Here is a 55184-nt window from a genome sequence, read left to right as displayed (position 1 = left end):
CGCCAATGGTCTCCACGGTCCAGCCGGGGATGGTCGGCTCCAGCATCGCGAGGTTGGTCTTGCCGCAGGCGCTGGGGAAGGCGGCGGCGACGTACTTCGGCTGACCCTTCGGCGGGGTGAGCTTGAGGATGAGCATGTGCTCGGCGAGCCAGCCCTCGTCCCGTGCCATGACCGAGGCGATGCGCAGGGCGTAGCACTTCTTCCCGAGCAGGGCGTTGCCGCCGTAGCCGGAGCCGTAGGACCAGATCTCGCGGGCCTCGGGGAAGTGCGAGATGTACTTGGTCTGATTGCACGGCCACGGGACGTCCGCCTGCCCCTCGGCGAGCGGGGCGCCGACGCTGTGCACAGCCTTGACGAAGAAGCCGTCCTCGCCGAGTTCGTCGAGCACGGCCTGGCCCATCCGGGTCATGGTGCGCATGGAGACGGCGACGTAGGCCGAGTCGGTGATCTCGACGCCGAGCGCGGACAGCGGGGAGCCCAGCGGGCCCATGCAGAACGGGACGACGTACATCGTCCGGCCGCGCATCGAGCCCTTGAAGAGGTCGCCGAAGATGGCGCGCATCTCGTCGGGGGCCTTCCAGTGGTTGGTCCGTCCGGCGTCCTCCTCCTTCTCGGAGCAGATGAACGTCCGGTCCTCGACGCGTGCGACGTCGGACGGGTCGGAGGCCGCGTAGTACGAGTTGGGGCGCTTGACCGGGTCGAGCCGTTTGAACGTTCCCTTGGCGACGAGTTCGTCACACAGGCGCTGGTACTCCTCCTCGGAGCCGTCGCACCACACGATCTCGTCGGGCTCGGTCAGGGCGGCGATCTCGCCGACCCATGCGATCAGGTCCTGGTGATTGGTGGGAGCCGCATTGCTGCGCGCCACGATCGCTCCGTTCCGCCCGCCGTGCGCATCTCCTGCACAGTGCACTTTTCCGGGCGTCAAGTTGTTGAGGGGGTGAGGGTGTGTTGGCCCCTTGGGGGCTGCGACCCGGATGCTTCATGGCCGCTCATCCGGTGCCGACCGCACTCATATGAGTGTCAGGGGTCCCGGGTCGATCTGTCCAGGGCAGGGGCAGTGACCATTGCCACTTGCAGTCACTTTTATTACCTAGTCGTAACTTACGGTTGCGTAGGTAGCATGACCCGCATGACCGCTGCCGAGGAGACCCCCGCCGCGGCTCCTGCCGCCCGGGAGCTGCGGCAGGCCGCCGCGCTCACCGCCCCACTCAAACCCAAACTGCGAGGATGGCTGCACGCCGGGATGTTCCCGGCGACGCTCTTCGCCGGCGTCCTGCTCACCGCGCTCGCCGACAGCCCGCGCGGGCGCATCGCCTGCGGTGTCTACACCCTCACCGCATGCCTGCTCTTCGGGGTGAGCGCGCTGTACCACCGCGGCAACTGGGGGCCGAGGACCGCCTCCGTACTGCGCCGCCTCGACCACGCCAACATCTTCCTGATCATCGCCGGCACCTACACACCGCTGGCGATCCTGCTGCTGCCCGAGGCGACGGCGACCACACTGCTCGCCTTCGTCTGGGGCGGCGCGATGGCGGGCATAGCGTTCCGGATCTTCTGGGTGCACGCGCCGCGCTGGCTCTACACCCCGTGCTATCTGGCGCTCGGATGGGCGGCGGTCTTCTTCCTGCCGCAGTTCATGCGCACCGGCGGCGTCGCCGTGCTGGTGTGCGTGGCCGTCGGCGGGCTGCTCTACAGCGTCGGGGGCGTGATCTACGGGATCAAGCGGCCGAACCCGTCACCGCGCTGGTTCGGCTTCCACGAGGTCTTCCACTCCCTGACGCTCGCCGCGTTCATCGTCCACTACGTCGCCATCTCGCTCGTGGCCTACACGCACCGGTGAGCCGATTGACGGCGGACCGGACAGCGCGGCGACACGACCCGCGTACCGGCCCGATGCCGCCCAGGCCGATGCCCGACAATGAGGGGCATGGCCTGCGCATCGACCCGCGCCACACCCAAGACCGGCCTGCGCGAGAGAAAGAAGATCAAGACCCGGCAGGCGATCCGTCACGCCGCTTACCGGCTCTTCGAGCAGCGGGGCTACGACGCCACGACGGTCGAGCAGATCGCCGCCGCCGCGGAGGTCTCCGCCAGCACCTTCTTCCGCTACTTCCCGACGAAGGAGGACGTCGTCCTCACCGACGAGTACGACCCCGTCATCGAGGCGGAGCTGCTCTCCCGCCCCGTCGACGAGCCCATCGTGGAGTCGATGCGCCACGCGATCGTGCGACCGCTGCGCGAGATGTACGAGGCGGACCGGCCCGAGCTCATCCAGCGGCTGCGCCTGGTTCAGGAGATTCCCGCACTGCGCGCCCGGATGGGCGAGTCGACGTCGGCCTCGTGCTCACATCTCGTCGGCGCGCTGGCGCAGCGCACCGGACGCGAACCGCGCGATCTCGAACTGCGCGTCCTCGTGGGTGCGTTGCTCGGCGGCTGGCAGGAGGCGATCATGTACTGGGTGGAGGACGACGCCACCGAGGACCTGCCGGATCTCGTCGAAAAAACACCCTCGGCATCCTCTCCGAGCGCCTGAGGTAAGTCCTGGGCTCAACGGCTGAGCTGCTCCTGGAGGTGCTTGGGGTCGGCGGTCGGCGCGTCGCAGGTGAAGTTCCGGCAGACGTACGCTGCCGGTCGGCCGTCGAGCAGCGGCCGGTCGCGCAGCAGGGCGAACTCCCCGCTGCCCGGCTCGCCGACGGCGACCACCGCACCGGGGGCGGTGGCGAGCAGGGCCGTGCGGTACAGCTCCGTGGTGGCCGGGTCGCCGTCCGGGCCGACGACGGCGACCTCGCGCGGACCGTCGAGCGCCGCCTCCGCGGCGGCGAGACCCCATCCGATGAAGCGCGGCACCCGCCCGCCGAGCGCGCCGACGACGCCCAGCGCCCGTTCGGCCGCCGTGCGGTGTGCCGCGGAGCCGGTGTATGCAGCGTACGAGAGCAGGGCGGCCGCGGAGGCGGTCCAGCCGGAGGGCGCGGCGTTGTCGGTGGGGTCCTGGGGGCGGCGGATCAGCCGTTCCGCGTCGTCGGCGGTGTCGAAGAGCGTGCCGTCGTCCGCGGTGAAGTGCCGCATCACGGTGTCGAGCAGCAGACCCGCGAAATCCAGCCACACGCCCTCGCCCGTGACGGCGCTCAGCGCGATGAACCCCTCGGCGACGTCGGCGTAGTCCTCCAGCACCCCGCTGTTGGCACCCGGCGCGCCGTCGCGCGAGGTGCGGGCGAGACGGCCGGAGCCGGTCTCGGCGGAGCCGTCGAGGTGTACGCGGACCAGCAGGTCGGCCGCGTCGACGGCGGCCCGCACCAGGTCGGGGCGGTCGAAGTAGGCACCGGTCTCGGCGAGCGCCGCGATGGCCAGTCCGTTCCACGCCGCCACCACCTTGTCGTCGCGGCCCGGACGCGGGCGCCGCTCGCGCGCGGCGGACAGCCGCTCCCGGATCGAGGTGATCCGGGAGGCGTCCCGCAACTCGCCCTCCGGGAGCTGGAGCACGGAGGCGCCCTCCTCGAACGTGCCCTCCCCGCTCACCCCGAAGTACTCGGCGGCGACCTCGGCGTCCTCCGCCCCCAGCGCCTCCCGCAACTCCTCCGGCGTCCAGACGTAGAAGGCCCCTTCGCCGTGTCCTCCACCCGGACGGTCGCTGTCGGCGTCGAGCGCGGAGGCGAACCCGCCCTCTTCGGTGCGCAGTTCACGCACCATGAAGTCGGCCGTCTCCAGCGCGACCCGGCGCGCCAGGTCCGAGCCGGTGGCCCGCCACAGATGCGCGTACACCCGGCACAGCAGCGCGTTGTCGTAGAGCATCTTCTCGAAATGTGGTACCCAAGGTCCACCCGGACGCTGCTGTAGGACGTAGCGATGGAAGCCGCCGCCGAGCTGGTCATACAGCGCACTACGAGCCATCACCTCGCACACGCCCTCGGCCATCTGCAACGCAGCCTCAGAGCCCGTACGCGCATGGTGGCGCAGCAGGAACTCAACCACCATCGGCTGCGGGAACTTGTTCTGACCACTGAACCACCCGGTAGACGGGTCATAGTCACGGCTGACCTGAAGAAGTGCCGTGCTCAGCTCCGCAGGACCGGGCGCCGACGCGCCTTGAAGCGCAATGCTGCGCCCTGCCAGGTCTCGCACGATCCGTGCCGCGACCTCGCTTACCTCTCCCTGTCGGTCCTGCCATGCCGTGCGTACGCCTTCAAGGACCTGGCGGAAGCCCGGCATCGCGTGGCGCGGTTCGGGCGGGAAGTACGTACCGAAGTAGAACGGCTCGCCGTCCGGCGTCAGGAAGACCGTCATCGGCCAGCCGCCCTGCCCGGTCGCCGCCTGCACCGCCTCCATGTACACGGCGTCGACGTCCGGCCGCTCCTCCCGGTCGACCTTGATCGACACGAAGTGCTCGTTGAGGAACGCCGCAGTCCGCTCGTCCTCGAACGACTCGTGCGCCATCACATGGCACCAATGACAACTCGAATACCCGACGCTCAGCAGCACCGGCACCCCACGCCGGCGCGCCTCCTCGAACGCCTCGTCGCACCACGGCCACCAGTCGACAGGGTTGTCGGCATGCTGCAGCAGGTAGGGGGACGTAGCGTCGGCGAGTCGATTGGCCATGCCCCCATCCTTGCGCACGCACCCGCAAGCCTCCCAAACGACGCACCTTGTCCCCGCGCAAGCGACAGCCCCGCCCAGCCGGAGCCAGACGGGGCCCGAGTTCAGTTACGTCGGGAGGACGCTTAGCAAGTTGTGGCGTACGCCTCGCGGACGCTAATAACCGGTTTACGGTAGGCAACCGGCTGTCCTAACGCCGTCTCATAGCTGACAAGCCGCAGAATACAGCTCTGCCAGCTCATCAACGAGCACGATCACAGGGACCGGCCTGCCATCGTCGGGAAGCTCCCAGATCGAACGCACCCCGGCCGTCCGGCAGATCACCATCCGCGCCTGTACCTCATCCAAAAGGCCCGCCAGCAGCCCCACCGCGTCCGCACGGTCGGTCGCCAGCGCCGAGAAACGATCACGGAACAAGCCCAGTTCCATGCCCCCCTTGCAGTCGATCCCCACCAGCGCCACCGCCTGTGGAGCAAGACCCCGCACCAACGCCCGCACGAGTGTCGACTTGCCCGACTGCGTAGCTCCCGTGATCAGCCATTGCGGAACCTTCCTAAAGTCGATCACCCATACGCCACCGTCCTCGATCCGGCCGACCACCACCGAAAGCAACACCGCAGGTTCTCTGGCCGCCAACTCCCTATCCGCAGTGGCAAGCGGATCAACCGCCGTGACCGTGATCAGCACCTCTCCCCGTTTCGCCGAGGAGATACGGACCGTGTACACCTTCCAGGCGTGTTCCATGGCCTGTGCGGCAGCGAAGAACGGCGCCGGAGTCTGCCCCGCATGCAGTCGCACCCGCACCGCCAGCCCGGTAGGTGTCGACCACGGCAGCCCCAGACGCGGAGGCTTCGGCCGCAGCGCCGTTCCCTGCACCACGAGGTTGCGGCCGATCACCCGCCGATTCGGCGAGTACGAGACCGCCAACCCGTTGAGCAGACACACTCGCCGCCACGTCCACCACATCCGCAACGCCACGACCGGGAAACCGGTCAACCACCAGCGCCACGGCGTGGCGTCCCAGCCGCGGGCGACCAACCGCGGTTCCCACCATCGTTGCGTCATGGCCCCGACCGTGATCACAGCCGAGATGATCCACACCACCAGCGGCGCGGACATCAGGTTCCACCTCCTTCCTGTACTTCCTCCAGTTGCAGGCGTGCGAGCACCGATCGGGCCCGCAGCGTGGCCGCTTCGGCATGCTGGCTGACCAGCGACAACAGGAACTTGATCAAGGCCCTGTCCTGTGTCGTCATCAGCAGCGCTTCCGCGCCGGCCAGCGCCCGCAAGTCGCGCATCATCAGCGCGAAGTCGTCATCCGAGCCAAGCCAACTCACCCGGCACCCCCGTCCTCACTGGCAGCGGCCCGCAGCTCACGGACCAGCCGCTCAACCTCTTCCGCGACCCGCAGCGCGCACGCCCCTTTGCAGGCGAAGACCTGAGAGCCGGTATCCGAGCGGCCGACCGGCACGTGAGCCACAGCAACCCGCAGGAAATCCGCATCACAGACGACGCAGGCCAGCCCGTCGGCCTGCGCAGGGGTCAGCACCCCGAAGGCTTCGAAGGCCATCACGCATCACCGCTGGCCGACCGGCCCCGACCCGCCGCCGCGCCAGACGAGGAGGACGAAGAAGCAGCAGCCGAGCCAGCAGCACCGGAGGAACCAGCCGACGAGCCAGCAGGAGCCGGAACGATGTCATCAGCCCGGTACGACGTACCCGACCGGCCATCCACGGTCCATTCATTCGCCCACAGGTTCACGACCCGGACCGCCGCCCCCTCCGCGATACCGCGCGGCTCATGAGGCAACACCACGTCGATCGTGTCGGACCGCCGCCACTCAAGCCGACGCACGGAGACCTGAACAACCCACTGCTCATTGCCCTCACCGTCCCTGCGCACCTCTCCCGTATCGGGATTGATCCTCTTCTCCGGAGCGATCGTGCATAGCACCTTGCCGAGTCGTTCCATGTCGATGGGCTCGTTCTGCACCTCTCTCATCACTTAGGCACTCGTCATGATGAGTGCATGCCTCATGTTCGCTGTATTGACGACGAGCGTCAACCACTTATCCTGATGAGCGGCGAACGTGTACTAGCACACACCACTGACACCCGACAGCGAACCGACCGGGCACCACACCGGACACCGCAGAAGCAGACCTCACCGCGCCCGCCCAACACCCCAAGGACGCATCCGTCATGGCAGCAGACGACCAGATCACACGACCGAGCCCGATGTATATGCAGGTAGCCGACAAGCTAGCCCAAGCCATCAAGGCCGGTGACTACGAGCCTGGCACGACCCTGCCCAGCGAAACCCAGATGATCGAGCGCTACGGCGTCAGCCGCGCGACCATCCGCTCAGCCCTCGCCGAACTGCGCTCCATGGGACTGGTGATGACCGGTCATGGCAAGGGAACCATCGTGCGCGGGGGACGTATTCCCGCCATCCGCGTAGACCGCTCCATCGACCGCACTGGCGACCGATGGCAGCTCCCCGAACTCCACGAGATCGAGCCCCCGACCGTCACCCGTACCCGGCTCGACGGCATCCCCGCTGAGTTGCTGGGCCAACCCGACGGCGAAGCGTTCAACGTGGAACGGCTGCTCCGCCATGGCTCCAACGGCGCCCGCATGGCACACCGCACCCTCATCCCTCTCTCCGTCGCAGCCCGCGCCGACCAGCTTGCCAAGACCCCCGACGCCCCGTTGCCCGAGGTCTACCAGGCACTCACCGACGCCGGGCACGAACTGACATGGATCGAGCACGTCACCGCACGCACCCCCTACCCGGACGAGCGCACCACGCTCAACCTCGCCGACACCGCGCCCCTGCTGGTCACCTATCGCATCACCCTCGGCAGCAACGGCGCCGCCTTGCTCTGCGAAGAGCTACGCGCACCAGCGGCAACCTGTCGGCTCACCTACCCGATCACGCCCCCAGCAGCACCGACGAAGCGCCCGCGCACGAAGGCGGATTGACTCACCTTTACTTGCTCAAGGGCGCGCCTTCGGCGCGCCGGGCGCTCCCCTGGCGCTTCGGCGTCTCGGCCGGGCATGCGGCCTTCGGCCGGTCCCGTCCGGCCGCCAGCGCCAGCACGCCCACACCCGCCGCGGCACCGAGCAGCAAACAGCCCCCGCCCACCAGCGGGGGCACTTTCGTATGCGCAGAAGCCCACCGGGCAGGGAACCAGCAGTGGCGAGCCACGCGAGACCCCGGCCAGGGCGGTGGCTGGCAGTCCGGCCGGGGCTCCATGCAAGCTCCACAACGGAGGATGGCGTGGTTGCTGTGCCTGATCTATTCCAGGGTGCGGCTCCGGTACTACTCCCGCAAGCTGAGGGTCACCCGATCGGCCCCCGCTCCTCATGCGCCTTCCAAGAGCGAGGGCCATCAGATCTGCATCGCACCTCCAGGCTGGGCGCTCTGCATATGAGGAGCAAGCCGTGGGCACTGTTCATCGCCCAAGAGCGGCAAGGCGCTACTTATTGTCCGCCTCCGGAGCGCGGTGATCAGGTTGGTGGCAGCCACGGCCCCTGCTGAAGAAGGGAAATGCAGGGGCCGCGAGTTCAGGCGTGCCAGGCATCGGGCCCACCCCCGACCCATTCGATCAGGGTCGAGTCGTACAAGGAGACCTCTCCGAACGCCAAGCCTAGCCCGCGCAAAAGCTGGATCGGTTCGTCGACGCTATACGCGCGCCCGATCACACTGTCCTCGATCGTCACCCGCCGGGATCCGTACATCGGCGGATGCACAACCACCGGCCGCTGCGTGTCCGTGCCCTTACCATGCCCCCCCTGACCAGCCATGCGCACCCGACCCCACAGGCAGCGCTGGGGCGGATCGCGTAGGGCCGTTTGGTCCTGTCTGCGAGCGGAATCGAAATCAAACGACTCTGGGCGCAACTGACGTGCAGAGCCACCCTGTAAGGGTGGTAAGGAGGCGGATCGTGGTTCACGAGAGCGTTGCTCCACGCCTGATTAGGGCCTGGTAGGTGATCAGGTAGGTTCGCCGAACCGCTTGACACCACGCTCACCGGCCTAACTTCCCAGGCTTGGGCTTTACCCACCTCCCCGGCCAGCAACTACACGTCAAGGCCCCGCCCCAGGTGCGCAAGCAACCCTGGAACGGGACCTGACAAGCACCCGACACAGGGACGGGCGGGTGCTCTACCTGACCTATTCCCGCGTGCGCCCCCTTGCAGTGCCCCACAACCGACCGCTCACCCGAGCGGCCCTCGCTCCTCACGCGCCCTTCCAGAGCGAGGGCCGCCCTTCCATCTGCACATCAACGCTGCGCCGCATGCGCAAGGGGAACGAGGTGAGAAAGTGTCGTTGATCGCCCAGGAAAAGGTGCTCTCGCTGGACGGGTGGCGTCCTGCCATGACGTGTACTACTCGGCGGGACGCCACCCGTGCCGCCAACGCGAGGTGCAGCAGCATCAACGATGAGCCGTATGACTCGTAGGCCTCCAGGCAGGACCGTAACGGCCACGAGGCGGCACAACAGTGATGTGGGCGAAGTACGTGCGATCCGCCTTCCTCGCCATCGCGGCGGCGTCGTTCGCCTCGACGACGTAAGTTCCGGGCAGACAGCCGCTCGCGAAGCCCGCGAAGTTGAAGCTGCCGTTGAGGTCGGACGTCACCGTGTGGGAGCCGAACTTGTACCCGCTGCACGCCGCATCGAGGCTCGGGCTTGTAAGAGTGAACTGCCGAATGACCGGAAGATCACGGCCGAACACGACGAACGAGACGTGGCCGTCGACACCGTTCTCGGGCGTGGCCTCGGGAACCGTGTAGATGTGGCCGCCGACACGGTTTTCGGGAGTGTGCCGGGGAACCGCGTTGCTCGCTGCGGTAGCCGATGCCGGGACGGCGGAGATCAAGGGGGCTGCTACCGCTGCGAGGACTGTGATGAGCACGCGGCTTTGACGATTCATGTGTCTTCCTTGCTCGAACGAATCATTCACCGTTTTGCCCGATGAACGAGAGGGCAACAGGCTGCCGCCTCCTCTAGGTGTACGACGCCTCCTTGATCACCGCCCGTTGGATGCTGCTTCCAGGTGATCAACCAACACGGAATCCGCGAGTACGGCCCCCCGACCATGCCCGACCCCGGACCGTGCAGGACACCGGCCAAAGCCGCTCCGGCCGCCGCATGCCCACCGCGCGCCACCCAACACCACGACGCCCCGCCCACACGCCGGCCATCAGGTGCATGGACGGGGCCTTTCACAGCCGCCGACGTCAGTTCCCCCATCGTCGTCCTGATGACATCGATCCGGCCGCTACATGTCAGCAGAACCCGACCACTTCGCTACCACGGCCAAGAACGGCGGAACGCCACCCGCGGGCCAACGCGGGGCGCGGCAGCATCAACGATGAGCCGTATGACTCGTGGGCCTCCAGGAAGGACCGTAACGGCCACGAGGCGGCACAAGAGTGATGTGGGCAAAGTACGTACGACTCCGGGTCGTCGCCAGCTTGAGGTCGGTCGCTTCGATGACATAGGTTCCGGGCAGGCACCCGCTCGCGAAGCCCGCGAAGTTGAAGTTGCCGTTGAGGTCGGACGTCACCGTGTGGGACCCGAACTTATACCCGCTGCAGGCCGCATCGAGGCTCGGGCTTGTAAGCGTGAAGGACAGAGTCGGGGGAAGGCCGCGGCCGAATACGACGAACGAGACGTGGCCGTCGACACCGTTCTCGGGCGTGGCCTCGGGAACCGTGTAGATGTGGCCGCCGACACGGTTTTCGGGAGTGTGCCGGGGAACCGCGCTGTTCGCTGCGGTAGCCGATGCCGGGACGGCGGAGATCAAGGGGGCTGCTACCGCTGCGAGGACTGTGATGAGCACGCGGCTTTGACGATTCATGTGTCTTCCTTGCTCGAACGAATCATTCACCGTTTTGCCCGATGAACGAGGGGGCAACAGGCTGCTACCCCCTCTAGGTGTACGACGCCTCCTTGATCGCCGCCCGTTGGGTGCTGCTTCCAGGTGATCAACCAACACGGAATCTGCGAACGGCTTTGCCCGCGCTGTCCAAGCATCAGCCCGCGCGGCAGCTCTGCACTCGCCGGGGCAGCGTCGGCGACCGTGGCCGTCGTGAGGCTCGTTGTCCAGTGGCTGGGGGCGGCAGGCCGTAGCGGCTTTACCCACCTGCTCGGTCCGGGGCCCGCGTCGGGCACGACCAGGGGGCCATCGGACGGATTTACCGGGCAGGGCTCCGCCCCACCCGATTCGCTGAGGCAGCGTACGGCCCCCTGGCCATGCCCGACCCCAGACCGGGCAGGACACCGGCCAAAGCCGCTCCGGCCGCCGCATGCCCACCGCGCGCCACCCGGCACCGTGCCGAACAGCGCGAAGCCCCGCCCACACGCCAGCCACCAGGCGCATGAACGGGGCCGCTCCGTACCGCAGCCGCACACGTCAGTTACGGCAGCGCTGTGCATGCTCCCGCGCCGCAAAGATCACCGGTCCTACCCCCGTGACCCGGATCGGCCGAGGGCAACCCTCACACATGATCCACTCGCCGCGCCGATCCGTCTCGACCCACACCCGAGACCCCTTGCGCGTCTTCCACTCGTCCCCACTCGGCCGTCTCATCGCGCCTTCCCCTCTCCATCGTCCCAATCGCGTCTCTCCAGCCCGCTATATGCCAGCAGGCCCCGACCACTTCGCCACCACCGCCAGGAACTCACCCAGGCTGTAACCGCCGTTCGAGGCGAAAACGATCACCGGCTCGTCTCTGAGCCCCTGGCCACCGACGCCCGCACGCCGTAGCAATCAAGGCCCAGCTCTTTTGCCGCGCCGTTGATCAGCTCCACGCCTCAGCGGCCTGCCAGGTCGCCGACACCTCATCCACCTCCTCAGTCCAGCCCGACTCGTCCCCGTCGCCGTCACCCGTGTGATCACGGGGCCCGCACGCCACCGCGCAACACCTCCAAGTCACTGCCGAATCGCTCATCGTGACACCCGCCACCGACAACGCCCCCGCACGTATATGACTGGCATCTATTCGGGAAAGATCGCCAGCCTAACGCTGCATCAATAAATGCTGACTGAACGTCAACCTCAGGTGTTGCTCAGATGACTTGACACGCCACCCGCACCTATGCATTACCGGCGGTCACAAGCGTCAGCGGCCCCCTCCCCGCCGCAGCAGGAAGGGGGCCACATCGTTGCTACCTCACACTGACATCGTGCTCGGTGCCGAGCACATTGGACCGGCGTCTTGCCGGGGATCAGTCGAGAACAGGACACATCCGCCCTGTGCCTCGATCACCCAGCCATTGATCCCGTCGCCCGCCGGGGGAGCGTCGTCCTTCAGCGCCTGCTCAAGGACGGGAAGAGCCTGATCTTGCGCATGCGGCGCCCCAGTGGTCATCAGCACCAGATCACACGTGTTGTCGCTCGTGATCTGCGTAACCGTCACCCCGGACGCCGACAGGGACGAGCGCATGTCGGGCGTGTTCATCTGCTGTGTCACCTGCTTCAGCGCACCAGCGTCACAGGATGCCGGGGCGGCCGGAGCAGCCGAGGACGACGCAGTCGGCCCGATACTCGCCGTCGTGTGCGACGGTGCCGCATCAGGCTTGTGCGCCGAGGAGCAGCCCACCGCCCCAACGCCCAGACAGACAGCAGTCGCTATCGCGGCAACAGTGCGCTTCATCACTTCTCCTCCTGGCGCTCAAAGGGGTTGACCGATCCGGCACGCAGTGCCCACGAACCGCGCGGGCGCTCGAACCAGGCTTTGGTTTCCGGATGGCGCATCTGGGCGACGACCAGCCCGCCGATCACGATGTCCACCACCCCCTGGGGCAGTTGCGCCAGGCCGCCGATCACGGCCAGCACGCCCCACACGAGAGTGGTGACCCGAACCGCGTTGCCGCCGTCCTTGAACCGCAGGCCCAACACCAGCTCGACGACGCCGAGCACGACAGCCGCGACAGCTTCCGCATAGATCATGTTCGTGGTCAGGCCCGCCGCACTCGCCTGAACAGCGAACGAATGCGCCATCAGCCCCACGAACACGCCGACCAGGATGGACAAGCCCGCTATCACGAACAGCAGCACCCGCACCATGCGCAAGCGCGTCGGCATCGTCTCCTGCACAGGCGCGGCAGCGTTCGTATCCGGCGCCTGTTCGGGTGAGGGGTAAGAGTATTTCGGGTCGCTCATCAAGAGCCCTTTCTGATTAAAGAGAACAAAGAGAAAAAACAGGAAGGAAGAGGTCACACGATGGGTGCCGCAGTACCAGGCCGGACGCCGCACGGCCGACGCCTACGCCTCAGCGCAGACGCTCACGAACTCGGCCCCCAGTACTGACCTTCGCCGTAGTAGGCGCACTGCACGTCTTTTGCGTAGCCGCACACCGGCGCGGACAGATACGCCTGTGAGACCCACCCCGTGTAGCCCGCAGGCAGACCACCAGCCGAGTCACGCAACAGCGTTACCTGGTCCCACTGCTGATAGGACCCAGCCTTGGCAACGGCGGTGATCTCCACCGGGTCCCCCGCGTACAGCTGACCTGTGATCGTGCCGTCAAGGCCCGGCGCAGCCCGCACCCGCAGCCCATCCACCTGCACAACCGGTGGAGTATTCACCGGAGTCGATCCGGGCCAGCACTGGCAGGACCGGGGACGCCTATTGACGGCTCCGGCGCCGGCGCCGCAGGCTCGCCCCTACCGCCGTCGGTTTGGGCCGATGCACTGGTCACACCCGCGCTCATCGCAAGCACCATGGCCCCGGCAACCGCCCGAGCCCGCATGCGCGTACGAGAAACCATCTGACTGCCTTTCAACTCGAACCACAACGAGAACCCCAACCTCATCAGTCAGGAACTCGTCCGGATGAGTTACAGCATCAGTCTTCTCATGCCATGCGTCAACCGCTTATCAGGATGAGTTGCCACTGAAGGCTGAAGACTCCTCTTCGGAACTATCAGTCTCGGCTTGCGCCTTCGGGCCAGATGACCCGGACGGGGACGCCTGTGCGTTCCGCGTACGCAACGACATCGGCTGTACCGCCGTAAGCCCGCGCGGGCTTCCCGTCCCAGACGGCGATCAGTTCATCGACCAGTCCGACCAAGATTTCACTCCCAGCTTGGTGAGCATGCGAGTCCGACTGGACGAGACCTGTCCGATGGACCTCGACGGCTCGCCGAAGCAACGCGTCATACGTGTGGTGGTGCCAGCGAGGCAGACCATCACGGTAGGCGGTCGCGGGTATCACGACCTCGATCCGTCCGCCGTGATCGAGTACGGCCTGCGCGAACCACGCATCTGGGCCGTCCGCGATGCACGAGACTCCTACAAGGTCATCTGGCGGGTACTGCTGCACTTCGCCGCGCAGAGCTGCACGAATCAGCTTCTCGGACTGCTCGGGCATCCCGCGGTGTCCGGTGATCCCCAGTCGCATGGCGTGTACCCCTTCCCGTAGCTGTCACAGGTAGACGCCGTGTAGCCGCGCGTCGAAGTCGCGCACCACCTTGGGTGGCGTGGCTGAAGTGTAGGCGCGCCGTAGCGCACGGGCCCGCTCCACAATGCGGCCGGATCGGTACCGCAGGCCCGTCTCAACCGCGCTCGTGGCCAGTGCGAAAGCGCCATCGAGCCGTCCGGCAGCCATATGTCCAGACGCGACGTCCAGCACCAGCAATGCCCGTTGCTTTTCATGCCCAGAGGCAAGTGCAGCACCCGCAGCGTCCTGCGCAGCGAACACCCATGCGGAAAGTCCCAGCCGAGCACCACAGGACATCCGGCAAGCAGCGACCTTGCTGTGATTGAAAGTGAACACCCACGGCCACGGTGGCGGGTCCTCGACGGCGATCTGATCTGTCCTGCGCGCTGCATCCGCCAACGCCCCGTCGGTTGCATCGGGGTCGCCGACGGCGGCGTGAGCAAGCGCCTCAACGGTGGACAGCCATGCTTCGGCGATCGCTGGCCGCTTGTCACCGATTTGCCGTCTCGCAGACTGTACGAGGTTGAGCCCTTGAGCCGCATTGCCCGTATTCGCCTCGAACTGAGCAAGGCTCCCGAGTTGATACGCAGTGAGCAACCCGTCACCGGAGCGCTGCGCGGCTTTGATCGCGGTCCCGTACCAGGTGCGCGCCGAGCCATGGTCTCCCATGTCCCACGACAGCCAGCCGGCCAGACTCGCAACCTCGCTCCCGACGGCAGCAAGCCGAGCGCGCTGCTCATCGTGTGCCGCCTCACTCGCGACGATCTGGGCGAGGCGCAGATGAGCAAGCACAGGCTCGGAGAGATGGCGAGAGGGAGTTGCGCCTTCCATCCGGCGAAACGCCGTGGTAGCCAGTCGAAGCGTGGCGGCCTGGGTGCCATCGCTGCCAGGCGCATTCGATGCGGGGAGAGCTGCAAGCACCGGTGCCGTAGCCATCGCTGCTGCACCGGCGAGGAAGTTGCGCCGTTCCACTTCGGTTCCGTTCACCTGTGCGGCCTGCGCCGCTGCGTGATCCGCGAGGCCAACGAGCCGCGGCGGGATCTGTAGATGCGTCGCGGCCCTCGCGAGGATGTTCATGTTGTAGGAGGCAGTCCCATGCATCTCCAGACGGGAGATGGCCGACTGGCTGATCCCGCAAGCCTCGCCGAGCTGCTTCTGCGATACGCCTACGGCAATCCGAGCCAGCCGGACCACCCGGCCGTAATCGCCGGTCCGTGAAGCATCGCGGATGGCCTGCGTTGACCAGTTCATCGATGTGTCGCCCCTGACCTAGTTCGTACATGAGCCCGGATGCCCACGAGCCGCCCGTATGCGCGGCGTGCATGTCCGTATGCGCCGTGCGGGTCATTGCTGGCCCGTCCAGCATGGCGCGCGGTTTGGTCAGTCCACCACCCGCAGTCAAGACGCGGACACCTCTTGTTAGTCCCGGGCCGTTCAGCCCGGGCGTTCAGGCTCCAGGGGAAGGCCGACATGACCACCAAGCCGCTGGCGTTCATCTACGACCGCCACGCCACCCCGACCCAGGCGATCATGCTGCTTCGCGTGGGCGCGTGCCGCCAGTACGCGGAGGAGCGAGGCTGGGAGATCGCCGGAGAGTGGGTCGACTGCGGTAACGATGCCCTCACCGACGATCACCGGCCCGAATTCGACCGGATGCTTGCGAATCTGCTGGGCTCGCACCGAGGCGGCCGGACCACCGTCTGTGTCGTCTGTGATTGGGACCGCCTCAGCCGTGACCCCGAGCAACGGCAGAAATTCGCACGTCAGGTGACATGCGCTGGGGGTTGGATTGAGACGATCGCAGGTGAGACGTCCAAACGCGCGGACCGACAGCGTGGGCTTCTCAACGCTGCTCCGGATGGTGGCGCATGAACGTCAAGCGCCCGTTCTACCTTCTTGCCGCCTTCGTCGGACGCCTCGCAGGGCCGCTTTTCATGATCACGGTCTCTGCAGCGTGTGGATTCGTGATTGGCGTAGCGGTGGCAATGCCACCCACCTAGACCCCCACCCCGGCCGCATGCCTCGACAGCGACCACGGCCGGAGCGGGTCTGCAGTGCACCACTCCAACGAGGAGGGAACACGCATGACAGCAACAATAAATGACCTGCGAACCGGCAGGTCCCTGGTCAGTGACGAGCTGTTCAGCAGCATCGTTCACTTCGTCGTCGTCCACAGCGGTGAGACACAGCAGCGCGCCGAGCGGATCACCGATCAGGCGGTTGCGTTCCTCGCTACGGTCGCCGTCTCCACTGAGCCCATGGTCCCGTCAGACGACGTCGATAAGGGGCTACACGCCTTCATCCTGCACACCGCCAATTACGCAGCGTTCTGCGACAAGCACGCGGGCCGCATGCTGCACCACAACCCCGCGCCGGGCGGACCCGGCCGAAGCGAAACCGCCGTGCGGGCAGCGGCACTCGCGCTGAAGACAGCGCGGTTCCAGGTCTTCGACGACCTGTGGACCGTCAACGGCGCCAGCGTCGCCCAGTGCGACTCGGACTGCGGACGACCGTACGGAAGCTGACGCCCGGATAGTCTCCGAGCGGTGATCTGAGACAGGGCCGACCCTCTGCCCGTCAGGGGGTCGGTCCTTCGGCGGAGGGAGCCGAGATGAACGTTGCAGAACACTGGCACGCATTCGAGTACGTGGGCCATGAACGGCCAGCCGACAGCTTGCGTGTCGACCCGACCAACCCCACGCCGCCGCTTGAGATCGGGCATTGGCTCCGCAAGCCTGCCCGGCATGTAGCCGAGACGTTCACAAACGACGACGCAGGCCGCAAAGAAGCGTCCGAATGGATGCGCCAAGGTGGCGAGGAGCACGCCCCCGCTGACGGCGACAGCTTCCCCCTGGACGCGCGCATGACCTACGTGAACGACGACCTACAGCGCGGCGCCGATGTGATCTGGGGCTACTACACCAAGAAGCAGCGCTACCACTCACGAGCACTCGTAGCTTGTCCGCGTGAGGGAATTTCCTGTCCCTATGGACGGTGAAAAACCGATAGCACAACCCTTTTCGTCTCTCCCTCATGCTCCCGGCTCACAGGCGAGGCCGATGTATCCCGGGTATCGCTACTCCGCATCAGAACTCGACACCCAGTCGTACACCAAGCGATCCTCAATCGGCGTGTGGTCCCCCTGTCGGGCGGCAGGCTTCAGGGTGACCTTTTTCAACGCGCACCGCAATAGCATGCGTTTATCATCTATTGTCGTCTCGTCGTCGTCCCACGCCTTGGCCAGCATCTCGCCATCACGCAGGGGACTTAGATCCGTCGCGCGGTCAAGTTCCTCAAGCGTGCTTGTCATAGACTCGATTGTCGCCTGCTGTGCGGCACTCAACTCCTCGTACCGCTCTTCGGTGAGCTTGCCGTACACGTAGTAGTCGTCCTCAAGTTTCTTCACGCGCTTCCGAGCGCTCTCCAGAGCTTCCCTGGCGTGCTCTTTCCTCGCCTGCGTTTCAGGGTCAGAAAACGACAACCACCGACGGCCGATGGTGATAAGAACGGGGTCTTCCGGCTCCAGGCTTATCACGTGCGCCATCCATGCCTGCGCGACAGCGAAGTCAATACGCGCCGCGAGGGATACCACGCCTGGGCAGATAGAAGCCCCTCGCTGCTGCCTCCTGTCGCACCGGTAACGGCCACCACGATGGGACATCGGTCCCTTACAACGTCCGCACCGCAGGATGCTTGTGCACAGATACCTGACGGCCGGTTTGCCGGAGCGCCTGTTTTGATCCGTCCGCTCACCGATAAGAGACTTGATCTTGTACCACTCGGCGACGGTGACGACGCCCTCACCGCACATGACGGGATTCCCCTCGGCATCAGTAAGAGGCTCCCCGTACCCTTCCCACACATCCAGGGGATTACCGTGCTCATCCGTCTTGCGCATACGGTTGGGAACCATCCCGGCAAACAGGGGCGACTGGGCGAGCTTGCTAACCGCGGTCCCAGACCACGACTTTCCGCTACGTGTCCGATAGCCCTCTTCGTTCAGCTTCCACGCCGTACGGGTCGTGGTCATTCCCTCTAGCAGCAAGTCAGCGAGACGACGAGCTGCGGCGAACTCCATTTCGTGGGGCTGCACCTTGCCCGATCCCGTAGGACCATAGAGACCAAACGGAGGCCGCCCCGTACCACGCCGCCCCTCCCCCTTGTGTTCGTCGTGTCCATTCTTTACACGCAGGCCAATGTCCTTGGCTTCCTCCCGCGCACGTTCACTCAGAATCCCGAAGATGATCCGAGCGCCCGACGTTGAGCTGTCCAACGACTCCGTGACGGAGACGAGCCGCGCACGCCGCATGTCGAACTCGTCTAGCATCCGCCCAACGGCGCCCATCCCACGCCTGTCGAACCGGTCGGTCTTCCACACCGCAAGGGTCTTCGACTGACCTTCGAGGATCGCCTGAGTAGCTTTCTCGAACTCGCGGCGCCGTACGTAGGTCTTGGACGCGCTCAGCTGCTCGAACCACACGCGCCGGATCTGGAGCCCTTGGCCCTGCGCCCAGCGCACGATGTCCTTCAGATGCCCACGCAGCGCCGCCAGGTCTTCCCGCTTCTTGCTGCGCCGGAGGTATGCCTCCAGGAGCTCGCTGGGCTCCCCCTCGGCCGGCTTGTCCAACCCCATCTCGGCAAGCTCTTTGGCAGTGAACCCCAGTGCTTCCAGCGTCGGTTGATCTTCACGCATCGCGTATTGCCCCTCCCTGACGGTGCGTTCAAGGAGAGTCTAGCGAGACGTGGACCTTTCTATGCGCACTTCTCGAAGTGGGGCACCACCCACGCCCGGTCGACCGAGTAGCGGGCGAAGCCGCCACCGAGCTGGTCGTAGATGCCGCCACGGGCCATCGTCTCGCAGGTGTCCCGGGCCATCTGCAGGGCGGCCTCGGAACCGGTACGGGCGTGATGACGCAGCAGGAACTCCACCACCATCGACGGCGGGAACTTCGGTGCACCGCCGAACCCGCCGTGGACCGGGTCGTACTCGCGGGTGAGCGTGAGCAGCGCGGTGTGCAGCTCCTGCGCACCAGGTGCGGCCGACGCGCTGCTCCCGTAGGTCACCTGACGTCCCGCCAGGTCACCGGCGATGCGCGCCGCGACCTCGCCGACCTCGCCCCGCCGGTCCCGCCACGCCGCCCGCACCCCCTCCAGCACCTGCCGCAACCCGGGCATCCCCGGCCGCGGTTCGGGCGGGAAGTACGTCCCGAAGTAGAACGGCTCGGCCTCCGGCGTCAGGAAGACCGTCATCGGCCAGCCGCCCTGCCCCGTCGCCGCCTGCACCGCCTCCATGTACACCGCGTCGACGTCCGGCCGCTCCTCCCGGTCGACCTTGACCGGCACAAAGTGCTCGTTGAGGAGCGCCGCAGTCTGCTCGTCCTCGAACGACTCGTGCGCCATCACATGGCACCAATGACAACTCGAATACCCGACGCTCAGCAGCACCGGCACCCCGCGCCGGCGCGCCTCCTCAAAGGCCTCGTCGCACCACGGCCACCAGTCCACGGGTTGTCGGCGTGCTGGAGCAGGTACGGCGACGTGGCGCCGGCGAGTCGATTGGCCATACCCCTATCCTCGCGCACCGCCCGGCGAGCCCCTCAAACGCCGCACCTTGAACCGTGAACGGGCGGCCGTGCTGCCGGATATGCCGCCAAGTGAGGTACAGGGAATGGGCCGGGGGAGTGGATAGATCCCCTTAAGCAACCCTTATGGTCCCATCTCGCCATGTTCATCCTTGATTCTTATCTTACGTTCCTCTTAGTGACGATCTGTGGCGCTTCGTAAGCGTGGAGACAGAACCACGCCGCCGCAGAGGCATGGAGGAAACAACATGCGCCGTACGCGCCTTACTATCGCAACCCTCTCGATGGCGGCCTCCGCCATCGCGCTGGGGGTGCCCGCTGCCACCGCCGCTTCCGCGGCCCAGCCCTCCGGCACCGGAGGGGTGCACGTGGTGGCCAACGACCACCAAGGTGACGGTGGCTTCAATGACGAGGGCCGGGGCCGGCACCGGAACCGGCGCCACCGCCACCACCGCCGTGTTCGCATCCACTGGCACCACCGCTGCGGCCGCGGCTGGGACAGCGGCTATGTCCGGGGCACGATCCGCGACCGCGACCGCGACCGGGACCGGCGCTTCGACGGCGACCGCGACTTCCGCGACCGCGACCGCCGCGACAACGACCGCTGGCCCCGTGGCTGGATCAGCCGCTGCGAGTGGCACAGGGGCGAGCGGGGCGAGCGCACCTCGTACGCGGTGCCCGTCGGCGCGGTCAAGGCCGGTGTCGGTGGCTCGGTCATGAACACCGCCCTTCCGGAGGTCGCCGCCGGCGGTGCGCTGGCTGCGGTCGGTCTGGCCGCAGGTATCGGCGCCATGCGTCGCCGGTCCTCGAACTGACCGACTCTCTAACGAGTACTTCCGACTGCAGAAACTGAAAGCAAACCGTGGTTGATTCCCGCCGGGCCTACGGCGGGTCTGGCTCGGCGGGTCTCAGCCACGGACGGAAGGGTCAGTCGACGGCGGGATCTCGGCGCACTGCCGAACCCGCCGTCGACCGCTGTTCACGGACCGAAGCGGTGGACCGAAGCCGTGGACCGAAGCCGTCCTCACGATGATGCCCATCCACTGCCGCGATGCGACCGGCTTCGAAAGATTCATGGGCCATCACATGGCGCCAATGACAGCTTGAGTACCCCACACTGAGCAATCGACAGGGTTGTCGGCATGCTGCAGGAGGTAGGGAGAGGTCGAGCGGCTGAGTCGATCGGCCCTCCATCCACCTCACGCACATGGGACACCCCATATACATCGAACACGGGGGGAGAGCATTGAACGACGTGCCCGAGCCGGTCGGAGCACCTCTCACGCTGCGCGAGCTGCGGGAGGAGCACCGGGCGGATGCGGAACGGCTGCTGGAGCACGCGGTCGCCGAGGAGGCCGGCGGCTCCAAGCGGCCGGTGGACGAGAAACTTCTGCTCTCGCGGGCGCGTGCAGCGCTCGACGAGATCGCCGCGGGCGCCGCCGAGGAGTACGCCGCCTACCTGCACGCCCTGGACGCCGAGCCCGCCGACCCCGCCCGTGAACCGCTGGGCACGCCCCTGCTGCTCGCCGGGGTGTGCGGGGCCACCGCCTTCGCCATCGACCTGGGGCAGGGGCTCTCCGGCGGCGCGGCGCTCACCACGGGCGTCGCGGTGTGCGCGGCGGCCGCAGTCGCCACCGGCGCCAAGACCGCCGCGGTGCGCTGGCCCACCGCCCGGCGCCGGGCCGCACTGCGCGGCGAGCCCGGCGGGCCGGAACAGCTGAGGCTGCAGTGGCTCACGGCCCTGGAGCGCCGCGGCGTGCGGCCGTGGCTGGAGCAGCAGCGCGTGGTGATGACGTCGCCGCTGAAGACGGCGAAGACGGCGAGGGCCGCGGTGCCGGCGCAGTCACGTCGCAGCGACCGCTCTGCCGCGGCCCGCCAACGCGCCGTGCTGGCGCAGTCGTTCGCCCACCTGCCGCAGGCCGACGGCCCGTTCCCCGGCCGCCATACCCACCTCTCGCAGATCACCCAGTGGGTGCAGCAGGCCCGCGCCTCCACCGAAACCAAGCCCACCGTCGTCATGCTGTACGGCCCGACCGGCTCGGGCCGCAGCGCGCTCGCGGTGCGCGCCGCGCACCAGCTGCGCGACCAGTTCCGCGGCGCATGCGTGGTGACGCTGCGCGGAGGCGATCAAACACAGCCGCGCGAAGCGCGTCCTGCAATGGGTGGCGGTGGGTGGCGGGAGGGAGAACCGCCGCTGTCCACCAGGGAGGCGCTGCTGCATCTGCTCAACCGGCTCGGCGCCCCGCGCGAGCAGTTGCTCTTCCGCGAGCGGCCCTCGCAGGAGCAGCACGTCAAACGGCTGAGCGAGCAGTACCAGAAGCATCTCGCGGGAACGCCGGTCGTCATCGTGCTCGACGACGCCTCCGACCCCGAGCAGGTGCGCACGCTCGTCCCCGAGCACTCCGACAGCCTGGTGCTGGTCACGTCGGCCGCGCCCCTCGACCTCGACCTGCCGTCGGCGTGGGTGCACGCCCTGGAGGTCGAGGAGCTGGGCAGCGGCAGCGCGACCGAACTGCTGCGCGCGCTCGCCAGTGCCGGTGAGGGCGCCGGTGAGGGAACCGGCGGCCAGGAGCTCGACGAGGACCCCCGATCGGCCGAGCGCATACGGCAGTTGTGCGGCGGCCTGCCCCTCGCCCTGACCATAGCCGGCTCCTCGCTCGGCTCCCGTACGCTGCGGCGCCTCGCCGACGACCTCGATGCGTACGGGCCGCTGGACCCGTTGGAGCGGGCGCTGTCGCTGCGCTACCACGACCAGCCGGAGCCGTCCCGTCGCCTGCTGCGCCGCCTCGCGATCGCCGGACGGGCGAGCCTGGGCGCGGCCGCAGCGGCCGCGCTCCTGGCCACCGAGGAGAGCGAGGCAGCACGCAGGCTGGAGGAACTGGCGCAGGCAGGGCTGATCGAGCACGTCCGCGGAAGCCGCTACCGGCTCCACGACGTCGTCCGCGGCTTCGCAGGACGGCGGCTGATGGACGAGGAGGAGCAGAGCGAGCGCACCGCCGCCCAGGAACGCCTGATCCGTACCTACTCCGAGCTCGCCGACTCGGTGATCCGCCTCGTCGACGGCAAGACCTCGACGCGCGCCGACACCTTCGTGGGCGGCGCCGTCGGCTCGCACGGCTTTCCCTCACTCGACCAGGCGCTGCGCTGGCTGGACGACGAGTCGAGCTTCATCACGGCGACGCTGCGCGGCGCCGAGGACGTCGACCAGGCGGCCGTGCTCCACCTGCTCGGCGCGCTGTGCGACTACTGCCTGCTCCGCGGCGACCTGTACCGGCTCGGTGAGATCAGCGAACTGACGCAAAGCGTCGACCAGGGGCTGCTGATGCGCTCCGTGCAGTGGCGTACCGGCATCGCCGCCCGCCAGCTGGGCGAACTCGACCGGGCCCGCTCGACGCTCACCTCGGTGGTGAACCTCTACTTCGAGGCGCAGCACCCGGCGGGGGCGGCCCGCGCGCTGTGCAGCCTCGGCATCACCCTGCACCACCAGGGCAACCTGCAGGAGGCGGCCGCCAAACTGCACGAGGCGCTGGACCTGCAGTCCACCGACGAGCTGCGGGCCGACCGTGCCTGGACGCTGCATGCCCTCGCGGCCGTCCTGCGCGACCAGGGCAGGGTCGGCGAGGCGCTGGAACTGCTGCTGCTCGCACTGGAGTTGCACGGCGAGAGCGAGAGCGTCCACGGCCAGGCGTGGGCACACATGCAGCTCGGCCAGGTGTATGTGCTGCTGGGTCAGGTGGAGCTGGCGGAGACCGAGCTGGGTCACGCGATGGACGAGTACGCAGTGACCCGCGACAACCGCGGCACCGCCTGGACGCTGACCCAGCTGGCACGCGCCCGGCTGGTGCTCGGCGAGGCCGACGAGGCGGTACGGCAGCTGAACGAGGCACTGTCCCGGCACCGCGACAACGAGGACGCCCGCGGCGAGGCGTGGACGTTGTACTACCTGGGCCAGGCCATGGAGGAGGCCGGCGACACGGACGCGGGCCTGCGCTCGCTGGAACGGTCCCGCACCATGTTCAGCCGCATGCGCGACGTCTACGGCCTCGCCTGCGCCCGGCACCACTCGGCCCGGCTCACCCGTGACCAACGGGCGCGCCAGGTCGACAACCTGCGCAACAGCGGCTTCGCCCGGCAATTGCTGCAGGATGCCCGCCAGGACTTCCGCAGGGCGGGCGTGGCACACGGCGAGGCCTGGTCGTGCCTCGAACTTGCGGTGATCGACGCGGGCAATGAGCGGATCCCCGAGGCGCTCGACCTCACGGAGGAGGCCGGCAGGCTCTTCGCGGGGATCGGCGACCGGCGGGGCGAGGACTGGGCGCGCTTCCTGCGCTGCACGTTGCTGCCCCTGGCGTCGGAGGAGGGCACGAAGGCCGCCCGCGAGGACCTGGCGGCACTCGTCGACGCCGACCACGAGGGCCGCGAGCCGGCACTGCGCGAGTACATGCAGGCCTGGTCCGTGGTGCTGCAGCGAGGCGTGCTTCCGGGTGAGCCGTGGGAGGTCTGGCGCCTCGGGATGACCCCGACCCGCTCCTCAGGTGACCGTCTCTCCGTACAGGGCGCGCCTACGGCGTAAGGGGCGCGACGGCGGCGTGGTGCGTGCTCCCTGGCCGGGGGCACGCACTACTCGTCCGTCGTGTCACCGCCGTCGGCGGCGCCTCCCTCTTCGAAATCGATCTTCTTGAATTGCTTGTTCATGCTTTTCATCAGCAGCCAGCAGGCACCGCCGATGGCCGCGAAGACGACAAAGCCGATCAGGCCCGGCGTGACCTTGTTCTCGTCGAAGTCGGCCAGCTGGACGACGTGGCTGGAATGTGCGGCCAAGAAGGCGAAGGAAGCGTTCACGACAGCCATTGTCTACCTGGCCCCGTCAATGCCTGCAAAGAGGTCGTCCTCGGGCAGCGAGGTGTCCACGCGCGACTTCGCCAGCTCGTAGTCCTCCGTCGGCCAGACCTCCTTCTGGATCTCCATCGGCACATGGAACCAGGGCCCGTCCGGGTCGATCTGCGTGGCGTGCGCCAGCAGCGCCTTGTCGCGGATCTCGAAGAAATCGCCACACGGCACGCGGGTGGTGAGCTGGTGCTCCCGCCGGTTGAAGGTCTCCCAGCGCTCGAGCCACTCCCCGTACGGGGACTCCATGCCGCGCGCGAGCAGCGCCTCGTGGAGCGCGAGGGTGCGCGGCCGGTTGAAGCCCTGGTTGTAGTAGAGCTTGAGCGGTGTCCACGGCTCGCCCGCGTCGGGGTAGCGGTCCGGATCGCCCGCGGCCTCGAAGGCCACCATCGAGATCTTGTGGGTCATGATGTGGTCCGGGTGCGGGTACCCGCCGTTCTCGTCGTACGTCGTCATCACGTGCGGGCGGAACTCGCGGACCAGTCGGACGAGGGCCCCGGCGGCCTCCTCGACGTCCTGCAGCGCGAAGCAGCCCTCGGGGAGCGGCGGCAGCGGGTCGCCCTCGGGCAGGCCCGAATCGACGAAACCGAGCCACGCCTGCTTGACGCCGAGGATCTCGCGGGCCAGGTCCATCTCACGGGCGCGCACCTCGTGGATGTTCTCCTCGATGTACGGGTCGCCCTGGAGCTTGGGGTTGAGCACGGAACCGCGTTCACCGCCGGTGCAGGTGGCCACCAGGACGTCGACGCCGTCGGAAATGTACTTGGCCATCGTCGCCGCGCCCTTGCTGGACTCGTCGTCGGGATGCGCGTGCACGGCCATCAGTCGCAGCTGATCGGTCAAGGCAAGATCCTTATTCACGTTGCAGGCGGGCTGCAGGAGTGGTGTCGGTGGCTGGCGGTAACGCCCTCTATAGTGACCGACGCAGGGCCGCGAATAATTCCGCGGCCCCCCGCTGTGCGGCCCCTAGTGGAGGAACGATCATGACCGCCGTGCGCGACCGGCTGCCCGAGGGGCGTTACGGACGCGCGGACGCGGCCCGTACCGAGCGGCGGCTGAAGGCGCTGGGTGCGGTGCTCGGCGCCGTGCTGCTCGCGGTCGTGGGCTGGTCGGCGTGGTGGTACCTGTCCACCAATGACGTCAGCGGGCAGGTCGTGACGTTCACGGTCGTCTCGGACTCCGAAGTGCAGGCCCATCTGGAGGTCCACAAACCCGTGGGCACCACGGCCGTGTGCACGCTGCGCTCGCAAGCGCCGGACCAGTCCGAGGTGGGCCGCAAGGACGTGACGCTCGCGCAGCACGCGTCAGTGGTGGACACCATGGTGACGATCCGCACCACAGCCCGCGGAACCACCGCGGAGCTCCTCGGCTGTCAACGCGCTGACCAGCACTGACACCCTTCGGGTCGGCCGCAGGGCGAAACGGATTTAACACTTCCCTTCTCCCGCCCGCTCGCGGGAATTGTTACGCTCGTGGTTTCGCCCGCCCGAGGTGGCGCACGCTTGTCGGGAGGGCGTTCAGTGCATCTGGATGCGTCCGACCGACGGAGCACGAGCACGAGCACGGCAACAGAGCACTACCAAGCAAGAAGCTACAAAGCCGAGTACCGACGAGGAGCACCTGTGACCCAGACCAGCGACAACGTCACCTGGCTGACCCAGGAGGCGTACGACCAGCTCAAGGCCGAGCTGGAGCACCTGTCGGGTCCCGCACGCGCCGAGATCGTGGCCAAGATCGAAGAGGCCCGCCAGGAGGGCGACCTCAAGGAGAACGCCGGCTACCACGCGGCGCGCGAGGACCAGGGCAAGCTGGAGCTGCGGATCCGCCAGCTGACCCAGTTGCTCCAGAACGCCAAGGTCGGCGAGGCGCCCGCGGACAACGGCATCGTCGCGCCCGGCATGGTGGTCACAATCGCCTTCGACGGCGACCCCGACGACACCCTGACCTTCCTGCTGGGCTCGCGCGAGTATGTCTCCTCGACGATCGAGACGTACTCCCCGCAGTCCCCGCTGGGCTCCGGAGTCAACGGCAAGAAGGTCGGCCAGGACGCCACCTACGAGCTGCCCAACGGCAAGGCGGCGTCGGTGAAGATCCTCGACGCCAAGCCGTTCCAGGGTTGAGCCGCAGCGTCGGCCGGAAGGCTCACGCGCCGAGGCCCCCGTACCGTCCGCGGTACGGGGGCCTCGCGCATCGCCCGGCGTCTGGGCGCCGGTCCGCCGGGCTCAGGCCGTCGCCGAGCGGTACCTGCGCACCGCCAGCGTGCGGAAGACGAGCAGGATCAGCAGCGACCACAGCAGTGAGGCCCAGACCGGGTGCTCCATGGGCCAGGCGTGGGAGGTCACTCCCTGCGGGTTGCCGAACAGCTGACGGCAGGCCTGCACGGTGGCGCTGAACGGGTTCCAGTCGGCCACGGTCCGCAGGAACGCCGGCATGCCGCTGGTCGGTACGAACGCGTTGGAGATGAACGTCAGCGGGAACAGCCAGATCAGGCCGCCGGACGTGGCCGCCTCCGGCGTGCGCACCAGCAGGCCGATGAGCGCGCCGATCCAGGAGAAGGCGTAGCCGAGCAGGAGCAGCAGTCCGAACGCGGCGAGGGCCTTCGGGAAGCCGTCGTGGATCCGCCAACCGACGATCAGCGCGACGACGGAGAGCACGAGCATGGTCAGCGCGGTCTGCACCAGGTCGGCGAGAGTGCGGCCGGTGAGCACCGCGCCGCGGGTCATCGGCAGCGACCGGAACCGGTCGATCAGGCCCTTGTGCATGTCGTCGGCGATGCCGGCGCCCGCGCCTGCCGTGGCGAAGGTGACGGTCTGCGCGAAGATCCCGGCCATCAGGTAATTACGGTAGACGACGGGGTCGTTGCCGTGCTGGCCGGGCACGGGGATGGCGCCGCCGAAGACATAGGAGAACAGCACCACGAACATGATCGGCTGGATGAGGCCGAAGATGACGACCTCGGGGATGCGCAGCATCCGGATCAGGTTGCGCTTGGCGACGACGAGCGAGTCGCGCACCGCCTGGACCGGGCCGCCGCCCGGACGCGGGGCGAGCGCTCCTCCCGCGGTTTCAGCGGTTTCGGCTATGGCGGTCACTTGGCTGCCTCCTCGGCCTGCTGCTGTTCTGCTGCTTCGTTTGCGGGTGCTTCTGCGACGTGGCCGGTGAGCGAGAGGAACACGTCGTCCAGGGTCGGGCGGCGCAGCCCGATGTCGTCTATCTCGATGCCGCGGGTGTCGAGTTCGCGGATGATCTCGGCGAGCAGCTTCGCGCCGCCGGTGACCGGGACGGTGATGCGCCGGGTGTGCTCCTCCACGGTCGGCGCGCCCTTGCTGAAGCCGGCGAGTGCCGCGGTGGCCGTGGCCAGCAGCTCGCGCTCGTGCACGACGACCTCGACGCGCTCGCCGCCGGTCCTCGCCTTGAGCTCGTCGGAGGTGCCGCGCGCGATGACATGGCCGTGGTCGATGACGCAGATGTCATGGGCGAGGTGATCGGCCTCCTCCAGGTACTGCGTGGTGAGCAGCAGCGTCGTGCCGCCGGCCACCAGCTCCTGGATGACCTCCCACAGCTGCTGGCGGTTGCGCGGGTCGAGGCCGGTGGTCGGCTCGTCCATGAACATCACGGGCGGGCTGACGACGAGGGCCGCGGCGAGGTCGAGGCGGCGCCGCATGCCTCCGGAGAAGGTCTTGGCCGGCCGGTCGGCTGCTTCGGCGAGGTTGAACCGTTCCAGCAGCTCAGCGGCGCGAGCCTTGGCCGCGCGTGCCGTCATCTGGTAGAGCCTGCCGACCATCTGCAGGTTCTCACGGCCGGTGAGGTATTCGTCGACGGCGGCGAACTGGCCGGAAAGACCGATCGAACGCCGCACTTCGTTGGGGTGTTTGAGGACGTCGATCCCCGCTACGACGGCCTTGCCGCTGTCAGGCTTGAGGAGGGTGGTCAGGACGCGTACCGCGGTGGTCTTCCCGGCACCGTTCGGGCCCAGCAGGCCGAGCACGGTGCCTTCGGGGACATCGAGGTCGACGCCGTCTAGAGCCCGTACGTCGCCGAAGGTCTTCACCAGGCCTTCGGCATGGATGGCGCCTGGCATGTGGGTTCTCCCGAGGTGTGGGTTGCGTGATCAGAAAGCGCGCGATCGAGGGTTCGGCGGTGGAGCGACGCCATGGAACACATGGCACCCATGAGACGATGCCGATACATCGCGACTACCGAAGGATGCGATATATCGCGTCTCCCGTCAAGCGGTTTTTCATATGTGCGCGACGGCCCAGCGGCCACCTCAGTCGATGACGGCGTACCCCGCGTCGCTGAGCGCCCGGCGCACCTGCGCACAGTGCTCCGGCCCCTTGGTCTCCAGGTGCAGCTCCACCTCCGCCTCCGTGAGCCCGAGGCGCGGTTCGGTCCGCACATGGCTCACGTCGAGCACGTTAGCGTCCACCTCTGACAACACCCCCAGGAGCAGCGCCAGCGCCCCGGGCCTGTCCACAAGACGCAACCGGAGCGACAGATAACGCCCGGCCGCCGCCATGCCATGGGTGAGGATGCGCTGCATCAGCAGCGGATCCACGTTGCCGCCGGAGAGCACCGCCACCACCGGGCCCTCGAACCCCTCCGGATCGGAGAGCAGGGCCGCCACCGGGCTCGCCCCGGCCGGCTCGACGACCATCTTCGCCCGCTCCAGGCAGAGCAGCAGCGCACTGGCCAGCGCGTCCTCCGACACCGTACGGACCTCGTCGACCAGGCCGCTGACGATATCGAACGGCACGTCGCCCGGGCGGCCCACCTTGATCCCGTCGGCCATCGTCGCCGGCGCATCGATGGAGACCGGACGCCCGGCTGCGAGCGACGGCGGATACGCGGCAGCGCCCTCCGCCTGCACCCCCACGATCCGCACGTCGGGACGGAGCGCCTTGACCGCGACCGCGATCCCGGCCGCGAGACCGCCGCCGCCGATCCCGACCACGATCGTGCGCACCTCGGGACACTGCTCCAGGATCTCCAGGCCGACCGTGCCCTGACCAGCCACCACGTCCGGGTGGTCGAACGGGTGAATGAAGACGGCGCCCGTGGAGCGCGCGTACTCCTGGGCGGCGCGCAGCGTCTCGTCTACCACCTGCCCGTGCAACCGCACCTCCGCCCCGTACTCACGCGTCGCCGCGACCTTCGGCAGCGGAGCGCCCACCGGCATGAACACCGTGGCCCGCACCCCGAGCAACGAGGCGGCGAGCGCGACACCCTGCGCGTGGTTCCCGGCGCTCGCCGCCACCACGCCCGCCGCCCGCTCCCCGTCGCTGAGCCCGGCGATCCGCACATACGCGCCGCGCAGCTTGAACGAGCCCGTGCGCTGCAGGTTCTCGCACTTGAGATGGACCGGGGCGCCGACCAGCGAGGACAGATGACGACTGCCCTCCAGCACGGTCATCCGCGCCACACCGGAGAGCGTCTTCTGGGCAGTGCGCACATCGTCGAGGCCGACGGCCACGGGATTGACGTCCATGCGCCCAGTCTGGCAGTGCAGGGCGGGTTCGGGCCGGGAGGACCGAATCGCGGAATTCCGGCGCCGCACGGATTGCGCTGCGCAGATTCGAGGTACAGCGCGGGTTTGGGCCGGGAGGGTACAGGGAAGCGCTTGGCCGCGTACCCTTCCGACATGCCGACCTCTGTTGACGTCACATCCTCTGCACTCTACGAGCGCCTCCAGCACGAGGTCGCGCTCTTCGCCCGGCGCGCGGAGCAGACCCGGCTCGGCGGCGTGGGCAAGGCCCGCAACTCCATGGACCGTGCGGCCTACCTCCTGCTCAACCGGCTCGACCGGGAAGGCCCGATGGGCGTCAAGGCGCTGGCCGAAGGCATGGGCATCGACTCCTCCACGGTGACCCGCCAGGTCGCGCCGCTCGTCGAGTCCGGGCTGGTGAAGCGGACCTCGCACCCCGAGGACGGACGCGCCGTCGTGCTCGCCCTCTCCCCGCGCGGCCGCTCGCGCCTGGAGGAGGTACGGGCATCGCGCTGCCAGCTGATGGCCGTCGTCACCGCCGACTGGACGCAGGACGAACGCGAGTCGTTCTGCTCGCTGCTCGCCCGCTTCAACGCGGCCCTTTCCGACTATCACGCGGCGGCGGGAGGCGCGGAGCCGGCGTAACCGCCGTACCGGGTCGTAACGCAGGTTCGTGACGAACCGTGTATTGACCTGTTGCTGTCCGGTACAGGTCAATAGCGTCGTGGAAGCGGTCGGAGCGCGGCGAGCACACCGCGCGGTGCGCGAGCGCCGCCGGGCGTGCGAGTTCGAGGCGTTCACCGCCGGCGCGGCCGGCCGTCTGCTGCACGTCGCCACCCTGCTCGCCGGCGACCCCGCCGAAGGCGAACGCCTGCTGGTGACGGCGCTCGCCCGGACCTACGCGGACTGGTTCAGGCTGCGCGGCGAGGACCCGTACGCCCGCACCAGCCAGGAGCTCGCGGCGGCCTTCTCCCGCCGCGCCTGGCACTACCGCCGCCCCCGCGGCGGACTGCTCGACCGCCTCCCGCCGCGGGAACGCCTCGTCCTCGTCCTGCGGATGTACGAGGGCGTCGCAGAGGAGCAGGCCGCCGCGCAGCTCGGCCTTCCCACGGAGCGGCTGCGGGCCCTGTGCATGCACGCCGTCGCCACGATGCGCAGCACCCCGGGATCAACGGGCTCGGGCAGCGCCGGAGGCGCCAGGTGACCACCCCAGGGCGGGGGTCGTTCCGCCGGACACCGGGCCGCAAGGTGGACGAGGTCCGGCGAATGCTGGACGCACCGCACCCGCCCGCGCCGCCCGACCTCGCGGAACGGGCGATGGAGCGGGGCAAGCGGCTGCTGCGACGCCGACGGCTGCTGCACGCCGCCCTGTGGACGCTGCTCGGCGTCGCCGCGGCGGCAGGCACGGTGCTCGCCGTCCATTACTGGCCGCAGCCGACCGTCATCGCACCGCCGATGCGCGGCTGGTGATCGGGCGCAGTGATCGGCGATCAGCCCTCCGCCGTCAGCCGAGCGCCTGGGAGAGATCCGCCAGCAGGTCGTCCACGGACTCGATGCCCACCGAAAGACGCACCAGATCCGACGGCACTTCGAGCGCCGAGCCCGCCGCCGACGCATGCGTCATCCGCCCCGGGTGCTCGATCAGCGACTCCACACCGCCCAGCGACTCACCGAGCGTGAACAGCTCCGCCCGGTTGCACACCTCGACCGCCGCCTCCTCGCCCCCGGCGACCCGGAACGACACCATGCCGCCGAACGCCCTCATCTGCTTGGCGGCGGTCTCGTGCCCGGGGTGCGAGGGCAGCCCGGGGTAAAGCACCTGCGTCACCTTCGGGTGGCTCGCCAGCATCTCGGCCACGCGCGCCGCGTTGGCGCAATGCCGGTCCATGCGGACCGCGAGCGTCTTGATACCGCGCATCACCAGCCACGCGTCGAACGGCCCGGCGACGGCGCCCATCGCGTTCTGGTGGTACGCGAACTGCTCGCCGAGCTCGGCGTCGGCGGTGACCAGCGCACCGCCGACGACGTCCGAGTGCCCGCCCATGTACTTGGTGGTGGAGTGCACGACGACATCGGCACCGAGGGCGAGCGGCTGCTGCAGATAGGGGCTGGCGAAGGTGTTGTCGACGACGAGCCGGGCACCGGCCCCGCGGGCGATCGCGGCGACCGCCGCGATGTCGGTGATGCCGAGCAGCGGATTGCTCGGCGTCTCCACCCAGACGACCTTGGTGTTGGGCCGCAGCCCGGCCCGTACCGCCGCCGGATCGGAGGTGTCCGCGACGGACCACTGCACGCCCCACGCCTCGACCACCTTGGAGAACAGCCGGAAGGTACCTCCATAGGCGTCGTTGGGAATCACCACGTGGTCACCGGGCGCAAGGACCGTCCGCAGCAGGCAGTCCTCGGCCGCGAGGCCCGACGCGAACGCCAGCCCGCGGCGGCCGCCTTCGAGGGCGGCCAGGTTCTCCTCGAGCGCGGTACGGGTCGGGTTCGCCGATCGGCTGTACTCGTAGCCGCCGCGCAGGCCGCCCACGCCGTCCTGTTTGTAAGTGGAGACCTGGTAGATAGGCGTGACGACGGCGCCGGTCGCCGCGTCCGCCTCCTGTCCCGCGTGGATGGCGAGGGTCTCGAAGCTCTGGTGCTTGTCGGTCATGGAGCGAGCGTAATGCGCCACCGGCACATGGCCGGAACGGAATCCTGCACCGCCCCGATACGTTCTGATGAACGACCGCCGCCGCACGGCCCCTCGCCGCCCAAGGAGACGCCGCCGATGTTCCTCAGCCGCCACCAGACCCAGCTCCCCACCCCCGAGCAGGCCCTCCTCGGCCGCGACGAGCCCGCATTCACCATCACCGACCGCCACACCGTGCTCGGCCACCCACTGCTCCCCCCTTACCCCGCGGACCTGCAGATCGCGGACTTCGGACTGGGCTGCTTCTGGGGCGCCGAGCGCCGTTTCTGGCAGACGCCCGGCGTCTGGACCACCCTCGTCGGCTACCAGGGCGGTCACACCCCCCACCCCACCTACGAGGAGGTGTGCAGCGGCCTGACCGGACACACCGAGGCCGTCCGCGTCGTCTTCGACCCGGCGCTCGTCTCGTACGACCAGCTGCTGAAGCTCTTCTGGGAGTCCCACGACCCGACCCAGGGCTTCCGTCAGGGCAACGACACGGGCACGCAGTACCGCTCCGCGATCTACACCCACTCCGACGCCCAGCAGCGCCAGGCCGAATCCTCCCGCGACGCCTACCAGCCCGTCCTCACCAAGGCCGGCTACGGCCCGATCACGACGGAGATCCTGCCCGCGGGCACGTTCTATGTGGCCGAGGACTATCACCAGCAGTACCTGGACAAAAACCCGGCGGGCTACTGCGGGATCGGCGGCACGGGCCAGTCGTGCCCGATCGGCGTGGCTCCGATGGATGGCTGGCAATCCTGAGTGCATGCCCCCGCCGCGCTGCCCGCTTGTCACAGCCCTGCGCCATCAGTTGCGGCGCGCGCCGGCGCGCGTGCAGTGGGATCCTGAGCGCGATCTCCACCTGCGTGCCCTCCCCTACCGCTCGCTGCAACTCGGGCTGTCGGGCGCGGCCGTGTGCCGTTACGCAGACGAGTGGGCGCTCGGCATCAGCGACGTGACCCCGCTCGCACAACAGATCCACGCGCTCGTACGCGACGGCGACCTGGACTTCTCGCGTCACCTAGGGGTCGCCCGTACGTCCCGGTGATGACGGCAGCCCTGTGATGACTACCGGGGTTTGACCTCACAACCCGCGCACAGGTTGATCCGGCGGGGCGTCCCGTCTCCTAGCGTCGTGGTCGGTGGGAACCGGAGACCAAGAGACCAGAGAACAGGTAGGCACAGGTACGCATGGTGCACAGCATGGCGTTGGCGTCAGCCCCCGAATACCAGGGCGCCCTGGGGTCGGCTCTGTCCGTGAACTCGTCGTACGACGAAGTGCTGGCGAAGGCCACCGAGCAGCAGCAGCGGTCGCTGCTCGAATACGCGCGGGCCGGCTTGGCGATTGCCGAGGCCAACCGGCGTCTGGGGCGGGTGGAGGCGGCCGAGCGCGCCTGGCGGGAGAGTTACCGCGCGGCGCGCCGGGCCGGTGACAGCGGGGCGATGGCCTGGGCATTGTGGAGCGGCGGCACGCTGGCCCGGCAGTGCGGCCGGCTCGCGCTCGCCCGCCGCTGGCTCTCGGCCGCCGCCGCGCTGGCCGAGCGCGGCGGCGACCGTGTCGCCCGCGGATACGCGCTGGCCGGGCTCGCGGAGACGGGTCGCATCCAGGGCGACTACGCGGCCGTCACCGAGTTGCACGAGCAACTCCTCGCCGAAGCACGCAAGTACGGCGAGGCACGGCACATCGTGTGGGCGCTGGAGGGCATCGCGCAAATGCATCGCAACACGGGCGCGTACGACACCGCCCTGGCCATGTTCGAGGAGGCGGCCGAGATCGCGAGGAATGCGGACGATGCGCGCGGCCATGCGTGGGCGCTGCGCGGCGTGGCCGACGTGGTGTCGGTGCGGGGCGGGACGCGGCAGGCCCTGGTCCTGCTGTCCGAGGCGGAGGCCGTCTGCCGGTCGATGCGCCTGGACAGCGCGCTCGCCTACAACCACAAGATGCAGGGCAATGTGCTGTTCAGGGCCGGCCGGTACGAGGAGGCCGAGGAGGCCTACGCGGGCGCGTTGGAGGAGTTCCGGGCGATCCGCGAACCGCGTGGCGAGGCACTGTCCCGGCTCGGGCTCGTCAAGTCCCGCTCCCGGATGGGGGCTCCGGATGCGCAGATCGGGGCGGAGCTGGACGAGTTGGAGGCGACGTTCGAACGGATCGGGCTGCATCACGCCCGGGAGATGGTCATCGCCTTCCGGGACGGGATGGCACCCTGATCCGGCTTCGGCCATCTGTCGGCCATCTGTCGGGCAACGGCACCGCGAGGTACCGTCGGTGGTATCGCCGAGATATCGAGATACCGCGAGGTGCGCCGATGCCGGACCCGGACGTGGACCCGGACCTGGACGTGGAAAAGTCGCCCGCCGAGCTGCTGCTTCAGGCCGTTGACACTCTTCCGAAGGCGGAACGCGATCGTGTCCTGGTCTGGCTCATCGACCCGACGCCCAACTCGGGACAGGCGGCGTGGGCACAGCGTTCGTATGCACAAGGGATCGCCAGCCGGGTCCCGGAGCTGTCGCCGCAGATGGGCGAGGCGCTCCGCCGACGTTTCTCCGCGGCGCGCGGTGATGAACTGCAGGCGGTGCCGGTGCGGCTGACGGCGGACCAGCTCGCGACGCTGCGCCAGTGGTCCCAGGAGCATCAGTTCTCCATGGCCACCGTCATCCGCGGTCTGGTCGGACGCTTCTTGGAGGAGCAGGGCGCGGCGGCCCCGTCCGAAGCCTCCGAGCCCTTGTAGCCTCGGGTGTCTGCCGAGCCCGGCGCCGGCGGCCGGCGCCGGGCTCTCACGCGGCACGCGTCACGGCGTGTAGCACTGGTTGGTGGAGGTGTCGAAGATGGGCGTGGTGTCGACCGCCTCATCGGAGGGCGGGTCGACGAGGACGGGCACCTGGCCGCTCTGGGTGAGGCTGTCCTCACAGCTCAGGATGGCCTGGTTCTCGGAGTCCCCGGCCCACAGGTCGATGTGACGGTAGTTCGGGCCGCCGTCCGGTCCCTGCCCGGTCCAGTCCTGGTCGCACTCGGTGCAGTCGTCCTCCATGATGAAGTACTTCTTCAGGTACGGGTAGTAGACCTTGGTGCCTACCGGCAGCTCGTCCTTGTCCGTCGCGAAGGTGACGGGGTCGTCGTACGTACCGGTGCCGCCGGCCTGGCTGTGGATGACCGGGTACGCGATGTCGGTGGATCCGGGCGGGGTGTTGTCGAGCGCCCCGTAGAGCGTCACATACATGTCGTACGTGGTCGAGGCGGGCCTGGCCGATGACGCTGCCGCGGAGTGCGCGGGCGCGGCGTCGGCGACGGCTTGGCTGATGCCCAGTGCGAGTACGGACCCCACGGCGAGGCCGATGACACGGGAACGGCGCATCATCCTTCCCCTTCCTGCAGCCGTTAGGAAACTTTCCTAACGTGATGCTGATGCAAGCTAGCGGTGGGCGCCCCGCACCGGGAAGGGGTCCGGGCACAGATTTTTGAGTCATTCATGACATGAAATCGGCCATGGGATGCCGTCGCAGCGCCCATACTTGGCGCCGACATGGCTACAGATGCAGATACCGAACACACGCAGGTCGTCGTCATCGGCGCCGGTCCCGCCGGGCTCACACTCGCCAATCTGCTGCGACAGCGCGGCATCGGCTGTCTCCTCCTGGAGGAACAGAGCCGGGAGTTCATCGAGCAGCGGCCGCGCGCCGGGTTCATGGAGGAGTGGGCCGTACGCGCGCTGGAACGGCACGGGCTCGCCGAGCGGCTGCTCGACAACGCGCAGCGGCACGCGGCGTTCGAGATCCGGTTCGACGGGGAGCGTCACATCCTGTCGTATGCCGAGCTCACCGGGCACCACCACTTCGTCTATCCGCAGCCGCTGCTGGTGGCCGATCTGACCGCGGCCTACGTCGACGGCGCCGGCGGCGACGCCCGCTTCGGCGCACGGGATGTTGCCCTGCACGACCTGGAGTCCGACCGCCCCGCCGTCACGTACACCGACGGCCGGTCCGGGCGCGCGCACCGCATCACGTGCGACGCCGTCGCCGGTTGCGACGGGGCCCGCGGCGTCTCACGCGCCTTCCTGCCCGCCGGGGTCGCCCGGCACGACTACGGGATCGGCTGGCTCGCCCTGCTCGCCGAGGCGCCGCCCTCCGCCGACGGGGTCGTCTTCGGCATCCATCCACGCGGTCTCGCCGCGCACATGGCGCGCAGCCCGCACGTCACCCGCTTCTATCTGCAGTGCCCGGCCGGGGACGACGTCGCCAACTGGAGTGACGAGCGCGTGTGGAAGGAGTTGCATGCGCGCCTCACCGTGCCGGGCGGGACGATCACCGAGGGGCCACTGATCGAGAAGCAGGTCCTCGACATGCACAACTACGTCGTGGACCGGATGTCGCACGGACGGCTTCACCTCGCCGGCGATGCAGCGCACGTGGTCGCGCCGATCGGCGCGAAGGGCATGAACCTGGCGATCCACGATGCGCTACTGCTCGCCGACGCGCTTACCGCGCAGCTGCGGGACGGCGACGGCACCGCGCTCGCCGGGTACTCGGAGGCGGCGTTGCGGCGGGTGTGGCAGTACCAGGAGTTCTCGCAGTGGTTCGCGGAGATACTGCACGGCCCCGCCGCCGAGCCGTTCCGGGCACGGATGGCGCAGGCGCGGTTGCGGCGGCTGTTCGGGTCGCGGGCCGCCGCCACCGCGTTCTGCGAGCTCTACATCGGCAAGGACGCCGACTGGTGAGCCCGTACGCCGTCGAGGCCGGGGGCGATGCCGGGTGGGACGGATTCAAGGGTGGCCAGGATCGCCTGCGCGAGGGCGTACGCGGATTCCGCACCGAGCTCCACGGCCACCCTGGCGGACGGGCCCTGGGCGGGGTTGAGGAAGTCGATGTTGAGGGTGTGCTCGGCGAGGGCGTGCTGCGGGTGATCGAAGTAGACGCTGGCGTCGGTGACGCGGAACCAGCCCGCCGCTCCCTTGCCGCTGCCGTCGACCGCGACCTTGTTGGTGATGTACGTGCACATGGCTGAACTGACTCCCTTTCAGGAACCGAGGGTGCGGCCGAAGAAGTCCCAGATGGCCTGCCAGCCGTCGGCGGCAGCCTGCGGACGGTAGCTGGGCCGGTCGGTGGCGAAGAACGCATGCCCGGCGCCCTCGTAGGTGTGGAACTCGTACGGCTTGCCGAGCCGCGCGAGTTCGGCCTCGATCTCGGCCGTCTCGGCGGGTGACGGGTGCGCGTCCTCGGCGCCGAAGAGGCCGAGCAGCGGGCAGGACAGATCCTTGGCAAGGCCGATGATCGGCTCGACCTGGAGCGGGAACCCCTCCGGGGGCTTGCCGGCGACGAAGGCGCCGTAGCAGTCGACGGCGGCGTCGAGCGGCAGCTTGCAGGCGGCGAGGAACGCCTGGCGCCCGCCGGAGCAGTAACCGATCACGCCCACCTTGCCGTTGGAGGAGGTAAGCGAACGCAGCGCGGCGGCCGCGCCCGCCACATCGCCGACGAGCTGCTCGTCGGGCACGCCGCCCGCGGCGCGGGCAGCCGCCGCCGCGTCGTCGGGGGAGGCGCCGGGGGCAAAGCGGTAGTGAAGGTCGGGGCAGATGGCGGCGTAGCCGCGAGCGGCGAAGGAGCGGGTGATCTCCTTCGTCGCCTCGTCATAGCCTGGCATGTGGTGGATCACCACGACACCGCCGTGCGGTCCCGGGTTGAGGGGGCGGGCGAGGTAGGCGTCGATCTCGTCGCCGCCGTGGCCGGTGATCCTGACGGTCTCGGCCATCATTGCGTCGTACATGGGCTCGTCTCGTCTCTCGTGTCCGTGCGTCGTCGCGTTCTCGCGTTCCGTGTTCTCGCGTTCTCGCGTTCTCGCGTTCTCGCGTTCTCGCGTACTCGCGTACTCGATCAGTTCTCAGTTGTACGCCATCACATGGCTGCGCCCGGGCAGCCGGTGAGGGATGCCCGGGCGCAGAGGACAGTGTGTGCACACTCCGTCAGCCGGCTGCAGTGCGGTCGTTGATGGTGACCCGGCCCTTCTTGATCGTGGCGACACGGGGTGCACGGCGGGCGATCGCCGAGTCGTGGGTGACCATGATGAACGTCAGCCCGTACTCCCGCCACAACCCTTCCAGGAGGCTCATGATCTCGTCACGGGTGTCCTCGTCCAGGTTGCCGGTCGGCTCGTCCGCCAGCAGCACCTTCGGCTTCTTCACCAGCGCGCGGGCGATGGCCACGCGCTGCTGCTGACCGCCGGACAGCTCGCCGGGCAGGTGACCGAGCCGCTCACCGAGCCCGACCGACTCCAGCGCTTCCGCGGCGCGGGCCCGCCGCTCGGTGGTCTTGATGCCGAGTGGGACGAGGGCGGCCTCGACGTTCTCCTGGGCGGTCAGGGTGGGGATGAGATTGAAGCTTTGGAAGACGAAGCCGATGTTGGCGCTGCGCACCTGCGTCAGCTTGGCCTCGCTCAGGCGGGCCATATCGGTGCCGTCCAGCTCCACGCTGCCCTCACTGGGACGGTCCAGACCACCGAGCATCTGCAGCAGGGTGGACTTGCCGCCGCCGGTGGGTCCTTGGATGACGAGCTGGTCGCCGTCCTCGATGACGAGATCGACGCTCTTGAGCGCTTCGATGGTCTCGCGTCCGCGCTGATAGCGCTTGGTGACGCCGCTGAGCTGGTACATGGTGACTCCTGGATGGGGAATGGGGTGGGCGTTCCGGTGCTGGCCGGGAGTTATTCGACCCGGCGCAGGGCGTCAGCCGGCCGCAACCGCGAAGCACGCCAGCCACCGAACCCACCCGCGATCAGACCCCCCGCAATCGCCAGCGCGACGGCGAGGACGATCGTCGACACACTCACCGGAGCCGTCAGCGCGATGTGCAGCGACTTGCCGGCCGCCCGGCGGACGACGCCGCCGCCACCGCCGAGGCCACCACCACCGCCGCCGCCGCCGAAGGGGTTGCCACCTCCACCGCCGCCGCCGAGCTGAGCGGTCAGGTTCGGGCTGATCGCGGTGATGAGGTACGCGGCGCCGAGGCCGATGCCGATGCCGAGCACGCCACCGATCAGGCCGTTGACCAGCGCTTCACCCACCACTTGGCCGGTGACGCGACGGCTCTTCCACCCCAGCGCCTTCAGCGTGCCGAACTCCCGCACACGGCGGCTGACCGCGGAGGAGGTCAGGAGCCCCGCCACCAGGAACGCGGCGATCAGCACCACGATCGACAGCCACTTGCCCACCGTCGAGGCGAGGCTGGAGGCGGTCGACAGCGAACCGCCCACCGTCGATGCCAGATCCTGCGACGTGGTCACCGTCGTACCTGAGATGTTCTTCTGAACCTCGGACTTGACGTTGCCGATCAGCTGCGAGTTGGTGGCCTTGACATAGACCGTGGTGATCTCGTTCTTGGTGTTCGCCAGCGTCTGCGCCTGCTGCAGCGGCACATAGACGTTGGCCGCCGCGTCACCGCTGTCCGCGGTGGCGATACCGATGACCTTGTAGTTCTTGCCGCTGATCGTGAAGGTGGAGCCCACGGAGAGCTTCTTCTGCGACGCGTAGTTGCTGTCGACGACCACGACCTGCTGGCTGGCGTCGGAGGAGGTGAAGTTCCTACCGCTGGTGATCTTCGACGCGGTCAGCGGGCCGATGTCCATCTTCGAGGTGTCGACGCCGTACAGGGTGTAGTTGTCGACGTTGAAGTTGGCGCCGCCGCCCTTGATGAACTGGCGGTAGTAGCCACGGCCGCCACCGCCACCGCCTCCGCCACCCCCGAGGGCACCGGCGCCACCGCCACCGCCACCGCTGCCGTCCGGCTGCTGGGCGATCTGGCCCTGGCTGAACTGGCCGTTGATCTTGACGACCCGCAGGCTGAGCCCGCCGACCGCCTCGGCGACGCCGCTTTGCCCCTGCACCTTGGAGACGACGGAGTCATCCAACGTCTGGAAGCCCTGCGGCATGATCCTGTCGTCGCTCTGCGACGAGGAACCACTGCTCGCGTTGAACTTGAACGAGGGCGGACCGCTGGCGCCGCTTCCGGTGTCCGCGGGCGGCGCCTTGGTGACGGTCATGTCGGTGCCGAGGCCGTAGAGCGACTGCAGCACCTTGCCCTGCGCCTGGCTCATGCCCGCGGAGACGGACTGGACCGTGATGACGAGGCCAATGCCGAGCGCGAGCCCCAGGGCGATGACAAGCGCCGCCTTTCTGCGGCGGCGCAGTTCGCGCCGAAGGTACGTGAAGAACATGCGATTCCTCGCCGTTGCCGCCCCGAGACGACGGGACGTGAAAGGAGTGGGGACGGAGACGGGAGGGAGAGGGGTCTCAAGGCGCTCCTCCTCCCGCCGCGGCGAAACGGTAGGAAACCCCCGTTAGTGAGGTGTGAAGCGCGGATGAGACGTGGATGAGAAACACGAACGCGCAGGCGGGGCCCGGCCTGGTGATCCACCAGGAGCCGGGCCCCGCCTGCGCGTTGAGTCCTGCGCCCGTCGTCGTACGGGCCGCGCCGTTACGGCACCGTTACTATATCGGTATCGCGCTGCCGGCGACCCATTGGTTCCACGACATGTTCCAGCCGTTGAGACCGTTGTCGGGTGCGATGGTCCTGTCGTTGGAGTTCTTGACCACGACCACGTCGCCGATCTGCGAGTTGTTGTAGAACCACGCGGCATCCGTGGCCGTGTCGCCACCGCCCTTGACGTCGCTCATGCCGATGCAGCCGTGGCTGGTGGCCACGTGGCCGAAAACCGACGTCGGCGACCAGTAGTTGCCGTGGATGAATGTGCCCGACGTGCTCAACCGCATCGCGTGCGGCACGTCCTTGATGTCGTACTCGCCCTTGCCGTCGGCGTTGGTGAAGCCGACGGTCGAGCCGTCCATGCGGGTCTTCTCGAACTTCTCCGAGATCACCATCTGCCCGTTGTACGTGGTGTGCTGAGGGCTTCCGGTCGAGACGGGGATGGTCCTGATCACCTTGCCGTCCCGGGTGACCGTCATCGTCTGGGTGGCCACGTCGACGGTGGAGACCTGAGAGCGGCCGACGGCGAAGGTGACGGTCTTGTCCTGGACGCCCGTGATGCCGTTCGCACCGCGGACATTGTCGAGGTTGAGCCTGAGGGTGACCTGGGAACCCGGCCGCCAGTAGTTCTCGGGGCGGAAGTCCAGGCGGTTGTCGCCGAACCAGTGGCCGACGACCTTCTGGCCGCTGCTCGTGCTCACCTGAATGTGCGACTGGACGGCCGCCTTGTCAGAGATCGCCTTGTCGAAATTGACCGACACCGGCATTCCGACGCCGACGGTCGAGCCGGCGTCCGGCGTGTAGTAGGCGATGAAGCTGTTGGCCGGGGAGACGGTGGTGAAGGTGGCGTTCGAGGTGGCCGGGCGGCCGGCGGAGTCCTTGGCGTCCGCGGTGATGCGGTAGGCGGTGCCGCGGTCGAGCTGCGTGTCCGGCTTCCAGCTCCTGCCGTCGGCGGAGATGGCGCCGGGTATCTGCCGGCCGCCGTCGGCCGTCGTCAGCACGACCTTGGTGAGCCTTCCACCCGCGACGGAGACCTTGGCGTCGTTGTTGATGCCGACGTTGGTCTGCTTGTCCTTCGGCGCGATGGTGATCCGGGCCCCGGAGGCGTCCTTGGCTGCCGCGGTGTCGGCCGCGGACGCCGCCGAGGCGCTGCTGGAGACGCGGGCGCCGGATCCTCCGCACGCGGTGAGCAGCAGCGCGCCGCCGAGCACGGCGGACAGGGCTGCGGCGGTGGCGTGCTTGCCACGCCGTCCGCGCCTCCCATGTCCGCCACGCCTGCTGTCCCTGCGAACGGCCGATATGCCGACGGATATACCGGTAACACGTTTCTCCGACATGTGAATGAAGAACCTCTGGCGGTATAGGCCCGTTCCATCCCGGATGCGACTGTGACAAACGCCACGGGGCCCGGAACCGCCGGTCCCGGGCCCCTCACCGCCCTACCGCCTCACCGCCTCAGCGCTCGTCGTCCTCCTCGTACAGCTCCCACTCCTCGGCATCGGGGTCGTAGTCGGTGTGCGCGCTGCTCCACGACGCCTGCACCAGCTCCACCCCCGGCACCTCGCCGACCAGGTCGAACGGGTCGACCAGATAGGCCAGGGCCTCCGCCTCGTCGCGCTGGACGGCATCGCGCGCGTGGGTGCGCTCGTCGTCCGGCATGTGCTCCTCCTCCGCGATGCGGCCCAGAGCGGCCGATCGCAGCTGACCGGTATCGGTGATCTGCACGACCAGCTCGGCCTGCAGCCGGATGAAGCGCTCCGGGCTTGCGGGGTTCTCGTCGGCCACGCCGCTCCCGCCGCCTTCGCGCGTCTGCGGATTCTCTTTCTGCGTTGCACTCATGCGACGGAGAGTAGGCGCCCGGTGCGCGCACAGTGGCCGGACACGTCCCGGACACGGCCATGCGTCACCCCCGCCCCTGGTCCTTCGGGCACGGGGGACCCGCACCTCCCTCTCATCACGACCCGGCTTCCCTGCGCTCCCCCGACTTCACTACGATCGGGGGCTCACGGTGAAGTCGCCGTATCCGCAAGGGGGTTCCATGGCCTCGCGCCGCTCGCTCACCACCACGGCCGCCGCCTCGGGCGCCCTGCTCGCCGCGATCTACTTCATGCCGTCCGCGTCCGCGACCATGGAGCGCCCCGAGCACGCGCCGGCGGCGGCCACGACCGCAGCCCCGGCCAGGACGACCGCGGGACGCAGCAGTAGCAGCCGCACCGATCTCGCGGACACCGGAAGCGTCGACACCACCCCGTACGTCGTCGGCGGCACCGCGTTCCTGGGCATGGGCGCAGCGCTGCTCATGGCGTCCCGGCGCCGCGCCCTGCCGTACATGTAGGGCACACGTAGGGCCGTGGAGGGCGGCCTACGCCAGCGGCCCGGTCACCTTCTCGGCCGCCTCCACCAGACCACCCGACCGTACGAACGCCTCGGCCGCCGCCAGATCGGGTGCGAGGAAACGGTCCGGGCCGGGCCCCGAGACGCCCGCCCCACGCGCGGCCTGGACCACGGACCGGGTGGCCGGTGCCGCCACCAGCTCGTCCCCCGTCAGCTCGCGCAGCTCGATCGCACGGGACGCGGCGACCAGCTCGACGGCGATGATCCGCGTCAGGTTGTCGATCGCGTGGCGCAGCTTGCGTGCGGCCGACCAGCCCATCGAGACGTGGTCCTCCTGCATCGCCGATGACGGGATCGAGTCGGCCGAGGCGGGCACCGCGAGCCGCTTGTTCTCGCTGACCAGCGCCGCCTGCGTGTACTGGGCGATCATCAGCCCCGAGTCGACGCCCGGGTCCCCGGCGAGGAACGGCGGCAGGCCGTGCGAACGGTTCTTGTCCAGCAGCCGGTCGGTGCGCCGCTCGGCGATGGAGCCGAGGTCGGCGGCGGCCACCGCAAGGAAGTCCAGGACGTAGGCGACGGGCGCGCCGTGGAAGTTGCCGTTGGACTCGACCCGCCCGTCCGGCAGCACGACGGGGTTGTCGACGGCGGAGGCCAGCTCGCGGTCGGCGACGAGACGGGCGTGGGCGAGGGTGTCGCGTCCGGCGCCCGCGACCTGCGGGGCGCAGCGCACGGAGTACGCGTCCTGCACCCGCGGCGCCTCGTCCTCCTGGAAGTGGCCGGTCAGGGCGGAACCGGCGAGCACCCGCAGCATGTTGTCGGCGCTCGCGGCCTGGCCCGGGTGCGGGCGGATGGCGTGCAGCTCGGGCGCGAGCACCCTGTCGGTGCCGAGCAGCCCCTCGAGCGACATAGCGGCGGTGATGTCGGCCGCGGTGAACAGCGCACCGAGGTCGGCGCAAGCCATCAGCAGCATGCCGAGCATGCCGTCGGTGCCGTTGAGCAGCGCGAGGCCTTCCTTCTCGCGCAGTTCGACCGGCTCTATGCCATGAGCGGCGAGCAGCTCGGCGGACGGCCGTACGACGCCGTCGGGGCCTTCCGCCTCCCCCTCGCCCATCAGCGTGAGCGCACAGTGGGACAGCGGCGCCAGGTCGCCCGAGCAGCCCAGGGATCCGTATTCGCGGACGACGGGTGTGATCCCGGCGTTGAGGATGCGCGCCATCGTCTCGGCGACGACGGGGCGTACGCCCGTGCGGCCGGAGGCGAGGGTCTTCAGCCGCAGGAACATCAGGGCCCGCACGACCTCGCGCTCGACGCGCGGGCCCATCCCCGCGGCGTGCGAGCGGACGATGGAACGCTGCAGCTGGGCGCGCAGCTCAGGGCCGATGTGCATCACGGCGAGCGCACCGAAACCGGTGGAGACGCCGTAAACGGGGTCGGGCTTGGCGGCGAGGGCGTCGACGATCGCGCGGGAGGTGGCGATCCCGTCCAGTGCCTCGGGTGACAGCTCGACCCGGGCGTTACCGCGGGCAACAGCGAGTACGTCGTCCGCGGTCGTCCCGGACGTCCCCAACACCACAGTGTGCATATTCATATTCACGCACCCTAAAGACTGAATCGCCAACTGTCACGGGTGGGGGTCAGGAGCCGGGACGGCGCCCGCGGAACCTGCGGCGTTCCGCGCCCGCCGCGGGCGGGGCGTCGACCAGTTCGGCAACGGCGCGGCCGGCGATCACCGGGCGCTCCGAGCGCTCGGCCTTCGCCCGGTACTGGGCGGCGTCCGCGAGCCGGAACAGGCGCCGCGCGGACTTCACCGGACCGGCCCCCGCATCCGTCGAGGCAACGCCGACCGCAACCCCGTCGCCGAGGCCGAGCCAGCGCGCCCTCTGGCACAGCTCCTCGGCCGCCCGCTCCGCGTCGGCGGCCTCGCAGCCCACCGCGAGCAGGCAGAACTCGTCGCCGCCGAGGCGCGCGGCGAGGCTGCCCGGCAGCATCGCCCCGCACAGCGAGAGCACAGAGCCGAAGCCGACGAGGAGCCGGTCGCCGACCTCGTGGCCGAGCGAGTCGTTGACGCGTTTGAGGCCGTTGAGATCACAGACGATCAGGCTCACCGCCACTCCCTGCGCGCGATGGCGCTCCAGCGCCTCGTCGAGGCGCGCGTCGACCGCGCGCCGGTTGGCGAGACCGGTCAGCGGATCGGTGAAGGCGAGCTTGCGCACCTCTTCGAGCCGCTCGGTCTGGGCGATCCCGGCGGCGATCACGGCCGCGAGCACGGTCGCGAAGTCGGCGTCGTCGCGGTCGAAGACCGGCTCCCCCAGCTTCCGCGCCACATACAACTCGCCCCACGCCCGGCCGTGCAGCACGATCGGCGCGACGACGCAGCAGCCACGCCCGCGCCGGCGCAGTGCCGCGACGCGCTGGTGCTCGTACGGGCCCGAGCCGAAACCGGCCACGGTCTCCACCCACGCGTGTGGCTCGCCCCCGCCGGCCCACTCGCCGTGTACGTACTCGACGACCTCCGGGAAATCGTGCACGGGATAGGACTCGTCCTCCGGCAGCGACTCCTCGCCCGGCGCGAGCTCGCCGTCGTTGACCAGCACGCGCAGCCGTCCGTGTTCGCGCTCCCACACCGACACGGCGGCAAATCCGGCGTCGAGCGCCTCGCGCACCCGGGCGGCCGCCGCACGGACAGCGTCCAGCGGCGTCTGCGCGGCCGCCACCGCCTGGGCGATCCCGACCACGGCCATCAGCCGCCCGTCTACGCCCGCCTCCTCACCCATCGCCGCCGCCTCTCCGTACACGTCAATGCACTCAAGGCTAAGGACATTGCGGTGCATTTCACCTCGCAGCCTCTCGCCGTTGGGCGGCATGGTGATTCGCCGGGTGCGCACGCCAACGGAGTGGCTGACGTATCGCGCCGTCTCAGAACGGGGGCCGCTTCTTCGCGTTCTTCGCGCCGAAGAGGCGAGACGAAAGCCGCACCCGGTGAATCACCATGCCGCGGCGCGAAGGCGTCCGCCGCTCCCGGCGTTACTCGCCCGGCCAGGCCGGGGTGCGCTTTTCGTTGAAGGCGGCGACGCCTTCCGCGCGGTCGCCGGAGAAGGCGGTCGTGCGCCACGCCGCGTCCTCGACCTCCAGGCCCTCACGCAGGCCGAGCCCCTGGCCGAGGCGCAGTGCGCGCTTCGCGGCGCGCAGGCCCACGGGGGAGTTCGCGGCGATGCGTTCGGCGAGGGCGAGCGCCGTCGTGCGGTCCTCGCCCTCGTCGACGAGCTGGTCGATCAGGCCGAGGGCGAGCGCCTCGGCCGCCGGGACCCGGCGGGCGGTGAAGACGAGTTCCGCCGCGCGCGCCGCGCCAACGCGGCGCGGCAGCAGTTGCGTGCCGCCGCCGCCCGGGATGACGCCGACCGACACCTCGGGGAGCCCGACGACCGCCGTGTCGTCGGCGACGATCACGTCGCAGGAGAGCGCGAGTTCGAACCCGCCGCCGAGTGCGAACCCGTGCACGGCCGCGATGGCGGGCATCGGCAGTTCGAGGACGCCGGTGTACGCGGCACGCGTGACCGGGCGCTGCCGTACCAGGTCGGCGTCGGTGAACGCGTTGCGCTCCTTCAGGTCGGCGCCGACGCAGAACGCCCGCTCATGCGATGAGGTGAGCACCACGGCGCTCACGGAACGGTCGGCGGACAGCGCCGCGCACGCGTCCGCCAGCGCACGCGCCATCTGCGTCGAGACGGCGTTCATCGCCTTCACTCGGTCGAGTACCAGCTCGGCGACGTGCTCCCCGTGCCGCCGAACGACGACCCACTCCCCGATCCTCTGCTCCGTCATCCCGCGCCGCCCTCCCGGTCAACGATCGTGCTCTGACATCAGCCTCCCCCTGCCTGCGGCGGGAGGTACCCCCTGCCGCGGCGTAGGCAGAGATCATCGCAGATCAGCCGCGGCGCGTCAGCAGCCACGGCTCGACGACGCCGAGACCGCGCACCGGGCGGCGCCACATCGGCTGGAGTGCGAAGCGGTACTTCTCGTCCTCCGACGCCTCCGCCTCCGAGAGGGGCGCGTCGCCGGACGCGCCGAGCGCCTCCGCCAGCTCCCCGTCGACGAGCACGGCGTCGCGCGGCGCTATGGAGGTGAGCCTGCTCGCCAGGTTCACCGTCGTGCCGAAGACATCGCCCATCCGGGTTGTCACCGTGCCGAAGGACATCCCGACCCGCAGCTCCGGCATCGTCTCGTCGCCGCTCATCGTCTCGATCAGCCGCAGCCCGATCTCGGCTGCGATACCCGGGTCGTCGCTGACGAAGAGCACCTCGTCACCGAGTGTCTTGATCAGCCGGCCGCCGTGCGCCGCGACGAGATCGGCGCACGTCGTCTCGAATGCCTCGACGAGCTCGCCGAGCTCCTCCTCCTCCAGCCGCCGCGTGAGCCGGGTGAAGCCGACGAGATCGGCGAAGCCGACGGCGAGCCGCCGGTTGACCGCTTCCTCGTCGTCGGCCTGCGCGACGCGGCTGGTCGCGGCGGCGAGCTGGCGCCGCCAGACATAGATGATGAACTCCTCGAGCTCCGGCAGCAGCAGCTCGATCAGCGGATACGCGACCTCGGCCCGCGTCATGCCCAACTCGGGCGGCTCGGTGAGGCCTTCGAGGAAGGAGTCGGTCTGCCAGTCGGCAAGGCGTGCCGTGGTCTGCCCGGTCGAGCGGGCGACCTGAACCGCCATGGACTCGCTCAGCAGGCCGGCCTCCACCAGGCCGGCGAGGCGGCGCAGCGCCAGGACGTCGGCCTCGGTGAGTGCCTTCGCCTGGCCGATGTCGGCGAAACCCATCGCCCGCCAGAAGCGGGACGCCAGCTCCATCGACACCCCAGCAGTGCGGGCCGCCTGGAAGGGCGTGTAGCGGCGCTCCGCGCCGAGGATCAGGTGTTCGAGGCGGAGCGCGAGGGGGTCCGCCTCGTGCTCGTTGGTGTCCCGCGCGTGCTCCTCAGCGTGTTCGTACGCATGCTCACGAGCGGCCTCGTTCGCCTCGGGCGCATCCGGCTTCTCCGGCTCGCGCGGGTGCATCCCCGCCTCCCCCACGCTCACCGTCCACCCCGCACCCGGCCGCCGCCGTTACGGTCACGGCGGCCGCCCGCGCCGGCATCGGCCGGGGAATACAGCCAGGCTCCGCGCACTGCCTTCCGAGCCCTTCCGATCGTCCGATCACGCTGGGGTTCCCGTGGCTCAGCCTCGGGGGAACGTCGGGTCAACGATACGGCAGTGTGCCGTAGCTCACGCCCCTTGGCCCAAGTCCTCTCCGAGCCAACCTGTGCGATCGCGTCGCAGCTCACCACGCCTGTCAGCGCACGTGCACCACGTCCCCTGCGCCGACCGCGACCTCGGCGCCGTCCGCCGCCAGCACCAGCCTGCCCTCGTCGTCGATGGACACCGCGTTCCCCTCCACCTCGCGCCCCCCGGGCAGCGTGGCGCGAACCGTACGGCCGAGCGTCGCGCAGCCCGCCGCGTATGTCTCGCGCAGCCCGCAGACGTGCGGGTCGCCGCCCGCGTCGCGCCACTTGACGTACCACTCGGCGATCGAGCGCAGCACCGCCCGAAGCAGCGGATCACGGTCGGTGACCGCGGCGCCGGCAAGCGCGAGCGACCCGGCATTCGGCACCGGAAGCTCGTCCTCGCGCAGCGTGACGTTGAGCCCGACGCCGACGACGATGCCCGTGGTCCCGACCCGCTCGGCAAGGATCCCGGCCGCCTTGCGCTCCTCGCCGCCCACCGTCACCAGCAGGTCATTGGGCCATTTCAGCGCCGTGTCGACGCCCGCGATCCGGGAGACCGCCGTCGCCGTCGCCACCCCTGCGAGCAGCGGCAGCCATCCCCAGCGCTCGGCCGGCACCGCCGCCGGCCGCAGCAGCACGGAGAAGAAGAGCCCCGAGCGGGCCGGTGCCGACCAGCGGCGGTCGAGGCGTCCGCGGCCCGCCGTCTGCTCCTCCGCGACGAGGACGGCGCCTTCCGCCGCGCCCGCCCTGGCGCGTTCGGCCAGGTCGACGTTGGTGGAACCGGTCTGCGTGACGACGTCGAGCGAGGTCCACAAGGGGCACCTCCCGCCGGAGGCAGGGGGAGCATCCGCCCCAGTCAGCAGCGCGCGTCGCAGCGCACCCTCGTTGAGCGGCGGGCGGTCCAGGTCCGACCAGGGCTGGGACGTCGGTTTGGAGTTCATCGATCCAGCCTATGAGCGCCCCGCGCCATGAGCGATCGAGGCGCGAGTGTGTCCAACGCCGCAGTGCCCCGCCTGGAGTGGCGCCGTTACGCTACGAAACAGCGTTACTCACGAGTCACGTCCCAGTCACGTCCGACCTCGTTCGACCCGTTCCGACCTGACGAGAGCAGGAGAGCCGCCCGACATGGCCGAGCCGGAGTACGACATCCACACCACTGCGGGCAAGCTCGCGGACCTGCGCCGCCGTATCGACGAGGCGACGCATGCGGGCTCCGCACGCGCCGTGGAGAAGCAGCACGCGAAGGGCAAGCTGACCGCGCGCGAGCGCGTCCATCTGCTGCTGGACGAGGGTTCGTTCGTCGAGCTGGACGAGTTCGCCCGGCACCGCTCCACCACCTTCGGCATGGAGCAGACCCGCCCCTACGGGGACGGTGTCGTCACCGGGTACGGCACGGTCGACGGCCGCCCGGTTGCCGTGTTCTCGCAGGACTTCACCGTCTTCGGCGGGGCACTGGGCGAGGTCTTCGGCGAGAAGATCGTCAAGGTGATGGACTTCGCCCTGAAGACCGGCTGCCCGGTCATCGGCATCAACGACTCCGGCGGTGCCCGCATCCAGGAGGGCGTGGCCTCGCTCGGCATGTACGGCGAGATCTTCCGCCGCAACACCCACGCCTCCGGCGTGATCCCGCAGATCTCGCTGATCATGGGCCCGTGCGCGGGCGGCGCGGTGTACTCCCCCGCGATCACCGACTTCGTGGTGATGGTGGATCAGACCTCGCACATGTTCATCACCGGCCCTGATGTGATCAAGACCGTCACCGGTGAGGACGTCGGTTTCGAGGAGCTCGGCGGCGCCCGCTCGCACTCCACCAAGTCGGGGAACGCGCACCACATGGCGGGCGACGAGAAGGACGCCATCGACTACGTCAAGGCGCTGCTGTCCTACCTGCCGAGCAACAACCTCGAGGAGCCGCCCGCCTACGCCGAGGAGGCGGACCTGACCGTCACCGGCGACGACCTCGAACTCGACGAGCTGATCCCCGACTCCGCGAACCAGCCGTACGACATGCACAAGGTCTTCGAGCACGTCCTCGACGATGGTGAATTCCTCGAGAGCCAGGCGATGTTCGCGCCGAACATCCTCACCGGCTTCGGACGCGTCGAGGGCCGCCCGGTCGGCATCGTCGCCAACCAGCCGATGCAGTTCGCCGGCTGTCTCGACATCGACGCCTCCGAGAAGGCGGCGCGCTTTGTGCGCACCTGCGACAGCTTCAACGTCCCGGTGCTGACCTTCGTGGACGTGCCCGGCTTCCTGCCCGGCACCGACCAGGAGTGGAACGGCATCATCCGGCGCGGTGCCAAGCTGATCTACGCCTACGCCGAGGCGACCGTCCCGCTGATCACCGTGATCACCCGCAAGGCGTACGGCGGCGCGTACGACGTCATGGGCTCCAAGCACCTCGGCGCCGATCTCAACCTCGCCTGGCCGACGGCCCAGATCGCGGTGATGGGTGCGCAGGGCGCGGTCAACATCCTGCACCGCCGTTCGCTCTCCGAGTCCGACAGTCCGGAAGAGCTGCGCGAACAGCTGCTCGCCGAGTATGAGGACACCCTGCTCAACCCGTACATCGCCGCCGAGCGCGGTTACGTCGACGCGGTGATCGCCCCGTCCGAGACCCGGACGCACATCGTCAAGGCGCTGCGGACGCTGCGGAACAAGCGCGAGAGCCTGCCGCCGAAGAAGCACGGCAACATTCCGCTGTAGGGCTGTGAAGTTGCAGAGAAGGGTGTCCGGCATGTTCAAGGTCATACGAGGGAACCCGACCCCGGAGGAGTTGGCCGCCGCGCTCGCGGTGGTTCAGGCGCGCGCGGCGGCCGGTGCGGCCGCCGCGCCCGGCGGCGGTGCCGACCGGCTCGACGAGTGGGCGGACCCGGCGCGCAACATCGCGGCGCGACGGGTGCCCAGGCCCGGGCCGAAGGCGTGGCGGAGCACGTACTGGCCGTACTGACGCCGGGCCGCGCCACCCCGCACCGCCGGACATGAGTACGCGTACTCAGGCGCGTCGTAGGGCCGAGCGCTCAGGATCGAGACCATGCTGTGGTCCGACCTCTCCGACGACGACGACGAGCAGCCTGAGGAGCTGCGACGGGCCCAGACGATGCTGCGGCGGGGCGCTCTGGTGATCGCGATCATGGCGCCGGTGATCATGCTGCTCGCCTCCTGGCGCGGCTGAGGGCCCGCGGCTGCGGCTCGATACGCTTTCCCCATGACCGTCCAGCGCACGCTCGTCCTCGCCTCCGCCTCCCCCGCCCGGCTCGGACTGCTCAGGCAGGCCGGCCTCGACCCGGAGGTCGTCGTCAGCGGGGTGGACGAGAACGGGATCAACGCGGCCACCCCCAGCGAGCTCGCCCTGCTGCTCGCCGAGGCCAAAGCGACGGCCGTCGCCGCGCAGTTGGACGGCGACGGCCCGGGGGCGCTCGTCGTCGGCTGCGACTCGGTGCTCGAACTCGACGGTCAGGCGCTGGGCAAGCCGCGTGACGCGGCCGAGGCGACGGCCCGGTGGCGGTCGATGCGCGGGCGCGCGGGCGTGCTGCGCACCGGGCACTGCGTGATCGACACAGTGAACGGGAAGCGAGCGTCGCGGACGGCGTCGACGACGGTGCGGTTCGGCACGCCGGACGACGCCGAGATCGAGGCGTATGTCGCGAGCGGCGAACCGCTGTACGTGGCGGGCGCGTTCACGCTCGACGGCCGCTCCGCACCGTTCATCGACTCCATCGAGGGAGACCACGGCAACGTCATCGGCCTGTCGCTGCCGCTGCTGCGGGAGCTGCTCGCCGAAGTCGGCGTGCGCATCACGGACTTGTGGGGCTAGCTCCGTTCGTGCTCCCGCCGTTGCGCGCATACGACAGCAGCGTCCACACCAGCAGCCCGAGGACGACCATGGCGGCGGCGAAGGCCGCCCAGCCGACGATCCCGACGACCGCGGCGCCGAGCACGCCGTGCACCACGGCGCAGACGATGAGCACGACCGATCCGAGGCGGCCCGGCGCGCGGTCGGTGGCGGCGATGCGGATCAGCAGCGCCGCGCAGACCAGGAGGAAGAGCGCGAACAGGGCGCCGGCCACGAAGGCCCCGGCCGACATCGCCTTGGGCGCGATTCCGCCGAACGACATGCTCTGCTGCTTGACGGCAAGCCCCAGCACGACGTTGACGAACGCGATGACGAGCGCCTCGACGATCAGCGCGGCCGCGCCCACCGCTGCCACCGGTCTGCTCATCCGGTCCACCTCACCCTCCACGCACCCCGGGACACAGACGCTACTAACGGGTAACGGTCACGACAAGAGTCCGTCGTGCATCACCCGTAGGGGCGCTGCGACGCGGCAAACTTTCCGTCCTCCTGTCGTGGGGATCCCACAAAGAATCCGCGTCACCGCATCGCGTTCCCCACAGCCGTCGCGTCCGTACCCCGCACCGCCCGAGTGCGGCGAAACCCCGGCGTACCGTGGAACGACAAGGCTTCAAGCATCAAGCAAGGCGGCCGTGCAACCGTGCGTGTGGGCAAGCTCACCCATAGGGGTGGGTCGGCACGACGTGTCGGCAGTCCCTAAACTCGGCTTGTTTCAAGGAGGGAGCCATCGTGCGCAAGGTGCTCATCGCCAATCGCGGCGAAATCGCCGTCCGTGTCGCCCGTGCCTGCCGGGATGCGGGGATCGCCAGCGTAGCGGTCTACGCGGAGCCGGACCGGGACGCGTTGCACGTGCGTGCCGCCGACGAGGCCTTTGCCCTGGGCGGTGACACCCCGGCCACCAGCTACCTGGACATCACCAAGGTCCTCAAGGCGGCGGCCGATTCCGGTGCAGATGCGGTGCACCCGGGCTACGGGTTCTTGTCGGAGAACGCCGAATTCGCCCAGGCCGTCATCGACGCCGGGCTGATCTGGATCGGCCCGCCGCCGCAGGCCATCCGCGGCCTGGGCGACAAGGTCGCCGCCCGCCACATCGCCCAGCGCGCCGGCGCCCCCCTGGTCGCCGGCACCCCCGACCCGGTCTCCGGAGCCGAGGAGGTCGTCGCCTTCGCCCGCGAGCACGGGCTGCCGATCGCCATCAAGGCCGCCTTCGGCGGCGGCGGCCGCGGACTGAAGGTCGCCCGCACCCTGGAGGAGATCAGCGAGCTGTACGACTCCGCGGTCCGCGAAGCAGTCGCCGCCTTCGGCCGCGGAGAATGCTTCGTCGAGCGCTACCTGGACAAGCCCCGCCACGTCGAGACGCAGTGCCTGGCCGATGCCCACGGCAACGTCGTGGTCGTCTCCACCCGCGACTGCTCCCTGCAGCGCCGCCACCAAAAGCTGGTCGAGGAAGCCCCCGCCCCCTTCCTGACCGAACAGCAGAACGCCGAGCTGTACGCCGCATCCAAGGCCATCCTCAAGGAAGCCGGATACGTCGGCGCCGGAACGTGTGAGTTCCTGGTCGGCACCGACGGCACCATCTCCTTCCTGGAGGTCAACACCCGCCTGCAGGTCGAGCACCCGGTCACCGAAGAGGTCACCGGCATCGACCTGGTACGCGAGCAGTTCCGCATCGCCGACGGCGAAGAACTCGGCTACACCGACCCGCCGCTGCGCGGCCACTCCTTCGAGTTCCGCATCAACGGCGAAGACCCGGGCCGGAACTTCCTGCCCGCCCCGGGCACCGTCACCACCTTCGACCCCCCGGCCGGGCCCGGCGTCCGGCTGGACGCGGGCGTGCAGGCCGGCAGCGTGATCGGCCCGGCCTGGGACTCCCTGCTCGCCAAGCTGATCGTCACCGGCGCCACCCGCCGCCAAGCCCTTGAGCGGGCCCGGCGCGCGCTGGCGGAGTTCACCGTGGAGGGCATGGCCACCGCCATTCCCTTCCACCGCGCCGTCGTCAGCGACCCCGCCTTCGCCCCCGCCGGCGACGAGCCCTTTGCGGTCCACACCCGCTGGATCGAGACCGAGTTCGTCAACACCATCCCGGCCTTCGCCGGTGCCCCGGCCGAGACCGAAGAGGCCGAGGAAGCCGGCAGGGAGACGGTGGTCGTCGAGGTCGGCGGCAAGCGGCTCGAGGTCTCCTTGCCCGCATCGCTGGGCATGCAGATCGCCCGCACCGCCGCGGCCGGCGGAGCCCGCCCCAAACGCCGCGCCGCAGCGAAGAAGTCCGGCCCCGCCGCCTCCGGCGACACCCTCGCCTCCCCCATGCAAGGCACCATCGTCAAGGTCGCCGTCGAAGAAGGCCAGCACGTCAACGAAGGCGACCTCGTCGTCGTCCTCGAAGCGATGAAGATGGAACAACCCATCAACGCCCACCGCTCCGGCACCATCAAGGGCCTGACCGCCGAAGTCGGCTCCTCCGTCTCCTCCGGCGCCCCCATCTGCGACATCAAGGACTGACGCAGCGCTCGATACAGCCAGTCCCCGGCCGGTCCACCGGCCGGGGACTGCTGCTTGCGGACTGCTGCTTGCGGACTGCTGCTTGCGGACTGCTGCTTG

General features: G+C 69.1%; 56 protein-coding genes and 3 pseudogenes (1 of these 59 running past the window's edge). 24 read left to right on the top strand and 35 right to left on the bottom strand.

Going from position 1 to position 55184, the window contains the following annotated elements; translation table 11 throughout:
* On the bottom strand, positions 1–868 hold the start of the coding sequence (locus tag NGB36_RS17035; protein WP_255921154.1) for a phosphoenolpyruvate carboxykinase (GTP). The gene continues 935 nt to the left of window position 1, outside the view; the window shows 868 of its 1803 coding nt (coding positions 1–868); the start codon lies at positions 866–868; the stop codon falls past the left edge of the window.
* Between the two features lie 264 nt (positions 869–1132).
* Here NGB36_RS17035 and trhA point away from each other — a divergent pair, with 264 nt between their 5' ends.
* The gene (gene trhA / locus NGB36_RS17030; protein ID WP_255921153.1) at positions 1133–1843 is read left to right on the top strand and encodes a PAQR family membrane homeostasis protein TrhA; all 711 of its coding nucleotides are present in this window, start codon (positions 1133–1135) and stop codon (positions 1841–1843) included.
* 87 nt (positions 1844–1930) lie between these two features.
* On the top strand, positions 1931–2536 hold the full coding sequence (locus tag NGB36_RS17025; protein ID WP_255921152.1) for an acyl-CoA-like ligand-binding transcription factor: 606 nt from the start codon (positions 1931–1933) through the stop codon (positions 2534–2536).
* A 14-nt stretch (positions 2537–2550) separates the two neighbouring features.
* Here NGB36_RS17025 and NGB36_RS17020 read toward each other — a convergent pair whose 3' ends face one another.
* The 5 genes from NGB36_RS17020 to NGB36_RS17000 all read right to left on the bottom strand — a co-directional run bounded on the left by NGB36_RS17020 (position 2551) and on the right by NGB36_RS17000 (position 6588).
* Complete coding sequence (locus tag NGB36_RS17020; RefSeq protein ID WP_255921151.1) at positions 2551–4599, bottom strand: thioredoxin domain-containing protein; 2049 nt, start codon at positions 4597–4599, stop codon at positions 2551–2553.
* Between the two features lie 198 nt (positions 4600–4797).
* A complete protein-coding gene (locus NGB36_RS17015; protein WP_255921150.1) occupies positions 4798–5715 on the bottom strand; it encodes an FtsK/SpoIIIE domain-containing protein in 918 nt (305 codons plus the stop codon).
* The gene (locus NGB36_RS17010; RefSeq protein WP_255921149.1) at positions 5715–5933 is read right to left on the bottom strand and encodes a hypothetical protein; all 219 of its coding nucleotides are present in this window, start codon (positions 5931–5933) and stop codon (positions 5715–5717) included. Before NGB36_RS17010 ends, NGB36_RS17015 begins: the two co-directional genes overlap by 1 nt.
* A complete protein-coding gene (locus NGB36_RS17005) occupies positions 5930–6166 on the bottom strand; it encodes a hypothetical protein (protein ID WP_255921148.1) in 237 nt (78 codons plus the stop codon). The genes NGB36_RS17010 and NGB36_RS17005 overlap by 4 nt, the downstream gene beginning before the upstream one ends.
* Positions 6166–6588 (bottom strand): hypothetical protein, encoded by a 423-nt coding sequence (locus tag NGB36_RS17000; RefSeq protein ID WP_255921147.1) that lies wholly within the window; start codon positions 6586–6588, stop codon positions 6166–6168. The genes NGB36_RS17005 and NGB36_RS17000 overlap by 1 nt, the downstream gene beginning before the upstream one ends.
* 209 nt (positions 6589–6797) lie before the next feature.
* Here NGB36_RS17000 and NGB36_RS16995 point away from each other — a divergent pair, with 209 nt between their 5' ends.
* A complete protein-coding gene (locus NGB36_RS16995) occupies positions 6798–7580 on the top strand; it encodes a GntR family transcriptional regulator (RefSeq protein ID WP_255921146.1) in 783 nt (260 codons plus the stop codon).
* A gap of 585 nt (positions 7581–8165) precedes the next feature.
* On the opposite strand, the gene NGB36_RS16990 is transcribed toward NGB36_RS16995, so the two are convergent.
* The 7 genes from NGB36_RS16990 to NGB36_RS16960 all read right to left on the bottom strand — a co-directional run bounded on the left by NGB36_RS16990 (position 8166) and on the right by NGB36_RS16960 (position 15300).
* Complete coding sequence (locus NGB36_RS16990) at positions 8166–8321, bottom strand: hypothetical protein (RefSeq protein WP_255921145.1); 156 nt, start codon at positions 8319–8321, stop codon at positions 8166–8168.
* A gap of 715 nt (positions 8322–9036) precedes the next feature.
* A complete protein-coding gene (locus tag NGB36_RS16985; RefSeq protein WP_255921144.1) occupies positions 9037–9534 on the bottom strand; it encodes a hypothetical protein in 498 nt (165 codons plus the stop codon).
* A 2245-nt stretch (positions 9535–11779) separates the two neighbouring features.
* Positions 11780–12262 (bottom strand): hypothetical protein, encoded by a 483-nt coding sequence (locus NGB36_RS16980; RefSeq protein ID WP_255921143.1) that lies wholly within the window; start codon positions 12260–12262, stop codon positions 11780–11782.
* Positions 12262–12864, bottom strand: a complete 603-nt coding sequence (locus NGB36_RS16975) for a hypothetical protein (protein WP_255921142.1) — start codon at positions 12862–12864, stop codon at positions 12262–12264. The genes NGB36_RS16980 and NGB36_RS16975 overlap by 1 nt, the downstream gene beginning before the upstream one ends.
* Positions 12865–12893: 29 nt before the next feature.
* Entirely contained in the window at positions 12894–13196 is a 303-nt protein-coding gene (locus NGB36_RS16970) for an SH3 domain-containing protein (RefSeq protein WP_255921141.1), read from the bottom strand.
* A 337-nt stretch (positions 13197–13533) separates the two neighbouring features.
* Positions 13534–14010, bottom strand: a complete 477-nt coding sequence (locus tag NGB36_RS16965) for a hypothetical protein (protein WP_255921140.1) — start codon at positions 14008–14010, stop codon at positions 13534–13536.
* Between the two features lie 24 nt (positions 14011–14034).
* The gene (locus tag NGB36_RS16960) at positions 14035–15300 is read right to left on the bottom strand and encodes a helix-turn-helix domain-containing protein (protein ID WP_255921139.1); all 1266 of its coding nucleotides are present in this window, start codon (positions 15298–15300) and stop codon (positions 14035–14037) included.
* Positions 15301–15519: 219 nt separating this feature from the next.
* Between NGB36_RS16960 and NGB36_RS16955 the strand changes: the two genes are divergently transcribed.
* From NGB36_RS16955 to NGB36_RS16945, 3 genes are all read left to right on the top strand, one after another.
* Positions 15520–15921, top strand: a complete 402-nt coding sequence (locus NGB36_RS16955; protein ID WP_255921138.1) for a recombinase family protein — start codon at positions 15520–15522, stop codon at positions 15919–15921.
* Positions 15922–16133: 212 nt separating this feature from the next.
* The gene (locus NGB36_RS16950; RefSeq protein ID WP_255921137.1) at positions 16134–16574 is read left to right on the top strand and encodes a glycine-rich domain-containing protein; all 441 of its coding nucleotides are present in this window, start codon (positions 16134–16136) and stop codon (positions 16572–16574) included.
* Positions 16575–16660: 86 nt separating this feature from the next.
* Positions 16661–17047, top strand: a complete 387-nt coding sequence (locus NGB36_RS16945; protein ID WP_255921136.1) for a hypothetical protein — start codon at positions 16661–16663, stop codon at positions 17045–17047.
* A 78-nt stretch (positions 17048–17125) separates the two neighbouring features.
* Here NGB36_RS16945 and NGB36_RS16940 read toward each other — a convergent pair whose 3' ends face one another.
* Positions 17126–18742, bottom strand: coding sequence for a recombinase family protein (locus NGB36_RS16940; protein WP_255921135.1), 1617 nt, complete (start codon positions 18740–18742; stop codon positions 17126–17128).
* 68 nt (positions 18743–18810) lie between these two features.
* A pseudogene (locus tag NGB36_RS16935) lies at positions 18811–19613 on the bottom strand (thioredoxin domain-containing protein); the annotation flags it as partial.
* Between the two features lie 266 nt (positions 19614–19879).
* Here NGB36_RS16935 and NGB36_RS16930 point away from each other — a divergent pair.
* Complete coding sequence (locus NGB36_RS16930; protein WP_255921134.1) at positions 19880–20446, top strand: hypothetical protein; 567 nt, start codon at positions 19880–19882, stop codon at positions 20444–20446.
* A 214-nt stretch (positions 20447–20660) separates the two neighbouring features.
* Here NGB36_RS16930 and NGB36_RS16925 read toward each other — a convergent pair.
* Positions 20661–20782: pseudogene (locus NGB36_RS16925) on the bottom strand (DUF255 domain-containing protein); the annotation flags it as partial.
* A 143-nt stretch (positions 20783–20925) separates the two neighbouring features.
* On the opposite strand from NGB36_RS16925, the gene NGB36_RS16920 reads away from it, so the two are divergent.
* Positions 20926–24204, top strand: a complete 3279-nt coding sequence (locus NGB36_RS16920) for a tetratricopeptide repeat protein (RefSeq protein ID WP_255921252.1) — start codon at positions 20926–20928, stop codon at positions 24202–24204.
* Between the two features lie 47 nt (positions 24205–24251).
* On the opposite strand, the gene NGB36_RS16915 is transcribed toward NGB36_RS16920, so the two are convergent.
* Together NGB36_RS16915 and mca are read right to left on the bottom strand one after the other, a co-directional pair.
* Positions 24252–24473, bottom strand: coding sequence for a hypothetical protein (locus NGB36_RS16915; protein ID WP_372509464.1), 222 nt, complete (start codon positions 24471–24473; stop codon positions 24252–24254).
* A 12-nt stretch (positions 24474–24485) separates the two neighbouring features.
* Positions 24486–25361 (bottom strand): mycothiol conjugate amidase Mca, encoded by an 876-nt coding sequence (gene mca / locus NGB36_RS16910; RefSeq protein ID WP_255921132.1) that lies wholly within the window; start codon positions 25359–25361, stop codon positions 24486–24488.
* Between the two features lie 140 nt (positions 25362–25501).
* Between mca and NGB36_RS16905 the strand changes: the two genes are divergently transcribed.
* On the top strand, positions 25502–25912 hold the full coding sequence (locus NGB36_RS16905; protein WP_255921131.1) for a DUF4307 domain-containing protein: 411 nt from the start codon (positions 25502–25504) through the stop codon (positions 25910–25912).
* 228 nt (positions 25913–26140) lie between these two features.
* Entirely contained in the window at positions 26141–26638 is a 498-nt protein-coding gene (greA, locus tag NGB36_RS16900; protein ID WP_255921130.1) for a transcription elongation factor GreA, read from the top strand.
* Positions 26639–26740: 102 nt separating this feature from the next.
* On the opposite strand, the gene NGB36_RS16895 is transcribed toward greA, so the two are convergent.
* From NGB36_RS16895 to ilvA, 3 genes are all read right to left on the bottom strand, one after another.
* On the bottom strand, positions 26741–27610 hold the full coding sequence (locus NGB36_RS16895; RefSeq protein ID WP_255921129.1) for an ABC transporter permease: 870 nt from the start codon (positions 27608–27610) through the stop codon (positions 26741–26743).
* Entirely contained in the window at positions 27607–28599 is a 993-nt protein-coding gene (locus tag NGB36_RS16890; protein WP_255921128.1) for an ATP-binding cassette domain-containing protein, read from the bottom strand. Before NGB36_RS16890 ends, NGB36_RS16895 begins: the two co-directional genes overlap by 4 nt.
* 189 nt (positions 28600–28788) lie before the next feature.
* The gene (ilvA, locus tag NGB36_RS16885; protein WP_255921127.1) at positions 28789–30006 is read right to left on the bottom strand and encodes a threonine ammonia-lyase; all 1218 of its coding nucleotides are present in this window, start codon (positions 30004–30006) and stop codon (positions 28789–28791) included.
* Positions 30007–30159: 153 nt separating this feature from the next.
* Here ilvA and NGB36_RS16880 point away from each other — a divergent pair, with 153 nt between their 5' ends.
* The 3 genes from NGB36_RS16880 (at position 30160) to NGB36_RS16870 (ending at position 31473) form a co-directional block, all read left to right on the top strand.
* Positions 30160–30648 (top strand): MarR family winged helix-turn-helix transcriptional regulator, encoded by a 489-nt coding sequence (locus NGB36_RS16880; RefSeq protein ID WP_255921126.1) that lies wholly within the window; start codon positions 30160–30162, stop codon positions 30646–30648.
* A 79-nt stretch (positions 30649–30727) separates the two neighbouring features.
* A complete protein-coding gene (locus tag NGB36_RS16875) occupies positions 30728–31207 on the top strand; it encodes a sigma factor-like helix-turn-helix DNA-binding protein (protein ID WP_255921125.1) in 480 nt (159 codons plus the stop codon).
* Positions 31204–31473, top strand: a complete 270-nt coding sequence (locus NGB36_RS16870) for a hypothetical protein (RefSeq protein ID WP_372509463.1) — start codon at positions 31204–31206, stop codon at positions 31471–31473. Before NGB36_RS16875 ends, NGB36_RS16870 begins: the two co-directional genes overlap by 4 nt.
* A 34-nt stretch (positions 31474–31507) precedes the next feature.
* Here NGB36_RS16870 and NGB36_RS16865 read toward each other — a convergent pair whose 3' ends face one another.
* On the bottom strand, positions 31508–32656 hold the full coding sequence (locus NGB36_RS16865) for a cystathionine gamma-synthase (RefSeq protein ID WP_255921124.1): 1149 nt from the start codon (positions 32654–32656) through the stop codon (positions 31508–31510).
* A gap of 117 nt (positions 32657–32773) precedes the next feature.
* Between NGB36_RS16865 and msrA the strand changes: the two genes are divergently transcribed.
* The 4 genes and pseudogenes from msrA to NGB36_RS16845 all read left to right on the top strand — a co-directional run bounded on the left by msrA (position 32774) and on the right by NGB36_RS16845 (position 35409).
* On the top strand, positions 32774–33442 hold the full coding sequence (msrA, locus tag NGB36_RS16860) for a peptide-methionine (S)-S-oxide reductase MsrA (RefSeq protein ID WP_255921123.1): 669 nt from the start codon (positions 32774–32776) through the stop codon (positions 33440–33442).
* A 40-nt stretch (positions 33443–33482) separates the two neighbouring features.
* Positions 33483–33728, top strand: a pseudogene (locus tag NGB36_RS16855) (DUF4291 family protein); the annotation flags it as partial.
* Positions 33729–33883: 155 nt separating this feature from the next.
* Complete coding sequence (locus NGB36_RS16850; protein ID WP_255921122.1) at positions 33884–34888, top strand: tetratricopeptide repeat protein; 1005 nt, start codon at positions 33884–33886, stop codon at positions 34886–34888.
* 98 nt (positions 34889–34986) lie between these two features.
* Complete coding sequence (locus NGB36_RS16845) at positions 34987–35409, top strand: hypothetical protein (RefSeq protein ID WP_255921121.1); 423 nt, start codon at positions 34987–34989, stop codon at positions 35407–35409.
* Positions 35410–35469: 60 nt separating this feature from the next.
* Here the strand turns inward: NGB36_RS16845 and NGB36_RS16840 are convergent, their stop codons facing one another.
* Entirely contained in the window at positions 35470–36036 is a 567-nt protein-coding gene (locus NGB36_RS16840; protein ID WP_255921120.1) for a hypothetical protein, read from the bottom strand.
* A gap of 165 nt (positions 36037–36201) precedes the next feature.
* On the opposite strand from NGB36_RS16840, the gene NGB36_RS16835 reads away from it, so the two are divergent.
* Positions 36202–37392, top strand: coding sequence for a 4-hydroxybenzoate 3-monooxygenase (locus NGB36_RS16835; protein WP_255921119.1), 1191 nt, complete (start codon positions 36202–36204; stop codon positions 37390–37392).
* Here NGB36_RS16835 and NGB36_RS16830 read toward each other — a convergent pair.
* The 6 genes from NGB36_RS16830 to NGB36_RS16805 form a co-directional block, all read right to left on the bottom strand.
* A complete protein-coding gene (locus NGB36_RS16830; protein WP_255921118.1) occupies positions 37365–37673 on the bottom strand; it encodes a DUF6295 family protein in 309 nt (102 codons plus the stop codon). The two genes, NGB36_RS16835 and NGB36_RS16830, sit on opposite strands and share 28 nt — an antisense overlap.
* 18 nt (positions 37674–37691) lie before the next feature.
* Positions 37692–38435, bottom strand: coding sequence for a dienelactone hydrolase family protein (locus NGB36_RS16825; protein ID WP_255921117.1), 744 nt, complete (start codon positions 38433–38435; stop codon positions 37692–37694).
* A 196-nt stretch (positions 38436–38631) separates the two neighbouring features.
* Complete coding sequence (locus NGB36_RS16820) at positions 38632–39318, bottom strand: ABC transporter ATP-binding protein (protein WP_255921116.1); 687 nt, start codon at positions 39316–39318, stop codon at positions 38632–38634.
* A 50-nt stretch (positions 39319–39368) separates the two neighbouring features.
* Positions 39369–40877: an ABC transporter permease gene (locus NGB36_RS16815; RefSeq protein ID WP_255921115.1), complete on the bottom strand. Its 1509-nt coding sequence runs from the start codon at positions 40875–40877 to the stop codon at positions 39369–39371.
* A 274-nt stretch (positions 40878–41151) separates the two neighbouring features.
* The gene (locus NGB36_RS16810; protein ID WP_255921114.1) at positions 41152–42483 is read right to left on the bottom strand and encodes a L,D-transpeptidase; all 1332 of its coding nucleotides are present in this window, start codon (positions 42481–42483) and stop codon (positions 41152–41154) included.
* Between the two features lie 118 nt (positions 42484–42601).
* The gene (locus NGB36_RS16805; protein WP_308288865.1) at positions 42602–42985 is read right to left on the bottom strand and encodes a hypothetical protein; all 384 of its coding nucleotides are present in this window, start codon (positions 42983–42985) and stop codon (positions 42602–42604) included.
* Between the two features lie 199 nt (positions 42986–43184).
* Here NGB36_RS16805 and NGB36_RS16800 point away from each other — a divergent pair, with 199 nt between their 5' ends.
* Positions 43185–43481 (top strand): LAETG motif-containing sortase-dependent surface protein, encoded by a 297-nt coding sequence (locus NGB36_RS16800; protein WP_255921113.1) that lies wholly within the window; start codon positions 43185–43187, stop codon positions 43479–43481.
* A 27-nt stretch (positions 43482–43508) separates the two neighbouring features.
* Here NGB36_RS16800 and hutH read toward each other — a convergent pair whose 3' ends face one another.
* From hutH to NGB36_RS16775, 5 genes are all read right to left on the bottom strand, one after another.
* Positions 43509–45062: a histidine ammonia-lyase gene (gene hutH / locus NGB36_RS16795; protein ID WP_255921249.1), complete on the bottom strand. Its 1554-nt coding sequence runs from the start codon at positions 45060–45062 to the stop codon at positions 43509–43511.
* A 52-nt stretch (positions 45063–45114) separates the two neighbouring features.
* Entirely contained in the window at positions 45115–46254 is a 1140-nt protein-coding gene (locus NGB36_RS16790; protein ID WP_255921248.1) for a GGDEF domain-containing protein, read from the bottom strand.
* 250 nt (positions 46255–46504) lie between these two features.
* Positions 46505–47302, bottom strand: coding sequence for an enoyl-CoA hydratase/isomerase family protein (locus NGB36_RS16785; RefSeq protein ID WP_255921112.1), 798 nt, complete (start codon positions 47300–47302; stop codon positions 46505–46507).
* A gap of 103 nt (positions 47303–47405) precedes the next feature.
* The gene (locus NGB36_RS16780; RefSeq protein ID WP_255921111.1) at positions 47406–48524 is read right to left on the bottom strand and encodes an adenylate/guanylate cyclase domain-containing protein; all 1119 of its coding nucleotides are present in this window, start codon (positions 48522–48524) and stop codon (positions 47406–47408) included.
* A 274-nt stretch (positions 48525–48798) separates the two neighbouring features.
* The gene (locus NGB36_RS16775; RefSeq protein WP_255921110.1) at positions 48799–49671 is read right to left on the bottom strand and encodes a biotin--[acetyl-CoA-carboxylase] ligase; all 873 of its coding nucleotides are present in this window, start codon (positions 49669–49671) and stop codon (positions 48799–48801) included.
* 184 nt (positions 49672–49855) lie between these two features.
* Between NGB36_RS16775 and NGB36_RS16770 the strand changes: the two genes are divergently transcribed.
* The 4 genes from NGB36_RS16770 (at position 49856) to NGB36_RS16755 (ending at position 52547) form a co-directional block, all read left to right on the top strand.
* Positions 49856–51436 (top strand): acyl-CoA carboxylase subunit beta, encoded by a 1581-nt coding sequence (locus NGB36_RS16770; protein WP_255921109.1) that lies wholly within the window; start codon positions 49856–49858, stop codon positions 51434–51436.
* Positions 51437–51467: 31 nt separating this feature from the next.
* The gene (locus tag NGB36_RS16765) at positions 51468–51680 is read left to right on the top strand and encodes an acyl-CoA carboxylase epsilon subunit (protein ID WP_255921108.1); all 213 of its coding nucleotides are present in this window, start codon (positions 51468–51470) and stop codon (positions 51678–51680) included.
* 84 nt (positions 51681–51764) lie between these two features.
* A complete protein-coding gene (mmpB, locus tag NGB36_RS16760; RefSeq protein WP_255921107.1) occupies positions 51765–51905 on the top strand; it encodes a morphogenic membrane protein MmpB in 141 nt (46 codons plus the stop codon).
* Positions 51906–51938: 33 nt separating this feature from the next.
* A complete protein-coding gene (locus tag NGB36_RS16755) occupies positions 51939–52547 on the top strand; it encodes a nucleoside triphosphate pyrophosphatase (RefSeq protein ID WP_255921106.1) in 609 nt (202 codons plus the stop codon).
* Here NGB36_RS16755 and NGB36_RS16750 read toward each other — a convergent pair.
* Positions 52528–52953, bottom strand: coding sequence for a hypothetical protein (locus tag NGB36_RS16750; RefSeq protein WP_255921105.1), 426 nt, complete (start codon positions 52951–52953; stop codon positions 52528–52530). The genes NGB36_RS16755 and NGB36_RS16750 overlap by 20 nt on opposite strands.
* Positions 52954–53315: 362 nt before the next feature.
* Here NGB36_RS16750 and NGB36_RS16745 point away from each other — a divergent pair, with 362 nt between their 5' ends.
* Entirely contained in the window at positions 53316–55085 is a 1770-nt protein-coding gene (locus NGB36_RS16745; RefSeq protein WP_255921104.1) for an acetyl/propionyl/methylcrotonyl-CoA carboxylase subunit alpha, read from the top strand.
* The last annotated feature ends 99 nt before the right edge of the window (positions 55086–55184 follow it).

It is taken from the genome of Streptomyces humicola, from assembly GCF_024436035.1.
GTDB classification, from domain to species: Bacteria; Actinomycetota; Actinomycetes; order Streptomycetales; family Streptomycetaceae; genus Streptantibioticus_B; species Streptantibioticus_B humicola.
The sequence above is the reverse complement of the archived record's forward strand: the minus strand, read 5'-3'. Positions and strand labels throughout refer to the sequence as shown.

What these genes read in the sequence shown, in the direction of transcription:
- trhA (WP_255921153.1), top strand. Translation starts at nt 1,133, where the DNA reads ATGACCGCTGCCGAGGAGACCCCCGCCGCGGCTCCTGCCGCCCGGGAG.
- NGB36_RS17025 (WP_255921152.1), top strand. Translation starts at nt 1,931, where the DNA reads ATGGCCTGCGCATCGACCCGCGCCACACCCAAGACCGGCCTGCGCGAG.
- NGB36_RS17020 (WP_255921151.1), bottom strand. Translation starts at nt 4,599, where the DNA reads ATGGCCAATCGACTCGCCGACGCTACGTCCCCCTACCTGCTGCAGCAT.
- NGB36_RS17015 (WP_255921150.1), bottom strand. Translation starts at nt 5,715, where the DNA reads ATGTCCGCGCCGCTGGTGGTGTGGATCATCTCGGCTGTGATCACGGTC.
- NGB36_RS17005 (WP_255921148.1), bottom strand. Translation starts at nt 6,166, where the DNA reads ATGGCCTTCGAAGCCTTCGGGGTGCTGACCCCTGCGCAGGCCGACGGG.
- NGB36_RS16995 (WP_255921146.1), top strand. Translation starts at nt 6,798, where the DNA reads ATGGCAGCAGACGACCAGATCACACGACCGAGCCCGATGTATATGCAG.
- NGB36_RS16985 (WP_255921144.1), bottom strand. Translation starts at nt 9,534, where the DNA reads ATGAATCGTCAAAGCCGCGTGCTCATCACAGTCCTCGCAGCGGTAGCA.
- NGB36_RS16980 (WP_255921143.1), bottom strand. Translation starts at nt 12,262, where the DNA reads ATGAAGCGCACTGTTGCCGCGATAGCGACTGCTGTCTGTCTGGGCGTT.
- NGB36_RS16965 (WP_255921140.1), bottom strand. Translation starts at nt 14,010, where the DNA reads ATGCGACTGGGGATCACCGGACACCGCGGGATGCCCGAGCAGTCCGAG.
- NGB36_RS16960 (WP_255921139.1), bottom strand. Translation starts at nt 15,300, where the DNA reads ATGAACTGGTCAACGCAGGCCATCCGCGATGCTTCACGGACCGGCGAT.
- NGB36_RS16955 (WP_255921138.1), top strand. Translation starts at nt 15,520, where the DNA reads ATGACCACCAAGCCGCTGGCGTTCATCTACGACCGCCACGCCACCCCG.
- NGB36_RS16950 (WP_255921137.1), top strand. Translation starts at nt 16,134, where the DNA reads ATGACAGCAACAATAAATGACCTGCGAACCGGCAGGTCCCTGGTCAGT.
- NGB36_RS16945 (WP_255921136.1), top strand. Translation starts at nt 16,661, where the DNA reads ATGAACGTTGCAGAACACTGGCACGCATTCGAGTACGTGGGCCATGAA.
- NGB36_RS16940 (WP_255921135.1), bottom strand. Translation starts at nt 18,742, where the DNA reads ATGCGTGAAGATCAACCGACGCTGGAAGCACTGGGGTTCACTGCCAAA.
- NGB36_RS16930 (WP_255921134.1), top strand. Translation starts at nt 19,880, where the DNA reads ATGCGCCGTACGCGCCTTACTATCGCAACCCTCTCGATGGCGGCCTCC.
- NGB36_RS16905 (WP_255921131.1), top strand. Translation starts at nt 25,502, where the DNA reads ATGACCGCCGTGCGCGACCGGCTGCCCGAGGGGCGTTACGGACGCGCG.
- NGB36_RS16890 (WP_255921128.1), bottom strand. Translation starts at nt 28,599, where the DNA reads ATGCCAGGCGCCATCCATGCCGAAGGCCTGGTGAAGACCTTCGGCGAC.
- ilvA (WP_255921127.1), bottom strand. Translation starts at nt 30,006, where the DNA reads ATGGACGTCAATCCCGTGGCCGTCGGCCTCGACGATGTGCGCACTGCC.
- NGB36_RS16880 (WP_255921126.1), top strand. Translation starts at nt 30,160, where the DNA reads ATGCCGACCTCTGTTGACGTCACATCCTCTGCACTCTACGAGCGCCTC.
- NGB36_RS16865 (WP_255921124.1), bottom strand. Translation starts at nt 32,656, where the DNA reads ATGACCGACAAGCACCAGAGCTTCGAGACCCTCGCCATCCACGCGGGA.
- msrA (WP_255921123.1), top strand. Translation starts at nt 32,774, where the DNA reads ATGTTCCTCAGCCGCCACCAGACCCAGCTCCCCACCCCCGAGCAGGCC.
- NGB36_RS16850 (WP_255921122.1), top strand. Translation starts at nt 33,884, where the DNA reads ATGGCGTTGGCGTCAGCCCCCGAATACCAGGGCGCCCTGGGGTCGGCT.
- NGB36_RS16845 (WP_255921121.1), top strand. Translation starts at nt 34,987, where the DNA reads ATGCCGGACCCGGACGTGGACCCGGACCTGGACGTGGAAAAGTCGCCC.
- NGB36_RS16840 (WP_255921120.1), bottom strand. Translation starts at nt 36,036, where the DNA reads ATGATGCGCCGTTCCCGTGTCATCGGCCTCGCCGTGGGGTCCGTACTC.
- NGB36_RS16835 (WP_255921119.1), top strand. Translation starts at nt 36,202, where the DNA reads ATGGCTACAGATGCAGATACCGAACACACGCAGGTCGTCGTCATCGGC.
- NGB36_RS16830 (WP_255921118.1), bottom strand. Translation starts at nt 37,673, where the DNA reads ATGTGCACGTACATCACCAACAAGGTCGCGGTCGACGGCAGCGGCAAG.
- NGB36_RS16825 (WP_255921117.1), bottom strand. Translation starts at nt 38,435, where the DNA reads ATGTACGACGCAATGATGGCCGAGACCGTCAGGATCACCGGCCACGGC.
- NGB36_RS16820 (WP_255921116.1), bottom strand. Translation starts at nt 39,318, where the DNA reads ATGTACCAGCTCAGCGGCGTCACCAAGCGCTATCAGCGCGGACGCGAG.
- NGB36_RS16815 (WP_255921115.1), bottom strand. Translation starts at nt 40,877, where the DNA reads ATGTTCTTCACGTACCTTCGGCGCGAACTGCGCCGCCGCAGAAAGGCG.
- NGB36_RS16810 (WP_255921114.1), bottom strand. Translation starts at nt 42,483, where the DNA reads ATGTCGGAGAAACGTGTTACCGGTATATCCGTCGGCATATCGGCCGTT.
- NGB36_RS16805 (WP_308288865.1), bottom strand. Translation starts at nt 42,985, where the DNA reads ATGAGTGCAACGCAGAAAGAGAATCCGCAGACGCGCGAAGGCGGCGGG.
- NGB36_RS16800 (WP_255921113.1), top strand. Translation starts at nt 43,185, where the DNA reads ATGGCCTCGCGCCGCTCGCTCACCACCACGGCCGCCGCCTCGGGCGCC.
- hutH (WP_255921249.1), bottom strand. Translation starts at nt 45,062, where the DNA reads ATGCACACTGTGGTGTTGGGGACGTCCGGGACGACCGCGGACGACGTA.
- NGB36_RS16790 (WP_255921248.1), bottom strand. Translation starts at nt 46,254, where the DNA reads ATGGGTGAGGAGGCGGGCGTAGACGGGCGGCTGATGGCCGTGGTCGGG.
- NGB36_RS16785 (WP_255921112.1), bottom strand. Translation starts at nt 47,302, where the DNA reads ATGACGGAGCAGAGGATCGGGGAGTGGGTCGTCGTTCGGCGGCACGGG.
- NGB36_RS16780 (WP_255921111.1), bottom strand. Translation starts at nt 48,524, where the DNA reads ATGCACCCGCGCGAGCCGGAGAAGCCGGATGCGCCCGAGGCGAACGAG.
- NGB36_RS16775 (WP_255921110.1), bottom strand. Translation starts at nt 49,671, where the DNA reads ATGAACTCCAAACCGACGTCCCAGCCCTGGTCGGACCTGGACCGCCCG.
- NGB36_RS16770 (WP_255921109.1), top strand. Translation starts at nt 49,856, where the DNA reads ATGGCCGAGCCGGAGTACGACATCCACACCACTGCGGGCAAGCTCGCG.
- NGB36_RS16765 (WP_255921108.1), top strand. Translation starts at nt 51,468, where the DNA reads ATGTTCAAGGTCATACGAGGGAACCCGACCCCGGAGGAGTTGGCCGCC.
- mmpB (WP_255921107.1), top strand. Translation starts at nt 51,765, where the DNA reads ATGCTGTGGTCCGACCTCTCCGACGACGACGACGAGCAGCCTGAGGAG.
- NGB36_RS16755 (WP_255921106.1), top strand. Translation starts at nt 51,939, where the DNA reads ATGACCGTCCAGCGCACGCTCGTCCTCGCCTCCGCCTCCCCCGCCCGG.
- NGB36_RS16750 (WP_255921105.1), bottom strand. Translation starts at nt 52,953, where the DNA reads ATGAGCAGACCGGTGGCAGCGGTGGGCGCGGCCGCGCTGATCGTCGAG.